General features: G+C 66.7%; 51 protein-coding genes, 1 tRNA gene and 2 pseudogenes (2 of these 54 only partly in view). 29 read left to right on the forward strand and 25 right to left on the reverse strand.

Annotated features, from left to right (window positions below):
• The 5 genes from G1H11_RS26860 to G1H11_RS04640 all read right to left on the reverse strand — a co-directional run.
• A protein-coding gene (locus G1H11_RS26860; RefSeq protein ID WP_163816490.1) for a response regulator crosses the window boundary here: on the reverse strand, window positions 1-516 show its 5' portion. Its footprint begins 222 nt before the window's first position; 516 of the gene's 738 nt are visible here — the first part of the coding sequence; it begins with the start codon at window positions 514-516; its stop codon lies off the left edge, out of view.
• Window positions 513-1,928, reverse strand: a complete 1,416-nt coding sequence (locus G1H11_RS04625) for a sensor histidine kinase (RefSeq protein WP_163816492.1) — start codon at window positions 1,926-1,928, stop codon at window positions 513-515. Before G1H11_RS04625 ends, G1H11_RS26860 begins: the two co-directional genes overlap by 4 nt.
• Before the next feature lie 102 nt (window positions 1,929-2,030).
• Entirely contained in the window at window positions 2,031-3,083 is a 1,053-nt protein-coding gene (locus G1H11_RS04630) for a glutathione S-transferase C-terminal domain-containing protein (RefSeq protein ID WP_163816494.1), read from the reverse strand.
• Window positions 3,084-3,210: 127 nt separating this feature from the next.
• Window positions 3,211-4,350: a hypothetical protein gene (locus G1H11_RS04635; protein WP_163816496.1), complete on the reverse strand. Its 1,140-nt coding sequence runs from the start codon at window positions 4,348-4,350 to the stop codon at window positions 3,211-3,213.
• 205 nt (window positions 4,351-4,555) lie between these two features.
• A complete protein-coding gene (locus G1H11_RS04640) occupies window positions 4,556-6,832 on the reverse strand; it encodes a HelD family protein (protein ID WP_216843448.1) in 2,277 nt (758 codons plus the stop codon).
• 533 nt (window positions 6,833-7,365) lie between these two features.
• Between G1H11_RS04640 and G1H11_RS04645 the strand changes: the two genes are divergently transcribed.
• Window positions 7,366-7,848 (forward strand): VOC family protein, encoded by a 483-nt coding sequence (locus tag G1H11_RS04645; protein ID WP_163816498.1) that lies wholly within the window; start codon window positions 7,366-7,368, stop codon window positions 7,846-7,848.
• A gap of 19 nt (window positions 7,849-7,867) precedes the next feature.
• Here the strand turns inward: G1H11_RS04645 and G1H11_RS04650 are convergent, their stop codons facing one another.
• The 3 genes from G1H11_RS04650 to G1H11_RS04660 are packed head-to-tail and all read right to left on the reverse strand — an operon-like array spanning window position 7,868 to window position 11,517.
• Window positions 7,868-8,881, reverse strand: coding sequence for an acetamidase/formamidase family protein (locus G1H11_RS04650; RefSeq protein ID WP_163816499.1), 1,014 nt, complete (start codon window positions 8,879-8,881; stop codon window positions 7,868-7,870).
• A 15-nt stretch (window positions 8,882-8,896) separates the two neighbouring features.
• Window positions 8,897-10,696 (reverse strand): S9 family peptidase, encoded by a 1,800-nt coding sequence (locus G1H11_RS26865; protein ID WP_216843449.1) that lies wholly within the window; start codon window positions 10,694-10,696, stop codon window positions 8,897-8,899.
• Window positions 10,697-10,716: 20 nt separating this feature from the next.
• A complete protein-coding gene (locus tag G1H11_RS04660) occupies window positions 10,717-11,517 on the reverse strand; it encodes a hydrolase (RefSeq protein WP_163816502.1) in 801 nt (266 codons plus the stop codon).
• 187 nt (window positions 11,518-11,704) lie between these two features.
• Between G1H11_RS04660 and G1H11_RS04665 the strand changes: the two genes are divergently transcribed.
• The 7 genes from G1H11_RS04665 to G1H11_RS04695 all read left to right on the forward strand — a co-directional run bounded on the left by G1H11_RS04665 (window position 11,705) and on the right by G1H11_RS04695 (window position 18,300).
• Complete coding sequence (locus G1H11_RS04665; RefSeq protein ID WP_163816503.1) at window positions 11,705-12,496, forward strand: tryptophan 2,3-dioxygenase; 792 nt, start codon at window positions 11,705-11,707, stop codon at window positions 12,494-12,496.
• Window positions 12,493-13,674: an aminotransferase class V-fold PLP-dependent enzyme gene (locus tag G1H11_RS04670; protein ID WP_163816505.1), complete on the forward strand. Its 1,182-nt coding sequence runs from the start codon at window positions 12,493-12,495 to the stop codon at window positions 13,672-13,674. Before G1H11_RS04665 ends, G1H11_RS04670 begins: the two co-directional genes overlap by 4 nt.
• Window positions 13,675-13,747: 73 nt before the next feature.
• Window positions 13,748-14,884: an iron-containing alcohol dehydrogenase gene (locus G1H11_RS04675; protein ID WP_216843450.1), complete on the forward strand. Its 1,137-nt coding sequence runs from the start codon at window positions 13,748-13,750 to the stop codon at window positions 14,882-14,884.
• A gap of 73 nt (window positions 14,885-14,957) precedes the next feature.
• Window positions 14,958-15,716, forward strand: a complete 759-nt coding sequence (locus G1H11_RS04680; RefSeq protein WP_163816506.1) for an N-acetyltransferase — start codon at window positions 14,958-14,960, stop codon at window positions 15,714-15,716.
• Between the two features lie 264 nt (window positions 15,717-15,980).
• Window positions 15,981-16,931, forward strand: coding sequence for a TIGR03621 family F420-dependent LLM class oxidoreductase (locus G1H11_RS04685; RefSeq protein ID WP_163816508.1), 951 nt, complete (start codon window positions 15,981-15,983; stop codon window positions 16,929-16,931).
• Window positions 16,932-17,055: 124 nt separating this feature from the next.
• Complete coding sequence (locus G1H11_RS04690) at window positions 17,056-17,676, forward strand: ClpP family protease (RefSeq protein ID WP_163816510.1); 621 nt, start codon at window positions 17,056-17,058, stop codon at window positions 17,674-17,676.
• 3 nt (window positions 17,677-17,679) lie between these two features.
• On the forward strand, window positions 17,680-18,300 hold the full coding sequence (locus tag G1H11_RS04695; RefSeq protein ID WP_163816512.1) for a ClpP family protease: 621 nt from the start codon (window positions 17,680-17,682) through the stop codon (window positions 18,298-18,300).
• 10 nt (window positions 18,301-18,310) lie between these two features.
• On the opposite strand, the gene G1H11_RS04700 is transcribed toward G1H11_RS04695, so the two are convergent.
• From G1H11_RS04700 to G1H11_RS04710, 3 genes are all read right to left on the reverse strand, one after another.
• Window positions 18,311-18,712: a helix-turn-helix domain-containing protein gene (locus G1H11_RS04700; RefSeq protein WP_163816514.1), complete on the reverse strand. Its 402-nt coding sequence runs from the start codon at window positions 18,710-18,712 to the stop codon at window positions 18,311-18,313.
• A 201-nt stretch (window positions 18,713-18,913) separates the two neighbouring features.
• Window positions 18,914-19,768: a DUF1206 domain-containing protein gene (locus G1H11_RS04705; protein ID WP_216843451.1), complete on the reverse strand. Its 855-nt coding sequence runs from the start codon at window positions 19,766-19,768 to the stop codon at window positions 18,914-18,916.
• 22 nt (window positions 19,769-19,790) lie between these two features.
• The gene (locus tag G1H11_RS04710) at window positions 19,791-21,392 is read right to left on the reverse strand and encodes an alkaline phosphatase D family protein (protein WP_163816516.1); all 1,602 of its coding nucleotides are present in this window, start codon (window positions 21,390-21,392) and stop codon (window positions 19,791-19,793) included.
• A gap of 145 nt (window positions 21,393-21,537) precedes the next feature.
• Between G1H11_RS04710 and G1H11_RS04715 the strand changes: the two genes are divergently transcribed.
• The 8 genes from G1H11_RS04715 (at window position 21,538) to G1H11_RS04750 (ending at window position 32,257) form a co-directional block, all read left to right on the forward strand.
• On the forward strand, window positions 21,538-22,575 hold the full coding sequence (locus G1H11_RS04715; RefSeq protein WP_163816518.1) for a LacI family DNA-binding transcriptional regulator: 1,038 nt from the start codon (window positions 21,538-21,540) through the stop codon (window positions 22,573-22,575).
• Window positions 22,576-22,678: 103 nt separating this feature from the next.
• Window positions 22,679-24,727 (forward strand): beta-galactosidase, encoded by a 2,049-nt coding sequence (locus G1H11_RS04720; RefSeq protein ID WP_163816520.1) that lies wholly within the window; start codon window positions 22,679-22,681, stop codon window positions 24,725-24,727.
• A 66-nt stretch (window positions 24,728-24,793) separates the two neighbouring features.
• Window positions 24,794-26,119, forward strand: coding sequence for an ABC transporter substrate-binding protein (locus tag G1H11_RS04725; RefSeq protein ID WP_163816522.1), 1,326 nt, complete (start codon window positions 24,794-24,796; stop codon window positions 26,117-26,119).
• On the forward strand, window positions 26,116-27,060 hold the full coding sequence (locus tag G1H11_RS04730; RefSeq protein WP_163816524.1) for a carbohydrate ABC transporter permease: 945 nt from the start codon (window positions 26,116-26,118) through the stop codon (window positions 27,058-27,060). Before G1H11_RS04725 ends, G1H11_RS04730 begins: the two co-directional genes overlap by 4 nt.
• Entirely contained in the window at window positions 27,057-28,007 is a 951-nt protein-coding gene (locus G1H11_RS04735) for a carbohydrate ABC transporter permease (protein ID WP_163816526.1), read from the forward strand. The genes G1H11_RS04730 and G1H11_RS04735 overlap by 4 nt, the downstream gene beginning before the upstream one ends.
• Window positions 28,008-28,012: 5 nt before the next feature.
• Complete coding sequence (locus G1H11_RS04740; protein ID WP_163816528.1) at window positions 28,013-30,403, forward strand: glycosyl hydrolase family 95 catalytic domain-containing protein; 2,391 nt, start codon at window positions 28,013-28,015, stop codon at window positions 30,401-30,403.
• Window positions 30,404-30,473: 70 nt separating this feature from the next.
• The gene (locus tag G1H11_RS04745) at window positions 30,474-31,913 is read left to right on the forward strand and encodes a GH1 family beta-glucosidase (RefSeq protein ID WP_163816530.1); all 1,440 of its coding nucleotides are present in this window, start codon (window positions 30,474-30,476) and stop codon (window positions 31,911-31,913) included.
• A 140-nt stretch (window positions 31,914-32,053) separates the two neighbouring features.
• Window positions 32,054-32,257: a hypothetical protein gene (locus G1H11_RS04750; protein WP_163816532.1), complete on the forward strand. Its 204-nt coding sequence runs from the start codon at window positions 32,054-32,056 to the stop codon at window positions 32,255-32,257.
• Between the two features lie 228 nt (window positions 32,258-32,485).
• Here G1H11_RS04750 and G1H11_RS04755 read toward each other — a convergent pair whose 3' ends face one another.
• Window positions 32,486-33,133 (reverse strand): winged helix-turn-helix transcriptional regulator, encoded by a 648-nt coding sequence (locus G1H11_RS04755; protein WP_163816534.1) that lies wholly within the window; start codon window positions 33,131-33,133, stop codon window positions 32,486-32,488.
• Window positions 33,134-33,204: 71 nt separating this feature from the next.
• On the opposite strand from G1H11_RS04755, the gene G1H11_RS04760 reads away from it, so the two are divergent.
• The 3 genes from G1H11_RS04760 (at window position 33,205) to G1H11_RS04770 (ending at window position 35,854) form a co-directional block, all read left to right on the forward strand.
• Window positions 33,205-34,008: an alpha/beta fold hydrolase gene (locus tag G1H11_RS04760; RefSeq protein ID WP_163816536.1), complete on the forward strand. Its 804-nt coding sequence runs from the start codon at window positions 33,205-33,207 to the stop codon at window positions 34,006-34,008.
• A 168-nt stretch (window positions 34,009-34,176) separates the two neighbouring features.
• Window positions 34,177-34,848, forward strand: coding sequence for a HEAT repeat domain-containing protein (locus G1H11_RS04765; RefSeq protein WP_163816537.1), 672 nt, complete (start codon window positions 34,177-34,179; stop codon window positions 34,846-34,848).
• Window positions 34,849-34,852: 4 nt separating this feature from the next.
• The gene (locus tag G1H11_RS04770; protein ID WP_163816539.1) at window positions 34,853-35,854 is read left to right on the forward strand and encodes a HEAT repeat domain-containing protein; all 1,002 of its coding nucleotides are present in this window, start codon (window positions 34,853-34,855) and stop codon (window positions 35,852-35,854) included.
• Window positions 35,855-36,016: 162 nt separating this feature from the next.
• Here the strand turns inward: G1H11_RS04770 and G1H11_RS04775 are convergent, their stop codons facing one another.
• On the reverse strand, window positions 36,017-36,466 hold the full coding sequence (locus G1H11_RS04775) for a winged helix-turn-helix transcriptional regulator (RefSeq protein WP_216843452.1): 450 nt from the start codon (window positions 36,464-36,466) through the stop codon (window positions 36,017-36,019).
• 85 nt (window positions 36,467-36,551) lie between these two features.
• Here G1H11_RS04775 and G1H11_RS04780 point away from each other — a divergent pair.
• Window positions 36,552-37,777 (forward strand): annotated as a pseudogene (locus tag G1H11_RS04780) (MFS transporter).
• Between the two features lie 81 nt (window positions 37,778-37,858).
• Here G1H11_RS04780 and G1H11_RS04785 read toward each other — a convergent pair.
• A complete protein-coding gene (locus G1H11_RS04785) occupies window positions 37,859-38,551 on the reverse strand; it encodes a GAF and ANTAR domain-containing protein (protein WP_163816543.1) in 693 nt (230 codons plus the stop codon).
• Between the two features lie 708 nt (window positions 38,552-39,259).
• Between G1H11_RS04785 and G1H11_RS04790 the strand changes: the two genes are divergently transcribed.
• The 3 genes from G1H11_RS04790 (at window position 39,260) to G1H11_RS04800 (ending at window position 42,006) form a co-directional block, all read left to right on the forward strand.
• Entirely contained in the window at window positions 39,260-40,027 is a 768-nt protein-coding gene (locus tag G1H11_RS04790; protein ID WP_163816545.1) for an SDR family oxidoreductase, read from the forward strand.
• A 117-nt stretch (window positions 40,028-40,144) separates the two neighbouring features.
• The gene (locus G1H11_RS04795) at window positions 40,145-41,077 is read left to right on the forward strand and encodes an NAD-dependent epimerase/dehydratase family protein (protein WP_163816548.1); all 933 of its coding nucleotides are present in this window, start codon (window positions 40,145-40,147) and stop codon (window positions 41,075-41,077) included.
• On the forward strand, window positions 41,074-42,006 hold the full coding sequence (locus G1H11_RS04800; RefSeq protein WP_163816550.1) for an RNA polymerase sigma-70 factor: 933 nt from the start codon (window positions 41,074-41,076) through the stop codon (window positions 42,004-42,006). Before G1H11_RS04795 ends, G1H11_RS04800 begins: the two co-directional genes overlap by 4 nt.
• A 391-nt stretch (window positions 42,007-42,397) precedes the next feature.
• On the opposite strand, the gene G1H11_RS04805 is transcribed toward G1H11_RS04800, so the two are convergent.
• From G1H11_RS04805 to G1H11_RS04825, 5 genes are all read right to left on the reverse strand, one after another.
• Complete coding sequence (locus tag G1H11_RS04805) at window positions 42,398-42,688, reverse strand: sigma-70 family RNA polymerase sigma factor (RefSeq protein ID WP_163816551.1); 291 nt, start codon at window positions 42,686-42,688, stop codon at window positions 42,398-42,400.
• Window positions 42,689-42,694: 6 nt separating this feature from the next.
• Window positions 42,695-42,928, reverse strand: a complete 234-nt coding sequence (locus G1H11_RS04810) for a hypothetical protein (protein ID WP_163816553.1) — start codon at window positions 42,926-42,928, stop codon at window positions 42,695-42,697.
• A 261-nt stretch (window positions 42,929-43,189) separates the two neighbouring features.
• Window positions 43,190-44,014, reverse strand: a complete 825-nt coding sequence (locus G1H11_RS04815) for a carbohydrate ABC transporter permease (RefSeq protein WP_163816555.1) — start codon at window positions 44,012-44,014, stop codon at window positions 43,190-43,192.
• A complete protein-coding gene (locus G1H11_RS04820) occupies window positions 44,011-44,964 on the reverse strand; it encodes a carbohydrate ABC transporter permease (protein ID WP_163816557.1) in 954 nt (317 codons plus the stop codon). The genes G1H11_RS04815 and G1H11_RS04820 overlap by 4 nt, the downstream gene beginning before the upstream one ends.
• Complete coding sequence (locus G1H11_RS04825; RefSeq protein WP_163816559.1) at window positions 44,942-46,216, reverse strand: ABC transporter substrate-binding protein; 1,275 nt, start codon at window positions 46,214-46,216, stop codon at window positions 44,942-44,944. Before G1H11_RS04825 ends, G1H11_RS04820 begins: the two co-directional genes overlap by 23 nt.
• Window positions 46,217-46,416: 200 nt before the next feature.
• Here G1H11_RS04825 and G1H11_RS04830 point away from each other — a divergent pair, with 200 nt between their 5' ends.
• The gene (locus tag G1H11_RS04830) at window positions 46,417-47,037 is read left to right on the forward strand and encodes a TetR/AcrR family transcriptional regulator (protein ID WP_163816561.1); all 621 of its coding nucleotides are present in this window, start codon (window positions 46,417-46,419) and stop codon (window positions 47,035-47,037) included.
• A gap of 77 nt (window positions 47,038-47,114) precedes the next feature.
• Here the strand turns inward: G1H11_RS04830 and G1H11_RS04835 are convergent, their stop codons facing one another.
• Window positions 47,115-47,876 carry an alpha/beta hydrolase-fold protein gene (locus tag G1H11_RS04835; protein WP_163817079.1) on the reverse strand — a complete coding sequence of 254 codons (762 nt, stop codon included), beginning with the start codon at window positions 47,874-47,876 and terminating at the stop codon, window positions 47,115-47,117.
• Window positions 47,877-48,005: 129 nt separating this feature from the next.
• On the opposite strand from G1H11_RS04835, the gene treS reads away from it, so the two are divergent.
• Both treS and G1H11_RS04845 read left to right on the forward strand, forming a co-directional pair.
• A complete protein-coding gene (gene treS, locus G1H11_RS04840) occupies window positions 48,006-49,784 on the forward strand; it encodes a maltose alpha-D-glucosyltransferase (protein ID WP_163816563.1) in 1,779 nt (592 codons plus the stop codon).
• 883 nt (window positions 49,785-50,667) lie between these two features.
• Window positions 50,668-51,339 carry a hypothetical protein gene (locus G1H11_RS04845; RefSeq protein ID WP_163816565.1) on the forward strand — a complete coding sequence of 224 codons (672 nt, stop codon included), beginning with the start codon at window positions 50,668-50,670 and terminating at the stop codon, window positions 51,337-51,339.
• 197 nt (window positions 51,340-51,536) lie between these two features.
• Here the strand turns inward: G1H11_RS04845 and G1H11_RS04850 are convergent, their stop codons facing one another.
• The gene (locus G1H11_RS04850; protein WP_163816567.1) at window positions 51,537-51,710 is read right to left on the reverse strand and encodes a helix-turn-helix domain-containing protein; all 174 of its coding nucleotides are present in this window, start codon (window positions 51,708-51,710) and stop codon (window positions 51,537-51,539) included.
• A 221-nt stretch (window positions 51,711-51,931) separates the two neighbouring features.
• On the opposite strand from G1H11_RS04850, the gene G1H11_RS04855 reads away from it, so the two are divergent.
• The 3 genes and pseudogenes from G1H11_RS04855 to G1H11_RS04865 all read left to right on the forward strand — a co-directional run bounded on the left by G1H11_RS04855 (window position 51,932) and on the right by G1H11_RS04865 (window position 54,428).
• Entirely contained in the window at window positions 51,932-52,735 is an 804-nt protein-coding gene (locus G1H11_RS04855; protein ID WP_163816569.1) for a type IV toxin-antitoxin system AbiEi family antitoxin domain-containing protein, read from the forward strand.
• A 116-nt stretch (window positions 52,736-52,851) separates the two neighbouring features.
• A pseudogene (locus G1H11_RS04860) lies at window positions 52,852-53,680 on the forward strand (nucleotidyl transferase AbiEii/AbiGii toxin family protein).
• Window positions 53,681-53,897: 217 nt separating this feature from the next.
• The gene (locus G1H11_RS04865) at window positions 53,898-54,428 is read left to right on the forward strand and encodes a GNAT family N-acetyltransferase (protein WP_163816570.1); all 531 of its coding nucleotides are present in this window, start codon (window positions 53,898-53,900) and stop codon (window positions 54,426-54,428) included.
• Window positions 54,429-55,154: 726 nt separating this feature from the next.
• Here G1H11_RS04865 and G1H11_RS04870 read toward each other — a convergent pair.
• From G1H11_RS04870 to G1H11_RS04885, 4 genes are all read right to left on the reverse strand, one after another.
• Window positions 55,155-55,227, reverse strand: a tRNA-Ala gene (locus G1H11_RS04870).
• A 110-nt stretch (window positions 55,228-55,337) separates the two neighbouring features.
• On the reverse strand, window positions 55,338-56,297 hold the full coding sequence (gene sepX / locus G1H11_RS04875) for a divisome protein SepX/GlpR (RefSeq protein WP_163816572.1): 960 nt from the start codon (window positions 56,295-56,297) through the stop codon (window positions 55,338-55,340).
• Between the two features lie 95 nt (window positions 56,298-56,392).
• A complete protein-coding gene (locus G1H11_RS04880) occupies window positions 56,393-57,007 on the reverse strand; it encodes a GNAT family N-acetyltransferase (RefSeq protein WP_216843455.1) in 615 nt (204 codons plus the stop codon).
• On the reverse strand, window positions 57,004-57,032 hold the end of the coding sequence (locus G1H11_RS04885; protein WP_163816574.1) for a MogA/MoaB family molybdenum cofactor biosynthesis protein. Its footprint extends 460 nt past the window's final position; the window shows 29 of its 489 coding nt (coding positions 461-489); its start codon lies beyond the right edge, outside the window; its stop codon occupies window positions 57,004-57,006. The genes G1H11_RS04880 and G1H11_RS04885 overlap by 4 nt, the downstream gene beginning before the upstream one ends.

Genomic DNA, 57,032 nt, shown 5'->3' on the forward strand with positions numbered 1-57,032 from the left:
CGGTTCGGCGAGGGGCGCGGGAGCGCTGAAGCGAGCGATCACTCGCCTGGTGACCTCGGGGGACAGCAGCGCGTCGCCACGTGACACCACCCGGACGGACTCCACCAGGTCGTCCGGTGACGCGTTCTTCAGCAGGAAACCGCTGGCACCGGCCTGCAACGCCTCGAAGAGGTAGTCCTCACGGTCGAAGGTCGTCAGGATCACCACTTTGGTGATCACCGTCGGTTGTTCCAGCGGTGTGACTCCCGCCGCTCGCCTTCCCGCAGCCGAGAACGCGCCCAGGATGCGCCTGGTGGCCTCCAGCCCGTCCATGAGCGGCATTTGGACATCCATGAGCACGACATCGGGTTTCAAGCTCTCGCAAAGCGCGACCGCTTCCGCACCATCGCTGGCTTCGCCCACCACCTCGATGTCACTCTCGGTGCCGAGGATCACCCTGAATCCGGCTCGAACCAGGTCTTGATCGTCGGCGAGGAGCACCCGGATCGACTTGGGCTGTCCGTCGTCGCGACTCACTCGGCCACCTGCCCGCTCGGCGCGTCTTCCAGCTGTTCGCCGACGAGCGGGAACCGTGCCCGGACCCGAAAGCCCTCGCCGGCCCGCGGTGTCGCCTCCAAGTCACCGCCGTGGACTGCGACCCGCTCCCGCATTCCCACCAGCCCCAAACCTGTCCCCTCGGCCTTCTTGCCGGCCGAGCGCAAGCCGCGGCCGTCGTCGGTCACCTCTACCTCCAGCGCGCGCTCGAGGAAGCGGACGCGCACGTCGGCCGTCGTTGCACCGGCGTGCTTGACGGTGTTGGTGAGAGCCTCCTGTACGACGCGGTAGGCCGACAGCGCCACCGCGTCCGGAACCGCACGAGCGTCGCCGAACACCGCGAAGTTGACCTGAAGACCGGTGGACCGCGTCTCCTCGACCAGCGCAGGCAACTGTGACAACCCTGGGGCCGAAGGATGACCCGCCCCGCCAGCGGAGCCCGAAGGGCCGGCGTGGTCGACGCCGTCGGCCCGCAGCACCCCGAGCAGGCCGCGCAGCTCGCTGATCGCCGTGCGCGCGGTCTGCTCGACGGATTCCAGTGACCGGTTGGCCAGCGCCGGATTGACGTCGAAGACGCGGCGAGCGGCCGCCGCCTGGACGCCCATCACGGAGACGTGGTGGGCGACGACGTCATGCAGATCGCGGGCGATCCGAACCCGCTCGGAGATCACAGCCTGCTTGGCGTTCTCCTCCTGGAAACGCCGCAGCCGCCCGGCCTGGACCTCGAGTTCGTGCTTGCGGCGCGCGGATTCCCACGCGAGGTTGCCGAAGAAGTAGGCGGAGAGGAAGTACAGGAGGTTGAAGACGACTCCGTGCAGCGCCGCGGCAAGGATCGGATCAAGCGGGCCCATGGCGTCGGGGAACTCCGGGGTGCTGCCGGAGATGCTCATGGCCATCGAGATCCCGAGCCAGGCGAACATCGCCACGATGACGCCAATGCGGACCCATCGCGCGACTACGCGGTCCTGGCCCCAGGCGCCGAGGCTGTAGATGGCGAGGAACAAGGCGATGGACGGGACCAGATTGTCCCCGTTCTCCCTGACCTGAGACGCGATGAACATCGCGCCGACGACGACCACCACGGTGGCGGGGAAACGTCGCCGCACCGCCAGCGGAGCGGTGAGGCCGACGCCCCACGCCAGCTGTTCGGCGTAGCTGGGGGCGCCGTCGAAGATGTACGCTCCCATGCTGTTGACCAGCACCGTGGCGAACACCGCGCCGACCACGACCGCAGCGGCCAGCCACACGTCATGTCGCAGCTGCTGCGGTGCCGGCCGAGGCCGCCTCCACCGGGCATCAGACGGGAAGAGAGCCGAGTGGTCGGCCGGATCCGGCCGTGGCCCCAGCGCGGCATCGGAGCGATCAGATGCCGGAGCCACCTCAAGAGCACTCATGCGGACAACGTAACCGATATCCCTCCTGCCCCGTGACGTCAGCATCCTGCCGAGCTGGGCCGCATGGTGCGAGATACGCCGGCGAACGCGTGTTCCCCGGGGTCAGCCGCCGAAGACCGGCACCGTGTTCTCGGCCGGAACTCGCTCAGCCTGGGATGGGGGCTCCGGCGGCGTTGCGTCCCCGAAGGGCCGGTCAGCCAGTTGCTCGCGGTGGTGCGGTGTCAGCCAGCTCGCCAGCTCAGGTCCGCTGGGCACGATCTTCGTGGGGTTGATGTCGGTGTGCACCACGTAGTAGTGCTCCTTGATCTGGGCGAAATCGATCGTGTCACCGAAGCCCGGAGTCTGGAACAGATCACGTGCATAACTCCACAGCACGGGCATCTCGGTGAGCTTGTTGCGGTTGCACTTGAAGTGCCCGTGGTAGACGGCGTCGAACCGGGCCAGCGTGGTGAACAGCCGGATATCCGCCTCGGTGATGGTGTGCCCGACCAGGTAACGCTGTCCGGCCAGCCTCTCCTCCAGCCAGTCGAGCCGGTCGAACAGGCGCTGGTACGCCCGCTCGTAGGCGCTTTGGGAGCCCGCGAAGCCGCACCTGTAGACGCCGTTGTTGACGTCTTCGAAGATGAGCTGCGCAATCTCGTCGATCTCGTCTCGGTGCCGCTCCGGGTAGAGATCCGGCGCGCCTGGCCGGTGCAGATGGGACCACTCGGTAGAGAAGTCGAGGGTCATCTGCGCGTAGTCGTTGGTCACCAAGTGTCCGGTAGCCACCTCGACGACGGCGGGGACCGTGATTCCGCGCGAGTAGTCCGGGAATCGCGCCAGGTAGGCGTCGCGCAGCCGGGGAATCCCGAGCACCGGATCGACGCCGCCGGGGTCCAGATCGAAGGTCCAGCTGCGTTCGTCGTGGACAGGACCGCACAAGCCCATCGAGAGCACGGATTCCAGACCGAGCAGCCGCCTGACTATCACCGCGCGATTCGCCCACGGACAGGCGCGCGCCGCCACGAGGCGATAGCGGCCCGGCTCCACCGGGAATCCGTCCCGGCCGTCGCGGGTGATCCTGGTGCTGATGTAGTTCGTGTCGCGGGTGAACTCAACTCCTGAGGAGACATATCTGCCCGGGGTACGGTGGTCGTCGGTCTGGCTCGTGCTCACGGCTGGTCCCGTCGTCGTTTTACGTCGTCGTAACAACGTACCCAGACCGGCGAGAAGACCGCACCGAAACACCCACCAAAATCGCCCGGCTGGCTCAGCAGCGGAGGCTCGCGCTCCATCCCCTGCTCTAGGAGACTCCTATCCGCTGGTTCTCCTCCGCGGGCTCGCGTTCCGGGTCTCGCCGCTCGTCGGGTTCATCCCGCACGTGCTTGCCGAGATGCTCCTCCAGGGTCCGCAGTGCGGCGCGAATCTGGGACTCGGACTCGCGGTACCGCCGGGCCATGTGCCTGAACAGATCCACCTGCCCGGCGAGTACGGCGTTCTCCGCCCGGAGGCCCTCTGGCTCTCGTGACGTCTTGCTTCGCGAGCGTGGGCCGGTGACCCGTTCCCGTTCTTCGCGTTCTCGCTCGACGAGGATCCGGCTCACGGCATGAACGCCGCTCGGGAGCTCGACCCGGACAGCACGTTCACGCTGGGGCAGACCGAGCATATGGCTCAAGGCGCGAGGCTCGTACCGGGCGATCTTCTTCGCGCTGAGGATCTGATGCCGTTTCGGTTCGGCCGGATCATCGAGAGCGACGCCTGGCTGATACGTGCGGACGCACCCCGGCGTGACCGCAAGCCGAGGGCCCACCATCTCATTGAACTCCGCCTCGACGGCACCGTTCAGCAAGAACGCCGTACCCAGGCCGGCGAGCTCCCAGGTCACCTCGCCGGCCCACGCGACGAACCGCTCGGCGTCCTGGCCGCCCTGGCTGAACACATACACCGGACCGCGCCGTGTCTCGTCGGCAAGGTAATCCATCACGTCCGGGAGGTGGCTGCGGGCGATCCACTGCGGCTCGGCCGCCACGGGCGTGCGGCCGTCAACACACGACAATCCGGCGAGCAGTTCCCGAAGGAAGGCTGGGACCGCCATCATCGTGGTGCCGCTGACCGGGTCGTACTCGCTGTCCCGCGGCAACTCGATCTCGGTCCACAACCAGCTCTCACCGGCCGGATCCTCGATCGCCGTCACGGTGGTACGCAGCATCTCGCGTACTGCCGCGTACGGGTGATGACGACGCCATCGATACACCCGAGACTCGTGGATGCGTTCGTCCAGAACCGTGATCGCGTCGTTGCCGTCACGCATGTACCAGCCAGGTATGCGAGCGGGTGTGTCGATGCCCTTGGCGTGCGCCCAACGTGTGACCTCGGCGATGACTGTGTCGACAACCGGCTCGCCAGGCTCGACACTGAGGAACGATCTGTAGCCCACCGCCATGTCATGACCACCCTAGTTGGGTTTCGCTAACCGATACGATTCTTTCATCGTACGTAGCTGGCACGAGCAGTCAAGAGTTCAACGCAAAGAGAAACGATCGGGAAGCCCAGCCTGAACGTATGCGGCGTCAGCTCGCGGACATCTCGGGCGGCGCGGTAAAGAACTGCGTGACGCGCTCCGCCGCTGCACAGCTCTCGATGGTTCCTTAAGGACAGCCCATGGCCCCTGCTGCGGCCGCTGTTGCTCGGGATCGGATGTCGCCTCGGGACCACCACGCCGGCAACGGCGCGGTGTGCAGGATGCCCAGCCGCCCGGTGGGGCGAGTGACGGCCACGTAGAGGTCGGCGAAACCACGTCGGGAAGCGGCAACGATCTCGTCCGGCGCTACCACGACCGTGGCATCGAACTCCAGGCCCTTGGCTTGCTCAGGCGTGAGCACTGCCACCGGCGCATCGAGTACGTCCTGGTCGTCAGCGGTTCTGACACCCGGCTCACGCGTTCTCAACGCGGCCACACATCCGTCCAGCCGAGGAAGGGGCAGGATCACCGCGAGGGTTCCGGCTCCGAGCGCCGTGCGCTCCCGGTGGACGGTCTCGGCGAGCACATCGTGGAGGTCCTCCTCGACCACCCGGATGGACCACGGAGGCGCGCCGTCCTCACGTACCGCCCGAGGGGCCTCCTCGTCGGCGCCACTGGCCGCGAGCACATCCCCGGCCACGGCCATGATCGGCTGGGTGGACCGGTAGTTCACGGTGAGCCGCGCCTGCCGCCACTTTCCGCCGACGACGTCCCCGAGAGCACGCGCCCACGAGCTGGCTCCATCCGCCGAACCGGTCTGCGCGATGTCCCCGACCACGGTCATCGACAGGGTCGGGCACTTGCGGGCGAGCATCCGCCACGCCATGGGCGAGAGCTCTTGCGCCTCGTCGACGATCACGTGCCCGTACGCCCAGTCACGGTGGCGCAGTGCTCGTTCGGCGAGGGGCGCCGACGCGTCGACGTCGTGGTAGCGGGCCAGCACCACGGAAGCGTCGACGGGCATCGCGACCTCCTCATCGATCGCCATGTCCATCGCCACGTCATAGGCATCCGCCACGATCTGGCGCTGTTGCTCCGTGGCCTGCGCGCGCGCCGATTCCGCCCGCGCGTGCTGGCCGGCGGCCTGTTCGAGGGCGGCGTCGAGCGGACCGACCAGCGAGGCGATCTCGTCCAGCAGTGGCACGTCCGACGCCGTCCAGTGATCCCCGGCCACACCGTCGGACCGTTGCAAGGCATCCCGCTCCGCCGCACTGAGCTGCGGCGCGACGTCGGCTCGCAGATGCGGATCGGTCAGGATGTCGGCGAGCAGCAGCTCGGGTTCCAGCTCGGGCCACAGAATGTCGAACGCCTCCTGGACCGCGCTGGAGGACAGCAACTCCTGCCGGAGCGCGTCGTGGTCGACGAGCGAGGCGAGGTCCTGATCGACCTCGTCTTCGTCCATCTCGGGCACGTCCACTCCCTCCAGCACGGCGTCAAGCTTCTGCAATGCCTGCCGCATCAGCTCGTCCAGGACGTCCCGGACGACGTAGCGGCGCATCCGGTTGTGTGGCTGGCGATTACGCGCCGCACGCTCCCGGGCGCTGTCCCGGATGCGACGGCAGGTCTGATCGTCCAGGACGTACTCGTCCCGGTCTGTCACGATGGTCATGCCACCGATCGGGGCGCGCTGTCTCGTGGCGACCGCGTGCTCGAGCACGGTGGCCATCCGGAGGCTGCCCTTCACGATCGCCGCGTCGGCCGGGTCGGCCCGCACCGTGGACAGGCCGGGATACAGCTCGCCTATCGAGGCCAAGACCACATCGGTCTCGCCGAGACCGGGCAGGACCTGATCGATGTAGCGCACAAACGTGGCATTGGGACCGACCACAAGGACGCCGCTGCCGCTGAGCCGTTCCCGATGCGTGTACAACAGGTAGGCGGCGCGATGCAGCGCGACCACGGTCTTGCCGGTGCCCGGGCCTCCGTCCACGACGAGCACACCGTCGGCGTCGGACCGGATCACCGTGTCCTGTTCGGCCTGGATGGTGGCCACGATGTCAGCCATCCGGCCGGTGCGCGCCGAGTTCAACGACGCGAGCAGCGCGCCCTCGCCGGCCAGGTGCCGACGCTCGGCGTCGTCGAGATCATCAAGGGCCAGCACGTCGTCGTCGAGACGGGCGACTCGCCTGCCCTTCAGGTGGATATGCCGCCGGCGTCGCACACCAAGCCGGTCCATGGGCGTAGCCCGATAGAACCGCGTGGCGGCGGGGGCGCGCCAGTCGATCAGAAGAGGATCGTATTCTTCGTCATAAAGGCCAATTCGGCCGATATAAAAAGGCTCTTGATCGTCGGAGTCCAGCCGTCCGAAAACCAGCCCGTGTTCCGCTGCCGATAACCGCGCGGCTCGTTCGGAATAGTGCCGCACGGCGGCATCCCGCTCCAGCTGTCCTTGATGAGTCCTCACCTGTGCTGGCTTCACTGCCTGCGCCAATGTCCCTTCAGCGTGGTCCCGCAAAGCATCGAGCCGCTCAAAGAGGGCGGACACATAACCCTGTTCAGCCGTGATTTCCGCCTCACTAAATGCAGCTGGGTTATCAGCGGCCTCTAAAGTGGTATAATCAGCGCGGCGCAAGGGTTGTCCTCTCGAAACGTCAACAAAGACACGTCACCATAACGAGTCTTCGGGACCGATAACAAGCTCACCCCTTACCGCTTCGGAGCCGCTCTTCCGGGCGACCTTGCCTCGCGTCTCCTGAGATCCGCTACGCGCGGCAGCGAACTCCCGGAAGCTCTCTACGCTGCCACTCACCAGATCTCCGTACGCCTTCCTCACACCGTAGACGCCTCGAGCGCGCGCGCTGTTTCACGATTGCAGCGAAGAAACTCCGGCCGGGACGGCAAGAACGGCCAGCCGGCTCCGATCTATGAGCGAAGACGCCGGAAGGGAAGCAGAGTGCTTCTGACGGAACCGGCGTCACGACGCAAAGGAGATCCACCATGTCGCAGAAGATCACCCCGTTCCTGTGGTTCGAGGACAATGCCGAGGAAGCTGTGAACTTCTACACCGCACTCTTCGACGACGCCCGCATCGTCTCGGTCACCCGATACGGCGAGGGCGGACCGTTCCCGGCGGGCGTTCTCCAGTCGGCCACGTTCCAGCTGGCCGGCCAGCAGTTCATGGCGCTCAACGCTGGGCCGCATGATCCGTTCAACGACGCTGTGTCGTTCTTCATCACGTGCGAGGACCAGGAGGAGGTGGATCGCTACTGGGATGCCTTGCTGGCCGGTGGCGGAACTCCGACGCAGTGTGGCTGGCTCAAGGACCGGTTCGGGGTGTCCTGGCAGGTCATCCCCGTGGCGCTGAACCGCTACCTCAGCGACCCGGACCCGGAGAAGGCGCAGCGGGTCATGGGCGCCATGCTGCAGATGGTCAAGATCGATGTCGCGGAGCTCACCGCCGCCTACAACGGAGAGCGCTGACACCGGCCGGATTCCGACCTCAGTAGGTGATGGTGCCCATAACGTCGGCCGCACGCCGCAACGCCCGGTGCATTCCCTGATAGGGCTCGGCCGGCGGGAGCAGCGTGCGGCTGACCTTCGTCACCGCGCTGTAGTTGGTGTCGACGACGTTGGCGATAGGCGCCAGGCTGACCTGGCTGAGCAACTGGTATGCGTCGAGCTGGTCGAGGCCGTACAGCTCGCCGAGCCAGCCGATCATGTCCGCCTGCCCGGCCCGCCACGCGTCTTCCAGGGGACGAGCCGAACCGACCACCATCAGATGCTCGTCGCTGACGATGCGGGGCCATTGGGGCCCTCCACCCTTGATCAGCTCGACGATGACGGTCACGTTCATCGCGCCTTCGACGGCCGTGCCGCAGGCCTCGCCCTCACCCTGCCGGTAGTGGCCGTCTCCGACCGAGAACAGGGCTCCGTCGGCGTTCACCCGCAGGAAGCAGGTGACGCCCGCCCGCATCTCCGGGGTGTCCATGTTCCCGCCGAAGGCCGACGGCACCAAGGACGTGCGGACCTCCCGCTGAGCCGGCGCCACTCCGACCGTGCCGAGCATCGGGTTCGCCGGCAGTGCGACCCGGAAGTCGCTCCCCTGAGCCTCGAATCCCACGGTTCCGGCCACCGCGTCGTACTCGTACACCCACGTCCGTTCCGGTAGCGGCTCCTGCAAGGTCGGCGTCTGCGGCGTGCTGGTCAGCCCACCGAAGAACGGCACCAGGCTGGAGACACCCCACCGACGAGCGGGCGTGAGGTCTACCAGATGCAGGGCCAGCGTGTCCCCAGGCTCCGCGCCGTCGACATAGAACGGCCCGGTCTGCGGGTTCAGCTCGTCCGGGCGGAGGCTTGTGCTCGCGTGGTCCGACGTGCTGAGCAGGCGGCCGCAGAACGCGTCTTCGGTCCACAGGGACAAGGCGGTTCCGGGCTTCACCCGCAGCACAGGGTCGGCGCCGCCGAACGTGAACGCGTACTGGCCCGGCTCCGGAACGAAGCTCACGATCTTCATCGGGTCCGCCTTCCTTCAGCGTCGCAGGTGCTCGGCCAGGAACTCCAGCGCGGCCGGGTACGCATCGAGCCGGTTGGCCCGCTTGGCGAGCCCGTGTCCTTCGTCCTGATACACGCGCAGGACGCACGGAACCCCTTTGGCGTCCAGCGCCTCCTTGATCTGCTCGGACTCACTCAGCGGAACCCGCGGATCGTTCGCCCCGTGAATCACGAACAGGGGTGTGTCCATGGCGTGCAGGTATGTGAGCGGAGACGCCTGCACGAGGAACTCGTGGTCGTGCTCGAGACTGCCGTACTCCCGCTCCCGCATGGCGCGGCGGTAGTCGGACGTGTTCTCCAAGAAAGTGACCAGCGACGACATGCCCACGAGTTCCGCGCCCGCTGCCCAGAGGCCAGGATGCATAGCCAGCCCGGCCAAGACCATGTAGCCGCCGTAACTCCCACCGTAAAGGGCCACCCGGTCCGGATCACCGCCCACCTCCGGAACCCACGCCCGGATGTCGACCAGATCCCGCACGGACTCCAGGCGCAAGCGGACGTCGTCGAGCGAGTACCAGCGCTTGCCGTATCCGGTGGAGCCGCGCACGTTGGGAACCAGGACGATGTGGCCGGCGGCCGCCATGGCTTGGTTGACCGGACTGAACAGACGCTGCGCCTCCGCCTCCGGTCCACCGTGGATGTTCACCACCACGGAGCCCTCGAGCCCAGACGCCGCCGGCGGCGTGTACATGAAGCACGGAATTGCCTCGCCGTCACGGGTGGGTATGCGCACGCTGACCGGTTCGGTCAGCTGTTGCTTCAGTTCCGGGCCCATCTGTTCGGTGCCGTCCACCAGCGTGCGCACACGTCCGTCGACCCCGTCGACCAGGAAGATGTCCCCCGGGCTGGTGGGCGTGTTCAGGCCGACGGCGAGCACGGCGGAGTCCGGGGACCATACCGCCGTGGCCACACCGCGGCCCGGAAGGCCGACGTCGGTGATCCACGCCCCGTCGGGGCCGTGGATTGCCAGCTCGTCGCTTCCGTCGGCATGCCGCACGATCAGCAACCGGGATGCGTCCGGCGAGGGCAACACGGCGAGGTCGTGCTCGTCGGACTCGACCAGCGGGGTCCACTCGCCGGGGCCGTCGACCCGGACCACCGAGCGAAAGTCACGTCCGTGGTTAGAGGACATGATGACCGAGCCGGTACCGGGGACCACGTGCGCCGAGGTGTGCCAGGCGTGATCGTCCGCGGCCGTCAGTTCGGTGATCTTGCGGTCTCGTGCCAGCAGTACCTGGGTGGAGGCGGGCATCGACGAGTACAGCGTCACCGCTGCCGTGTCCCCGTCGACGTGGACGCCGGCGACGTATCCGCCGGCGTCGTACACCACCTGCTCGGCTCCATCGCTCAGGTCGTGGACCACGACGTCGAAGTCGACCCCGTTGCGCCGGTTGGTGCTGTACACCACCCTGCCGGGCTGGACATCGACCAGGGAGTGGATATAGGCGGGATCGTGCACCAGGGGTGTCAGCTCACCCAGCCCAGCTGGGGTGCGATATTGCGGCTGATCCAGGTCGAGCAGCGAGAGCTGGGCCCGTTCGTTGCCGTCCGTATCGTGTTCCACGACCACCGCGCGCCGGCCCACCATGTACCTGCCCGAGCACTTGCCCGGAAGGGAGGTCAGCTGGCGGTGCCGGCCATCCGGCTCGATTTCGACCAGTTGCATAGAGCCGCTGGCATCGGAACCGGCCAGCACCCGGCCGGCCGCGTCGACGTCGAAGACCGTCCAGCTGTGCAGTTCGAGCAGGTCGATGATGATCGAATTGGTGGCAGTCACCTAGCCAACCCTAATGGCGCTCAGGTGAGGTGGTCGAAGTCACCGCGCACCCAGGCGACGTGACGCTCTGCCGAGCGCTGAACGGCCTCGTCTGCGCCGGCCAGGATCGCGTTGTCGAAATTGCTCCAGATCTGCTCGTAGCGCAGCGGCTCGACCTGCGCGGCGATGCGAGCGACGACGCCGGCCGACAACGGCAGCCGGTTGGGGTAGCTGCGCTGGAAGCTGGTGGTCACACGATCGGGGTTGACCATGATGGTGTCACCGGCCAGCAGAACGCCACCGTCACCGGACCAATGCGCCACCGCGCTTCCCGGGAAATGGCCGCCCACCTGATGCAGCACCAGCCCGCCAGTCACCTCGTGGCGGCCCGACCACAACGTGACCGCATCGTCGCGGCGCCCCAGCCAGGCCGCATCCGCCTCGTTGACGAGGATCGGGACACCACCGAGCGCCCGCGACCACTCAACCTGAACGCCGTACATGTGCGGATGGCTCGCCGCGATCGCGAGAATCGGACCTTGCGCACGCAACCAGGTCACCGCGCCGTCGTCGAGGTAGCCGACCGGGTCCCAGAGGAGACTGCCCTGGGGCGTGCGCAACATGAGCATCTGCTGCCCGATGCCGACACCGGGCGCGCGCAGCCCCCACAACGAGGGCGTCCGTTCCTTCACGGTGACCGCGATGCCCTCGCCACGCAGCTCGTCGATGTTGGTCCACACCTGCCCACCCGCCGGGACATACTGGCGCTCGTCGGCACAGATGGGACAGACCTCGGGAGCCGGCTCGTCGTACTCGACCGCACATGTTCGACAGATGATCAACGCGCGTCTCCGTTCACGTCGGGCCGACCCGGACGCCCAGGCGGCTCGCCCATTGCCAAGGCCACGGCAGTGTACGCCCGGGTGCGGTGCCCACCGCGAACCAGCCCGCGTGACATCATCGGGCTGGTATGTGCATGGCGAATCCTTCCGCCAGGGGCGCCCGCGAGAATGAGGTGGTGAACACGCTATGACCGAACCGCATGCTTCCGTGACCTACGCGTCGTACCTGGCGCTGGACGACGTTCTCAACGCCCAGCATCCGCGCTCGGACGAGCACGACGAGATGCTGTTCATCGTCATCCATCAGGTGTACGAACTCTGGTTCAAGCAGATGTTGCACGAGCTCGATCGCCTGCGGGAGGAGCTGGAGGCCGGCGCCACCGCGCATGCGGTGCGGACCCTGCGGCGAGTGCTCACCATTCTCAAGGTCGTGGTGGCCCAGATCGACGTGCTGGAGACCATGACACCGAGCCAGTTCACCAGCTTCCGGGACCGGCTCGCGGCCTCCAGCGGTTTCCAGTCCGCGCAGTTCCGCGAACTCGAGGCGATCCTGGGCCGCCGCGACCCCCGCGTCTTTCAGCACTATCCCGAGGACACGCCGGAACGCCGGCGTATCGAGGGGCGGATGGGCGAGCCGGCACTGTTCGACGCGTTCCTGCGCTACCTTGCCCAGCACGGATACACGATCCCTCCGGAGGCCGCGGAACGCGACGTGAGCATGCCTGTGGAACCGTCCACCGCTGTTCAGGAGCTGCTTCTTCAGGTCTACCGCGACGATGCCGGACCGGCCACCGTCTGCGAGCACCTGGTCGACCTGGACGAGGGCGTGCAGGAGTGGCGGTACCGGCACGTCAAGATGGTGCAACGCACCATCGGTGACAAGACGGGGACAGGTGGCTCGTCCGGGGCGGCCTACCTGCGGACCACCGTCGCCAGCGAGGCCTTCCCCGACCTGTGGCGTGTCCGGAGCCGGCTGTGATCGCCCTGGACCAGCTGCGCTCCAGTCCCAACGCTCTGGCGTCCCATTACTCTCGTTTCCGCGTCTCGGAGCGGTTGCTCCTCACCGGGCACTCGCATCAGGCCTGGCCGGATGTTGCCGTGGAGGGACAGCTGGAAGCGCTCGACGATGCCGCCCGCCATGTCGACGCCAAGTGGGACCGCGCGGCGGCCAAGGCGGAGGAGGTAGCCGCTGGTTTCCGGACGTGGCTCGGCGACCCGGGTGCGGAGATAGCGCTCGGCGCGAGCACGCACGAGCTTGTAGTGCGCTTCCTTTCTGCTCTCGACCTGCGCCGCCGTCCACGACTGGTGACCACCGACGGCGAGTTCCACTCGGTGCGCCGTCAGCTTGCGCGGCTCGGCGAAGAGGACATCGAGGTGGTGCGGATCGCGGCGGAACCGGTCGGCACGCTCGCCGCCCGCCTCGCCGAGGAGGTGGACGCGGGCACCAGCGCTGTCCTGGTGTCGATGGTGCTCTTCGAGACCTCCCGTATCGTGCCGGGACTGGACGAACTCGCCACGGCATGCGCAGACGACGACGTTGAACTGCTCGTGGACGCCTACCACGCGCTGGGCGTCGTTCCCGTCTCGCTCCCGGCCATGGGGTTGTCCGATGCCTGGGTGGTCGGCGGCGGCTACAAATACTTGCAGCTCGGCGAAGGCAACTGTTTCCTGCGGATTCCGCAGCACGCCGATCGGTTCCGGCCCGTGGTGACGGGGTGGTACGCCGAATTCGGCGAGCTGGCCGACGAGCCAGACCCTCGGCGAGTGTCGTATCCAACCGGCGCCGGACGGTTCGCCGGCTCAACTTACGACCCCACCAGCCATTACCGTGCTGCCCGCGTCTTTCGTTCCCACGACGAGCTGGGGCTGACACCCACCCTCCTGCACGAGGTATCCAGGCATCAGGTCGGCGTGCTCATGCACGCCTTCGATGAGCTCGGCTTTCCGGAGGACGTGATCACCCGTGACCGGTCCGTCACCCGCGAGGCGTTCGCGGGCTTTATGGCGCTGCGTTGTGCCGACGCGCAGGACAGGAAGGACGCGCTCGCCGCGCGCGGGGTGCTCACCGACAGCCGTGGGCCCTATCTGCGGTTCGGTCCCGCGCCATACCTGTCTGATGACCAGCTTCGGGAGGCGGTGGCCGCGCTGGCGGTCTAGGCGGCTTCACCTGGCGACCTAGTACGGTCCCTCACAGGCCCGCGATCAAGGCCCGCGAATAAAAGGAGGCGCAGTGACAGTGTCGGTGATCAATTACCTGACGACGGTCCGGTTCGGCGAAGGATCTACCGCCGAGATCGGCGACGACCTGCGGGAACTCGGTATCTCCCGTGCCTTCGTGATCACCGACCGCGGCGTCGAGCATGCCGGATTGGTCGAGCGTGCACTCGTCAACGTCGCCCGCGACCTGATCGCCGACATCTACACCGATACGCCGTCCAATCCGACCGAGCAGGCCGCGGAAGCCGCACTCACGCGCTTCCGAGCCAGCGGGGCGGACGGGATCATCGCCATCGGCGGCGGCTCGCCAATCGATCTGGCGAAGGCCGTCGCGCTCATGGCCACGCACGACGGGCCATTTGAGCGTTTCGCGGCGAGGCTGGGTGGCATCCCGCTGATCAGCGCAGCCGTCGCACCGGTCATCGCGGTCCCGACGACCGCCGGGACCGGCAGCGAAGTAGGACGTGCGGCCCTGGTGACTCTCCAGGACGGACGCAAGCTCGGGTTCATCTCACCGCATCTGATCCCCAAGCGCGCGATCTGCGATCCCGAGCTGACGTACGGGCTGCCTCCTCTGCTGACCGCGGCCACCGGCATCGACGCGATCAGCCACTGCGTCGAGACCTACCTGAGCCCGCGCGACAATCCGCCCGCTGAGGCCATCGCACTCGACGGCCTACGCCGGGCGGTCACGCATATCGAGACCGCTGTCGCGGAACCCGAGCACATCACCGCGCGCCGGGAGATGATGATGGCGGCGTTGCAGGGCGGGCTGACCTTCCAGAAGGGCCTCGGGGCCATCCATGCCATCTCGCATCCGGCCGGTGGCCTGGACCAGCCTGCATTGCACCACGGCATGCTCAACGCCGTGCTCATGCCACATGTCCTGCGGTTCAACGAGAGCGCGGCACCGGCGAAATACGACGCCCTGCGCAATGCCTTGGAGCTGCCGCCCGACGGCGACGTCGCCGGGTACTTCGACCAGCTCAACGTGACTCTTGAACTTCCGCGCTCGCTGTCCGCGATGGGGCTGCCCCGGGAGGCGATCCCACAGGTCGTCGAGGGTGCGCTCAATGACCATTCGGCAGCGACGAATCCCCGCACCCTCACCCGTGACCATGTCGAAGACCTAGTGAAGGCGGCGTACTGACACCCGGCGCCCTGGTTCCGATGGAATCTTCCATGCGTTTCTTGACCGGCGAGCGGCGTGTGACAATCCGGGCATGAACGCCGAACTCGTCATCGAGTCCTTGGACCGGCGGCCGGAGCTCGCGCCCATGTTGTGGAAGCTCAGCGACGTCTGGCCGCCATTCATGACTCGCGACCCGGTGTCCGACTTCTACTACGAGACCGTGGAGCGCGATCATCCGGAGCACACTCTGATCGCGTTCGACCCGGCGAAGCCGGACGTCCCGGTGGCGCGTGCATTCACCGTGCCGTTCGAATTCGGCACCGCCGAGCGGTCGTCGCTGCCCGACGGTGGCTGGGACACCGTGATCCGCTGGGCAGCGCTGGACCGGAGCATGGGCCGGCCGCGGACGCATGTGTCCGCCCTGGAGATCGCCATCAGCCTCGACCGCCGAGGCGAAGGGCTGGCCGCGGTCATGCTCCAGGCGATGCGTGAGAACGTTCGGCGTCTTGGCTTCACCGAGCTCGTCGCACCGGTCCGGCCGAGCGGCAAGTCGCAGGAAGCGCAGACCCCGATGAGCGAGTACGCCTTCCGTACCCGGGATGACGGGCTCCCCGAGGACCCGTGGCTGCGCGTCCACGTACGGGCCGGCGGCGAGCTCGTGCGTGTCTGTCCTCGCTCCATGGTGGTCGGCGGGTCGCTGGCCGAGTGGCGGGAGTGGACCGGGCTGCCGTTCGATCGCACCGGAGACGTCGTCGTACCAGGGGCGCTGGTTCCGGCGCACTGCAGCGTCGAGCACGACCACGCCGTCTACGTCGAGCCCAACGTCTGGGTCCGCCACCGGCTGGGCTGAGCCGCGGAGCCCCTGAGGGCTCCTGGGCTACCTCCCTTTGCAATGCGCACATAGGCGCAACGGCACGTCTGTGCAGGGGACGGCGAGCGGTTCGCCGCACGACGGGTGCGGCGCGCGACCGCGCAAGACGGTGCGTATGTGTGCGCATTGCAAAGGGGGTCGCGTCCAGATCCCCCGCCGGCCGACATCGGGGCGGACGCCGGTGAACGTGATGTCCGTTTCCCGCCAGCGAACGCCGTCCACGGGATGCCACGCTCTGGATTCATGCAGCCATTTCGATTCGGTGTTATCGGCGAGACCGTCCGCACACCGGCCGACCTCACCGATCGTGCCCGCCGAGCCGAGGACCTCGGATACTCAACGTTGCTGCTGCGCGATCACTTCGTCGAGGAGCCGTTCGGCCATCAACTCGCCCCGCTGATCGCGCTCACAGCCGCGGCGAGTGTCACCACCACGCTGCGCGTCGGCACTCAGGTGCTGGCCAACGACTACCGGCATCCGGTCATGCTGGCCAAGGAGGCGGCCACGTTGGACCTGCTCTCCGGCGGGCGGCTCGAGCTGGGCATCGGCGCCGGTTGGCTGCGAGACGAATACGCGTCCGCCGGCATGGCGTTCGATGCCGCGGGTGAACGGGTGGGCCGCCTCGAAGAGTCCATCCAACTCCTGAAAAGCCTCTTCGGCACCACACCCACGCACTACGCAGGCGAGCACTACACGGTCGCCGGACTCGACACGTTCCCCGCGCCCGTGCAGCGTCCGCATCCGCCACTGATGATCGGCGCCGGCAGCAAGCGCATGCTCCGGCTCGCCGGCCGGGAGGCCGACATCGTCGGTGTTCTGTCCAAGGCGCTGCCGGACGGCACGATCTCCGGCGACGTCGCCGAACGCCGGCCGGACACGATGGCTCAGAAGGTGGCATGGATCCGTGAAGGTGCGGGCGACCGGGCTGAGCAGGTCGAACTGAGCATGATGATCTCCCCCGTCATCGCGGACGATGTCCGCGAATCCGCCTCTCGCTTCGCCGACGCCCGGGGCTGGGACGCGCTGGCCGCCGACGAGGTGCTCGCGATGCCGTCGGTGTTCATCGGACCGGCCGAGCGGATCATGGACCTCATACGCCAGCGCAGAGAGGAGTACGGATTCTCCTACTACGTCGTCTCGGACCGGGCCATGGACGCCTTCGCGCCGGTCGTCGCCAAGCTTTCAGGTGACTGATCGGCGTTCCGCCACCGCTCCTCTGCTACGAGCAGATTCTTTTGGATCACTCCATCCGGGCGCATCACCATCGACAGTGACGCCGAGATCGCGGCGCCACCAGGTTCGAATCCGGGGAGAGATCATGCCCGTTACCCCTGCCGACACCGCCCGGACAGCCGGGACACTCGACGACCAACTCGCCACGCGTCTCCTCCATCAGCGCATCATCGTTCTCGGAACGGAGGTCGACGACCAGGTGGCGAACCGACTGTGCGCCCAAATGCTGCTCCTGTCAGCCGAGGACGCCCGCGGCGACATCAGCCTCTACATCAACTCTCCCGGTGGCTCGGTCAGCGCTGGTCTAGCCATCTACGACACGATGCGCCTGATTCCCAACGACGTCAGCACGCTGGCGATGGGGCTAGCCGCGAGTATGGGCCAGTTTCTTCTGTGCGCCGGGACCGCCGGGAAGAGGTTCATCCTGCCGCACGCACAGGTCCTGATGCATCAGGGCTCAGCCGGGTTCGGCGGCACGGCAGCGGATGTCGAGATCTACGCCGAGCAGCTGGAGCGGACCAGCGCGCTGATGACCCGGCTGACCGCGGAACACACCGGCCGGCCGGAGGAGGTGATCGAGCGGGACAGCCAGCGAGATCGCTGGTTCACCGCCGGAGAGGCTCGCGACTACGGCTTCGTCGATCACATCGTCGAACGAGTCGACGACGTCCGGCCGACCGCGTCCGCGCAGATGGTGGGGTTGTGAGCGATGAGCCAGTACACGATTCCCACAGTCGTCGAGAAGACCTCGACCGGCGAGCGCGCCTACGACATCTACTCCCGCCTCCTCTCCGAACGCATCGTCTTTCTCGGCACCGAGATCGACGACGGCGTGGCCAACGTGGTGATGGCCCAGCTGCTCCACCTCGAATCGGCCAGCCCGGACCTAGAAATCGGGCTCTACATCAACTCGCCGGGTGGCTCGTTCAGCGCCCTGACCGCGATCTACGACACGATGCAGTTCATCCGGCCGGACGTGGCCACCTTCTGCATGGGTCAGGCGTCGTCCGCGGCGGCGGTCCTCCTCGCCGCAGGCGCTCCGGGCAAGCGATCGGTACTCCGGCACGCGAAGGTCATGCTGCACCAGCCCTCGAGCCAGGCGCGCGGGACTCTGCCCGACCTGGCCGTCCAGGCCAAGGAGGTGAGCCGGGTCCGGGCCGAGATGGACGAGATCCTCAGCCGGCATACCGGCCACTCGCCGGAGAAGATCCGGGCTGACACCGACCGGAACAAGACGTTCGGCGCTCAGGAAGCCGTCGACTACGGCCTCGCAGATCAAGTGATCACGAGCCGCACGCCGACGCCTGCCGACCAGTTCAGCGGGTGGTGATCGCACGTCTTCAGGCGGCGAGCAACTGCACGTCGCCCGAAGCGTGCGCAGACGACGACACACCCCGGGCGGGCGGCGACGCACGGCGCGAACGGAAGCTGCCCAGCTCGATGACGGCAGTACGGCGCCCCTGGCCACCGGCCAGATTGTGAGTGACCTCGGCCAGCACGTCGGACAGATCGAGCCGCAGCGCGTCACAGATCGCGGCCAAGACCTCGGACGACGCTTCCTTGCGTCCGCGCTCCACCTCGGACAGATACGGCATCGAGACCTTCGCCGCCCGGGCGACGTCACCGAGCGTCCGCCCTTGCTTTTGGCGATTCCGGCGCAGCACATCCCCGAGCAGTGTCCGCAGCAACGGCCGTTCGGGCTGCTTCCGGCCACGTGGACCGATGGTGACCGGGTCTGGCATCGCCGTCTTCCCTCCTGGCCTACACGCAGCCGCTCAGCTGCGGCAGGTCATCTCACCGTAGACGATGACTCAGCCAAGCAGGGAGGCGATTTCGCCGCCGGCGTAAGAACGATGTGTGTTGGATCGGACGAGCGCCGCACCCGGCTCCGGTGATCATCTGAGCACAACGGCCCCCGCGGCGGGACGGAAGCACCAGAGCCACTACTTCTGGTAGACCGCCCGGCCGAAGCAGTAGAAGCCGAACGCGGCGATGCCCACGGCGATGATCGTGAGCAACCAGGGCCCGGATGGCTGCTCCTGCAGGGACTTCAGCGCTTCGTCCAGGCCGCCGGCGTCGTCGGAGTCGTGCTTTACGGCGGCGACGATGAACAGCACACCCACCAGTGCGATGGCGACACCCTTGGCCGGGAATCCGACCACGCCCAGTGCGACGATCGCCGTGCCGCTCACGCCGTCCGAGGCGTTCGCGTGGAGGTCGTCGAGGAACGAGCGGGTGAGGCCTTTGTAGACGTGGTAGACCCCGACGGCGACGATCGCCAGGCCCAGAGCTCCGACGATGAGCCGGCCGCCGGGCAGGCCGAGTAGCGTCTGCGTGGCGTTCTCTTCCTGCTGCCCGCTACCGGACCCGCCCGCGCCACCACCGACGGCGAAGCGAAGGGCCAGGAAGGCGAGCGCGGCGAACACCACCGCCTTGCCTGCGTTCTTCGCCGTGGTGATGAGGCTCCGGCTCCCGTCGGAGTCACGGGAGTTCAGGGCGAGCTCGGCGACGCACCACAGGGCCAGGGCAACAAAACCCACGGCACTGATCCACAGAACGGCCTTGCCGAATTCGCTGTCCGCGAGCGCGGCCATCGCTCCCGACTGGTCGGCCTGGCCGTTGCCTCCCCAGGCGAGCTGGAACGCGAGCACGCCCACCTGCAGATGGAGAAGGCCGTAGACCACGAACCCGGCCCGGGCGAGCCGATCGAGCGAATCGCTGCGGGCGGCGCGGCGAGCCGCCGACTTCGCCGAGATCATCTCCATGCCGACCGCCGTAGTCTCGCCACCGAGGATCACGTTCCATCTGAAGAATAGACCCTCAGGTCAATCGGTGCTCTGCCACCGCTTCCAGCCGTTCACCGGGAGCGCCGCCGGTTCGGGTGCATTCGAATCGCACGCTGGCACCTTCCGGGCCGAGATCGAGCGTGCTGATGACGTTCTGGAGCCACGGGCCGGACTCGAAGCCCCATTGCAAGGCCGTCCGTGGTGCCCCTGCCGCTCGCGCCGCCAGCCGGCCGACGTACTCACCCGGTCGCGACACGAGGGCACGTACACCCCCGATCAAGGTGCCGTGGAGGTCATGGCAGAGCGGCGAGGACACGAGCTGATGCGTGGGCGTGCGGGGAGCAGTCCCATCCGGCCACGATCGGACCCGCGCGTCGTAGGAGAAGTGCACGTCGCCGGAGAGCACGATGACTCCTTCGCGGTCCTGATCACCGGCCGTGCGCAGCAGCTGAAGGATGCGGGTGAACGATTCGGGGAACGTGATCCAGTGATTGAACTGACCGGCCTGCCGGACTTCCTCGCCGATGCGTGCGCCCACCCGGCCCCATCGTCCGGCACAGGCCGCGGCGACCAGCTGCTCAAGGCCGTGCACAGCTGAGGGCAGCAGCACCGGCAGCGACGTACCGACCAGCAGATACGGTGCGGGAGCGTTCACCTGGCTCTCCAGCAGCTCCCACTCGTCGTCGTCGAGCATGTGACGCTGGCCCCCGGCCAGCACCCGGCCGTCCCGGGAATCGAGGATGACCAGCCGTGCCGGTCCGAGCTCACGGGCGTAGCTCCATCGAGCGCCTTTCGTCCCGTGTGCGCCGTGGGTGGCACGCGTGTCGAAGATGTCGAAAGCCACGCTTTCGTCGCCGTGGCGCAGGGCGGCGAAGGCGGCGTCGGCGTCCCGCTCCTCCGGAAGGAAGTTCCCCAGGTGCTGGTAGATCCAATACGCGGCCAGGCCGTTGGTCACCCGTTCGCGCCACCACGGCTTCGCCTGGTGTTCCTCCAGCCACGGCTCCGAGGTGTTCCAGTTGTCGATGATCTCGTGATCATCGAAGATCATCAACGTCGGCACACAGGACAGTAGCCACCTCACCGCGGGATCGCTCCACGCCTCGCGGTAGAGCACCGCGAACTCCGCGAACGTATGGGTCTGCGTCCCGACGGGTCCGTCATCGGTACGGCGACGGCGAATGAACCTGCGCGTCGCCGGCGCGCCCTCGTCGGCATACACCTGATCGCCCAGCAGCACGAGCACATCCGGTAGCGCCTCATGGCCCTCGCTCGCGCACCGCCACGCGAACTCACGTAGCGCGTCGATCCGATCGGCGTCGCCGTCCTCCTCGGGCAGGATGGTCCGGCAGGAACCGAACGCCAGACGCAGCCGATCACTCGGTAACGCCCGCAGGACACTGGGCGGGAAGCCGTCGCCGGCCGGCCACACCTGCTTGCCGTCGAGCTCGACCGTATATGTCGCGGCCGGCCCGAGCCCTTCGACAGCGACGAAAGCGTAGTGGTGTCCGCGCAGCGTGACCGTCCGAGCGCTGTGCGGGCCGATCCGCACCTCACACGGCGCGTCTGTCTCCACGAACACCGCCGCGCGGTCTCGATGCGCAGCGCGCACGATCGGCCCGAGCAGCAATCGCACCATTGGCGAAGTGTATGGACGTTGAGCCCAAGACGTCGAGCACCAGTGCAGGGCATGGAGACAGATGGTTGCGTCGGCACCGCTTTCTGGCGTATGTTCCATCGCGATTAGCGAAACGCTTCGACGGCGTACGGCGATGGGACCCGGCATGGCATCGATACATGAGGTGGCGAAGGCCGCCGGCGTATCGATCAGCACCGTCTCGTACGCCCTCAGCGGCAAGCGCCCCGTCGGTGAATCGACCCGTGCTCGGGTGGCCGAAGCGGCCCGCCGGCTCGGCTATCAACCCAACGCCGGCGCCCGCATGCTCGCCGGCCGGCGCACCCAGTTACTGGCGTTGACGGCGCCATTGCATGCTGAGACGTCCGCCCCCGCCCACATGGCTTTCGTCCTGGCCGTGGCCACTGCGGCTCGCCGCTACGACTACGACGTCGTCCTGCTCACCGAGGACGAGGCGAGCGGCGGATTGAGCCGGGTCACGTCGAGCAAGCTGGTGGACGGGATCGTCGTCCTCGACGTCGCGGTCAACGATCAGCGTCTCGACCTGATCCGCGAGCTCGGCATTCCCTCCGTCCTCGTCGGAGTGCCGGCCGACACGGCCGGTCTGGTCTGCGTCGATCTCGATTTCGAGACCGCGGCGCGGCTCGCGGTGGACCAGCTGGCCAACCAGGGGCATCGGTCGATCGCACTGCTCGGCGATCCACACGGCATCTACCAGCGCGGCTCCAACTTCCAGCAGCGCTTCCGGGACGCCTTCAGCACACGCGTGGCCGAACGTCACCTCGACTACACCTTCGTCGAGTCCTCGCAGAACCCTGTGGAGCTGCGCACGTCGATCGACTCGTTACTCAGCGTGGTTCCGCGGCCGACAGGCTTGGTCATGCAGTGCGCGGAGCCGAGTCAGCGGGCAGCGCTGGAGCACTTGGCCGGCCGCGGGCTACGAATACCGGCCGATCTGTCGGTCATCTCGGCCACCTCCACGTTCGATACCTCCCAACTCTCACCACCTCTCGACGTGATCCCGCTGATTCCCGAGGAGTCGTCGGGTCGCGCGATCGAACTGCTCATGGCCGCGCTGGAAGGCCCGCTGGACCCAATGGTCGAGTTGATTCCGCCGCGCTACGTCGTGCGTGACTCCGTCGCCGGCCCGCCCACCGGCACCGACCCTGTGACCGTCAACCACTGATTCGACCACGATGCTGCGAGAAGAGACATGCCGTTGATCGAAGCGCTTCGATTCACGCCGCTGGCCAGCGCGTTCACCCACCGGGACAATGCGGCGGTGCGCGATGCCCGATGAGCGAAGTGCGGACCGGTTACAGCCCTGGCGGGACCGCCTCGCATATGGGGGTGACTACAACCCCGAGCAGTGGCCGGAGGAGGTCTGGGCCGAAGACGTCCGCCTGATGCGGGTGGCCGGCGTGAACACCGCGACCATCGGCGTCTTCTCCTGGTCGATGCTGGAGCCGGCCGAGGGCGTCTACGAGTTCGGCTGGCTCGATCGCGTGATGGACCACCTGGACGAACACGGAATCCGGGTGATCCTCGCGACCCCGACTGCTTCGCCGCCACCGTGGTTCACCCTCGCCCACCCGGAAGCCCTGCCGGTCACCTCCACCGGGGTCCGCTTGATCCACGGCAGCCGTGACACCTACAACCCGGCCGCTCCGGCATACCGCGAGGCCGCCCGGCGGATCACCCGGTCTCTCGCCCAGAGGTACGCCGGCCATCCGGCGTTGGCGATGTGGCATATCCACAACGAGTACGGGACCGTCTCCTACGGCCCGGTGACGGACGAGGCGTTCCGATTTTGGTTGCGGGACCGGTACGCGACTCTGGAATCGCTCAATGAGAGGTGGAACACCGCGTTCTGGTCGCAGCGCTACGGCAGCTGGGAGGAGATCTTCACTCCGCAGGCCACGCAGTACCTGCCGAACCCGGCTCACGTCCTGGACTTCAAGCGGTTCAGCTCCGACCTGCTCACGACGTGCCTCGACGACCAGGTGGCCATCCTGCGCGAGGCGACCCCGGACGTCCCAGTCACCACCAACTTCATGCTCCCCACGTGGAACCATTACGACCCGTGGGCCTTCGCCCGGCGAATCGACCAGGTTTCGATCGACCACTACCTGGACGACCACGGACCGGCCGGCGATGTGCACGTGGCGTTCGGATCGGACCTAGCTCGCAGCTTCAACGAGGGACAGCCGTGGCTGCTCATGGAGCAGGCCACGAGCCTGATCTACGACTACGCCGGCGGGCGGATGCGGGTGAAGGAACCCGGCCGGATGCGGCGCAACACACTGCAGTATCTCGCCCGGGGAGCCACCGGCTCGCTCTTCTTCCAGTGGCGTTCTCCACTGGTGGGCGCGGAGTTCTTCCACTCGGCCATGGTCCCGCACGCAGGTGAGGACACCCGTGTCTTCCGGGAGGTCACCGAGCTTGGCGCCGACCTCTCCCGGCTGGCCGAACTGGCCGAGCCACCGGCGCGCGGTCCGGTGAACGATCACCGAGTCGCCATCGTCTGGCATCCGGATGTCTGGTGGGCTGCCGAGACCCGGGCGATGCCCTCCTCCGATGTCGGCTTTCTCGACGCCGTCCGCCGGGCACACACCGCGCTGTGGAACCTCGGGCTCAATGCCGACGTCGTGAATCCCGACGGCGACCTGTCCCGCTACGATCTGGTCCTCGTTCCCAGCATGCTCGCCGTCGCCGACGCGCAGGCAGCCGCGTTCGAGGCTTACGTCCGGTCCGGCGGCCAGCTCGTCGTCTGGCACTTCGCCGGGAGCACCGACGAACACCTGCGGGTCCGCCGCGGTGGGTACAGCGGCGCGTTCGCGCCCGTGCTCGGCGTCCGGGTCGAAGAGCACGTTCCGCTCGGCTCCGGCGAGACCGTGATCCTGGACGACGGCAGCGTCGCCGGTGCCTGGACCGAGCTGGTCCATCTGGCGGGGGCCGAGTCGATCACCGGATATGGCGCGGGTGCTCATCCGGTCATCCCGCCGGGGTCGCCCGCCATCACCCGGCACCGATACGGCGCCGGAGCAGCGCACTACCTGTCGACCAGGCTGGCGGCCGACGCGCTCGAGCGGCACCTCGACCGCATCCGCCAGGAGGCCGGCGTCACCAAGGTCCACGACATGGCCGGGCGCGGCCTGGAGGTGGTCCGCCGGCACGCGGGCGAGCGGAGCTACCTCTTCGCACTGAACCACACACCCGTGCCGATCTCGCCCGCGTTCAGCGGCACCGATGTGCTGACCGGCCGGAATATCCAGGGCCCGGTGGAGATCCCGCCGGGCGGTGTCGTCGTCGTGCGCGAGGGCGACACCAGCATCTGACCGCGCGGGGCACCGCCTCGCACCGAGCCACCTCCGGGTGGAGCACCAGAAAGGAGTGCCGATTCGATGGCACGCACGACAAGGCGCAGGCTCGGAACCATGCTCGCCGTCGCGACCGCACCGGCGTTGTTGCTCGCCGCCTGCGGCAGCGACGAATCCAGCAACGACGACTCCGCTAGCGACAACTCCGGAACCGCGGCCGACGACGGGCCCGTGACGATCTCGTTCTGGGGCTGGGTTCCCGGGCTGGAAGAGGCCGTGGCGCAATGGAACGACGAGAACCCCGACATCCGCGTCGACTTCTTCCGGATGACCGGGGACGACGGCGACCGGATCCCGGCTGCCATCGACAACGGCACTGCCCCGGACGTCGTCCAGATGTCCGTCCACTCGCTCCCCGGCCACATCGTCAACAACCGGCTCACCGACCTCACCGAGATCGCGGGAGACTGGGAAGACCGGTTCACGCCCAGTTCGTGGGGCTCGGTGGTCTTCGACGGCACGCTGTACGCGATCCCGCAGGACTCGGGACCCAGCGGCCTGATGTATCGCACGGACATCTTCGACGAGCACGGGATCGACGTGCCGGAAACATGGGACGACTACATCGAGGCCGGCCGGGCGCTCAAGGACGCCGATCCTGATCTCACCATCGCGCAGTTCTCTCCGAACGAGACGGGCTTCTGGATTCAGAGCGTGTGGCAGAACGGCGGCACGTGGAACGGCATCGACGGCGACGCCTGGACGGTGAACGTCGCCGACCAGGAAAGTCTCGAGGTCGCGGAGATCTGGCAGACCCTGCTCGACGAGGAGCTCGTCACCGTGGTGGAGATGTGGACACCGGAGTTCTGGGCGGAGGTCAACAACGGCACGATCGCGACCATCCACTACGCGGCCTGGTTCCCGGTCCTGCTCGAGGAGAGCGCCGAGTCGACCGCGGGTAACTGGGCGGTCGCGCCGAGCCCGACCTTCGACGGAACGGACACCGCCGGCGATACCGGTGGCAGCGTCAACGTCATCCCCACCGGCACCGAGCACGTCGAGCAGGCCGCTGCCTTCATCGAATGGCTGAACACCAGCGACGACGGCCTGGAGCACCTGATCAACGGCGGCATCTTCCCGTCGGCCGTGGCGGGGCTGGAGCACGAGGCGCTGATGCGCGAGGAGGAGTTCTTCGGCGGCCAGGTGATCAACGAGGTCTTCGCCGAGGCCGCGCTCAAGGTCCCGGCCACCTGGGTCGACGGGCCGACCTTCGAGCTGACCCAGAATGCCCTCAAGGACGAGTTCGCCCAGGTGGCGAACGGCCGGAAGACGTTCGCCGAGGCGCTCGAGGACCTGCGCGAGCGATCCGTCGCCGACCTCACGGGCATGGGTCTGAGCGTCCGCGAATGAGTATCGGCACCTTCGCCGGGCCAGTGCGATCCCACCGCCGTGCATTGCACAGCGGCGGGGTCCGCTGGGCGCCCTACGTCTTCCTCGCGCCGTTTGTGGTGCTGTTCCTGGTCTTCCTGGTCGCCCCCATCGTCACCGCGCTCTACACGAGCCTTTTCTCGGTCGAGCGGAGTGGCCTGGGCTTCGGCAACGCGAACGAGAGCGTCTTCGTCGGGTTCGACAACTATGTCCGGGCGTTCTCCGACTCCGGGTTCATCTCCAGCTTCGGCCGGGTGCTGCTGTTCGGCATCGTCCAGGTTCCGGTCATGCTCACGCTGGCGATCGTGCTCGCGCTGCTCTTCGACTCGGCGACCGTGCGCTGGAAGCGCTTCTTCCAGCTGAGCGTGTTCATCCCGTACGCCGTCCCCGCGGTGGTCGCCACGCTGCTTTGGGGTTTCCTCTACCAGCCGCGCGTCAGCCCGATCGTCGAGCTGCTGCAGACACTGGGAGTCCAGGCCGACTTCCTCGCGCCGGGCACCGTCCTCTGGGCGATCGCCAACGTCAGCATCTGGTCGGTGACCGGAGTCAACATGATCATCATCTTCGCCGCGCTGCAGACCGTGCCGCGCGATGTCTACGAGGCGGCGCGGATCGACGGAGCCGGCGAATTCCGGATGGCGCTGCGGATCAAGCTGCCCATGGTGCTCCCGGCCGTCTTCCTGACGACACTGTTCTCCATTATCGGGACGCTGCAGCTGTTCAACGAACCGATGACGCTCAGGTCGATCACGTCCAACGTCACCGGCGACTTCACCCCGAACATGGCGGTGTTCTCGGCCACCACACTCGGCGGCGACATCAACCTCGGCTCGGCGATGGCCATCATGCTCGGCCTGGTGACGTTCGCCCTGTCGATCGTGGTCTCGGTCGCCTCCAACCGCAGGAAGGGGGGTTCCCGATGAGCCGTCTGAACACCTCGAGCGAGGTGGCGGCCGGCACGAGCCGCTCCGCTGACGGCCGCCAGGTGCTTTCCGGGTCCCGGCGCCCCAGGGTCCACGCCGAAGGCGAACGGCCCAGCGTCCGGGCACGTCTGCTCGGCTGGATCTTCATGATCGCCGTAGCCCTGTACTTCCTGGCCCCGGTGTACTGGCTGATCGTCGCCTCGACGAAGTCGACCGGAGACCTGTTCTCGACGCCCGGCTTCTGGTTCGCCGACTTCAACCTGTGGCAGAACCTGGTGGACCTGACGCAGCGCGACAACGGCATCTTCTGGCGCTGGATGCTGAACTCGCTGATCTACTCCGGCCTCGGCAGCGCGCTGATGACCTTCATCAGCGTCATCTCCGGATACGCCTTGGCGATGTACCGGTTCCGTGGCCGCGGAGTGGTCCTGGCCGCCGTCATCGGCAGCATGCTCGTCCCGCAGACCGTGCTGGCGCAGCCGACCTACACATTGCTGGTCAACATCGGCCTCAACAACACCATGCTCGGCGTCCTGCTGCCCAGCCTGGTCTACCCGTTCGGCGTGATGCTGGGATTCATCTACGCGCAGACCAGCGTTCCCCCGGAGCTGCTGGAAGCTGCCCGGATGGACGGCGCGAGCGAGTGGCGGGCGTTCTTCTCCATCGCGCTGAAACTCCTGAGCCCGGGCTCGGTCACCATCCTGCTCTTCGCCTTCATCGGCAGCTGGAACAACTTCATGCTGCCGCTGCTGGTCCTCAGCGACCAGCGGCTGCAGCCGGTCACGGTAGGCCTGTCGGGCTGGAGTCAGGCTGCCATCACCGTTCCGGGGCTGCAGACCCTGGTGATCATCGGAGCGTTGGTGTCCATCATCCCGATCATCGTCGTCTTCGTGTCCCTGCAGCGGTACTGGCGCTCCGGACTGGCCGCCGGCGGGCTGAAGGTCTGAGCCGGATGCGAACCATCCGATACCGGCGGGCCTCCGAGGACTGGCTCGACGGGCTCCCGCTCGGCAACGGCCGGACCGGCGCCATGGTCGTCACCGGTGACGACGGCGTCCGCCTGCAGCTCAACGACGGCACCGCGTGGTCCGGCTCACCCGCGAGCGAGCACCGGCGCGGCCAGGCCGATGCGGTGGACGCGGCCGCCGCCCGCGCGGAGGCACGACGGCTGTTCGACTCCGGGCAGGCCGTCGCGGCCGAGGTCGCGCTCCAGACGCTGCAGGCCAGGTACGCGCAGGCCTATCTCCCGCTCGCCGACGTCCAGATCCGGCACGCCCCTTCGGTCGAGGTCGAGCGGATGCTCGACCTCGAGGACGCCGTCCACACCGCGACCGCCGGCGCGGTCCGGCACGAAACGTTCGTCAGCACACCCGACGGTGTGCTCGTCCACCAGTTCGTCTCGCCGAAGCCGACGGACGTCACCGTCGTCGCCACCAGCCCGCTCCGACCCCTCGCACACGGCTGGGACGGTCACCGGCTTCAGCTCCTGCTCGCTCTCCCCGCCGACGTGGCGCCGGGACACGAGCCGTTCGAGCCGGCGATCCGCTGGCACGTGGACGGCGTCGTTCCCGTTCAGGCGGCTGTGGTCGCGGGAGTCGTCCATGACGGGGTGGTGGAGGTGGCTGACGCTGCCGAGGGTGGCCCGGTGGAGAACCGCCGGGTCCGCGTCCGGTTCAGCAGCGTTCGGCGGCTGCGTCTCGTCCTGGCCACAGCGACGACGTTCACCGCCGTCGGACGCGAGCCGCACCTCGACGTGCAGGCTGCGGCGGAACAGGCCGGTAGCGTCGTCACCGCCGCCCTCGCGTGCGACGCCGGCACGCTCCGGGCACGCCATGTGGCCGCCCACCGGGAGCTGTTCGACCGGGTCGGGCTCCGGCTGGGCCCGCAGGATGATCCGGCCGCGGAGATCGTCGACCCCGATCAGCGGGTCGCCGCCCTGGCCGCCGGATCGGGCGCTGATGCCACCGCCGATCCTCCGCTGCTGGAGACGCTCTTCGACTACGGCCGATACCTGCTGATCAGCTCGTCGCGACCGGGCGGGCTGCCTGCGACGTTGCAGGGGTTGTGGAACGAGCAGATGCAGCCGCCGTGGTCGTCGGCCTACACGCTGAACATCAACACCGAGATGAACTACTGGGCGGCAGGGCCGTTGGGCTTGCCGGAGACCGAAGACCCGCTGCTCGAGCTGGTCGAGGCGCTGGCCGAGAACGGTGAGAGCACCGCGGCCCGCCTGTACGGAGCACGCGGCTGGACGGCACACCACAACACCGACGCCTGGGTGTTCACCTCGCCGACGTCAGGCGACGCGGCCTGGTCGCAGTGGCCGATGGGGGGAGCCTGGCTCGTCTGCCAGCTGGACCGGCGGCGCCGGTTCGGTGCCGCGGACGCCCAGTGGCTACGCCGCATCTGGCCATTGGCCCGCGGTGCCGCGGCCTTCGTGCTCGATCTCCTCGAGCCGGACGACGACGGACACCTGGTCAGCTTCCCGTCGACCTCGCCGGAGAACCACTACGCGACCCCCGGCGGACCGGCTGCGATCACGGTCGGCAGCGGCATGGATCGTGCGCTCGCGGCGGAGCTCTTCTCCATCGTCGTCGCCCTCTCCGAGGATTCAGGCCAGGACGGGGACCCGGTCGCGGCCGAAGCCCGGCAGGCGCGAGCGCGGCTGCGCCCGCCGGTGATCGACCCGGACGGCACGCTCCGGGAGTGGCACGCCGGTGCCCAGCAGGCCGAACCGGAGCATCGACACCTCTCTCACCTGGTCTTCGCCTACCCCGGCACGGCGGAACTGGACGACGAGCTCGCGGCTGCGGTCGGCCGGACACTGGATGCGCGGGGCGACGACTCGACGGGGTGGTCCCTGGCGTGGAAACTGGCGCTGCGCGCGCGGCTGCGCGAGCCCGCCCGGTTCGCGTCGCTGCTGCGCTATCTGATCCGCCCCGTGACCGGCCAAGCCGCGCATGCCGGAGGGCTGTACCCCAACCTGTTCGCCGCCCACCCTCCGTTCCAGATCGACGGCAACCTCGGCTACACAGCGGCCGTGTGCGAGGCGCTCGTGCAGGGACACCGCGGCCACATCGACCTGCTGCCCGGCTGGCCGGAGGACCTGGGCGACGGCTCGGTCCGCGGCTTGATCGCCGAGCCGGGCATCACCGTGGGATTCGACTGGCGAGACGGCATACCGGTCACCGTGACGTTGCGGGCCTTGTCAGCTCGGCAGGCCGGGCCGCGCGTGGTACGCCACCGTGGCACCAGCCGAAACATCGAGATACCGGAGAACCGCCATGTCACCGTCGAATGGTCTTCGGCCGGCGTGCACACTTGCAAGCAAGGCGACCGTTGACCACCGAACCATCGCAGCCACCGAGAGCACGGCTCTCCCGATACCTCACCGCAGAACTGGAGATCACCGCATGAGCACCGGAAACGCCGACTACCGCGACTCCGGACTCGTCTTCCCGGACGAGTTCGTCTTTGGTTCCGCGACCGCGTCCTACCAGGTGGAAGGCGCCTTCGACGAGGACGGCCGGGGCCCCTCGATCTGGGACACGTTCAGCAAGACTCCAGGCAACGTCTGGAACGGCGACACCGGCGACGTCGCCGTGGATCACTACCATCGTCTGGACGAGGATCTGGATCTCATGCAGCGCCTTGGCCTGCAGTCCTACCGTTTCTCCATCGCCTGGCCTCGAATCCAGCCTCCCGGTTCGGGACCGGTGAACCCCAAGGGCGTCGACTTCTACTCCCGCCTCGTCGACGGGCTGCTGGAACGCGGCATCGCACCGATCGCCACCCTGTACCACTGGGACCTCCCCCAGCCCCTGGAGGACGCCGGCGGGTGGCCGGCCCGGGATACCGCGTACCGGTTCGCCGAGTACGCCCGGCACGCCGGCGAAGCACTCGGTGACCGGGTCCACGTCTGGACGACGCTGAACGAGCCGTGGTGCTCGGCCTACCTCGGCTACGGCTCGGGCGCGCACGCCCCGGGCCGGATCGACGGCGCCGACTCCCTGCGGGCGGTACACCACCTCAACCTGGGACATGGACTCGCTATTCAGCAGCTGCGTGATGTCGTGACCAAAGACGACGCGCAGTTCTCGGTCACCCTCAACTTCCACGTCCTTCGTGGCGTCGACGACACGGCGGACGAGGCGAAGCGACGTATCGACGGCCTCGCCAATCGAGCCTTCACCTGGCCGATGCTGCGCGGCGAGTACCCGGCGGACCTGCTTCAGGACACGTCCTCGGTCACCGACTGGTCGTTCGTGCAGGACGGCGACCTGGCCGCCATCCACCAGCCGATCGACCTGCTCGGCGTCAATTACTACTCCACCGCCACCGTCCGCGTGTGGGACGGCATCTCACCGCGGCAGAACAACGACGGCCACAAGGACATGGGCGGCTCGGCCTGGCCCGGCGCGGACGACATCGAGTTCCTGGCGCAGCCGGGTCCCCACACCGCCATGGGCTGGAACATCGCGCCGGAAGGCCTCGAAGAGCTCCTGGTCTCACTCTCCGGGCAGTTCCCCGGCCTGCCGCTGATGGTCACCGAGAACGGCGCGGCGTTCGACGACGTCGTCGAGGACGGAGCCGTGCACGACGCCGACCGGACCGACTATCTGCGGCGTCACTTCACCGCGGCGCGCCGGGCCCTGCAGCGCGGCGTCGATCTGCGGGGATATCAGGTGTGGTCGCTCTTCGACAACTATGAGTGGGGCTACGGCTACTCCAAGCGGTTCGGCATCGTCCGCGTGGACTACGACACGTTGGAGCGTCTGATGAAGGACAGCGCCCATTGGTACGCCGAGCTCATCAAGACACGCACCATCCCCGACGTGCCGGGCCTCGGCTGACGGAGAATCCCTTGCGTCCTGCAGAGCGTGGCCTGCTGCGCTCGCCCTGCAGGACGCAAGGCTTCGCAACCGTTCCAGGGGCGAGAGAGCCGGCTGTTTGATCTTCACTCCGGCGGGTAACCACGTCCCGGGAGGCACTTATGCGAATCGCAAGCGTAATCGTCCTCGTCTGGTTACTCATCGGCGTTCTCGCCACCTGGCAACGGGGCTACTTCGGGGGTGAGGACAACCCCGACTGTGCGAGAGTCGGCACCATCGCGGTCACGGTTATCGCCGGGCCACTCAACTATGTCGGGGTGAATCCCAAGGTCGAGGAGTGCGACCTTCCCGAACCGTCGGAATAGCCCTACGGTCAAGCCTAACTCGGCTGGGCGGTTGCCCGGGTCTGGTTGCTTCAGCCGGTTTGTCAAGGCATGAACGATGACTTCTGTCCGCCACCAGCGCCACGAGGAAAGCGTTGCGGCCTCGCGAGCAACCGTCACCGGCCCGTCGGGGGCCACGCCCGCCTCGCCAGCTGAGGAGTGGCGCAGCGCCGCCGCGTACCGCTAGACCCCAGGGCGAGCTGTCTAGTCCTAGCTGCCGCGGTGGTCGTCGAATGCGCCGAGGAAGCGTTTAAGGAGCTCATTGTCGCCTTCGACCTGGGCGTCACCGCCTTTGACGGCGTCATCAAGGGCGCCCTTGCCGAACACCAGATCTTGGACCGTGCGGACGGCGCAGGTGAGGACGGCATCGGCGACAGCCTCACCCCGGACGGCGTCCAGACTCCCGTCTTGGACGGTGAGAAGGAACGCGTCAGCAGGCAGCCGAAGCTGCACAGTGCCATGCAGGCCGGCTGCCGCGTCCGGGTCAAAGGTGGTTCGCAGCGCTACCACCAGTGCGTCCGGGCTGAGTTCCGTGGCCGATCCGGCACCAGGGGGCAGGGGACTGCCCCAGCGCCCAAGCGCGAGCAGGACGGGCTCGAGCGCTCGGCCTCGGCCGGTCAGCTCATAAACCAGCCCGGTGGCGGGCGGTAGGGCGCGCCGTCTGGTCAGGACGCCGGTCTCCTCCATCTCGCGCAGACGCTGGGTCAGTACGTTCTGGCTCATGTCGGGCAGCCCGCGATGCAGATCGGCAAACCGTTTCGGCCCGAACAGCAGTTCCCGGACGACGAGCAGCGCCCACCGCTCGCCGACGACGTCCAGAGCACGGGCGATGCCGCACAAGTCGTGGTAGCTACGCATCCACTCATCATACTTCCCATGAAGGACTAGTTGCTCCTATATTAGGAGTAACCTACTAAGAGGGAGCAACCATGCCGCACGTGACTTCCGCCGACGGCACGACCCTCGGCTTCGACTGCCTCAGCGGCGAAGGACCCACGCTGGTGCTGGTCAGCGGTGGCCTGGACGACGGCACCGAGAACGTCCCGCTCGGCCGGTGGCTGGCGGACGTCTTCTCCGTGGTGACATACCGACGTCGAGGCCGTGGCGACAGCGGTGACACGGCGCCGTATGCGGTGCAGCGAGAGATAGAGGACCTCGCCGCCGTCATCGATGAGACTGGAGGCCGGGCACACGTGTTCGGCGCTTCCTCCGGCGGCGCGCTCGCGCTGCAAGCGGCCGGCGCGGGGCTGCCCATCGACCGGATCGCCGTCCACGAGGTTCCCTACTTGCTGGACGACGACCTCGTCGCAGCTTGGAAGGCCTACACCGTCGACCTCACTACAGCGCTCGAAGCCGGCGACCGTCACGAAGCGCTGCGGCTGTTCATGCGGATGGCTGGATCCTCCGAGGAAGACATCGCGAGCGCCGAGGCCACGCCTTACTGGCCGGCCCTGATCTCCCTGGCGCCGACGTTGCGCTACGACGCGGCCTGTCTCGGCGACGGCCCACCACCCGCAGTCCGGCTCGCGGTGGTGACCCAGCCCGTGCTGCTGACCACTGGAGCGACAATCGATCCACACTCCGCCGGACTGTCCGTCGACTTCTTCGGAAAGGCCGCCGACGCTGCCGCCGCCTGTCTGCCCAGCGGGCGGCGGGCCACGATCGAGGTCGCCGGACACGTCCCCGACCCCGCGCTGCTCGGGCCCATGCTGACCGACTTCTTCAAGGGCTGAATCGACGACGACGCCCGCCTGCGGCTCCATCGGCGACGCCGCACCGACATGAACTTGTGACACGTCAGCACATCAGGTACGGCAAGCGTCCCGGCCTGACGTCTCACTTAAGGGCTTGACCTTGTCACTGTGACAGGGTTTTGAATCACGGGTGGAGGTGGTTCAGAAGTGATCCAGAAAGATGACGACCAGGTCGTGTCGCGGTTGAAGACGGCGCTCGGGGCTGCGGAGCCGTCGGTACGGCTGCAGGCGGCGCTGACCGCCGGCATGCATCCCGCACCCGAGTACATCGAGGTCCTGGTGGAACGGTGCGGGATCGAGCCGGACTTCTATGTGCGCGACATGTTGACCTGGGCGCTCACGCGGCACGACCCAGATGCCACCGTCGGTCGGCTGCTGGTCGAGCTCGAGTCGGAGTCGCCGCAGGCCCGAAGTCAGGCTCTCCATACGCTGTCGAAGATCGGTGACCGGCGCACGTGGCCCGCGATCACATCGGACCTCCTGCAGGATAAGAACGACGAGGTCGCACGCGCAGCGTGGCGTACCGCGACGGGACTCGTCCCGGACGGTGGTGAAGCTAGTCTTGCTGAGGTGCTGTCGACACAGTTCAACCGGGGAGACCGCGAGGTCCAACTAAGTCTCAGCCGCGCCTTCGTCGCACTTGGCACAGCGGCGTCGTCCGTTGTCGAGCGAGCGATAGCCGATCGTGACGACGGTGTGCGCACACACGCCATCGCCACCGAGCACCTGATGCAGGACCCTGAGGCTGAGTTCGATGCCGCGATGGCCGACGCACGCCGGATCATCGCGCTCCTTGGCGCACCGGTCATCACGGAGTGACACGATGCTGATCGGCGAAGTCTCTGAACGGTCCGGCATCAGCACTCGCATGCTGCGCCACTACGACCGGCTGGGACTGGTGTCGCCAAGCGTGCGCACACCGAGCCAGTACCGGGAGTACTCGGAGCAGGACGTCCGTCGCCTGTTCCATGTGGAGGGACTCCGCTCGCTCGGGCTCAGCTTGCAGGAGATCGCGGACGTACTCGCGGACCTCTCGTTCAGCCCAGCATCCATGGTTGATCAGCTCATCACCCGCACCCGAGATCGGCTCGCCCGCGAGGAGGAGTTACTCGGCCGACTTGACCAGGTGCAAGCAAGCCAGCCCAGTGCATGGTCCGACGTGCTGCACATCATCGGACTGATGCGCGGACTCGACGCCAACGACCCTTCGGCGCGTCAACGCTTCGCCCTGTCACTCGCAGGCGAGGGGAATCACGACGCCGTCCCCCTCGCCGAAGCGGCGCTGAACGAGACCGATCCCAATGTGGCCGGCGCGCTTTACTGGGCGCTGGCCCGGATCGGCAATCGCGCGCTCCCGGTCCTGGCGGAGGCTCTGAACTCGCCCATCGCCGGGCGGAGACATCGCGCACTGGCCGCGCTCGAGAAGATCAGCTCACCAGAGGCTTCTGCCGCCCTGGCCGAGGCGTTCCGTCATCCCGATCCGCTGGTGCGCAGACGAGCCGTACTCGCGCGCGGCACCCGCGGTCAGGCCGATGTCATCCCCGCCCTCGTCACCTTGGTCGTCGAGGGTCGCGACGATGTCGAAGCCGCAGACGTACTTGGGTTGCTCGCTTGCCATCACGGCTGCGCAGACCAGATCACCACAACGATCGCCGACGAGCTGGCTGGCGCCACGGGCAGAGCTCGCCAACGCCTCACGTCCGCGCTCGCGGAGATCCCTGGTGCGCAGGCGCAGACGACCTTGACCATGCTGGCAGACGACCCGGATCGCAACGTCGCCTTGACCGCGTCGTTCGTGCTCAAAGCACGGCATCACGACGACTGACCTCGTCCTCACGTTCGCGGAACGGTCAACGAGTGCGGGCGAGACATCAAGGCAGAAGACGTCGTCGTACCCGCTGCGCTCGTAGTCTGTGTTAGCCGACCAATCGGCGACGAGCTCGCCTGGCGACGGAACCATCGCTACCGAAAGATCCCGCGAGGTCGGTCAGCCGGCGTACTCGACCCGCGTGGTCTCGCTCGTCAGAGGTGTCCCGTCGACGGCCATGGGCATGAATCCCGGCACGGGAGAGCCGCTGTCATCGACTAGCACTGAGTGCTCTTCACCGGGCTTGAAGGCATGACGCTCACCCCACTGCCGCAACGTGACGATGACGGGGAAGAGGTCTTTGCCCGAGTCGGTGAGCTCATACAGCTTGCGCTTGCCGGAGGGCGCTTCAACCTGGGTGAACACGCCGTGAGCGATGAGCTTGCGGAGCCGGTCGGTGAGGATGTTGCGCGCGATGCCGGTCCGGTGCTGAAACTCTGTGAACGAACGGGCGCCATCCATCGCGTCGCGGACGACGAGCAGGCTCCACCGGTCGCCAACCAGGTCGGCCGCGCGAGCGACCGGGCAGTGCGGGTCCGTCCACGCCGTGCTCGCAGTTACGGTGTTCACCGCCACCTCCAATGAGTTGCAGTTTGAAACTATTCTGCCCTAAGGTCCAACGAGTAGCAAAGTGCTACTAAATGAGGAGGTGGGCGTGGACGCAAGAACGAGGCTGCTACTGGCGATCATCTGCGGGGTCGCGGTGGCGAGCGTATACGCGGGCCAGCCGGTCCTCGGGCACATGGGGCGCGACCTGGGGTCTCGGTCGACGCGGTCGGATGGTTCGTCGGGGTGGGCCAGCTCGGCTATCTCGCAGGCCTCGTGCTGCTGGTGCCGTCGGGCGACCTGCTCGACCGCAGGCGCCTGATCGTCCTCCACCTCGTGCTGGTCGCGACGGGCCTGACGATCACCGCAGCTTCACCCACGGCGTGGGTCGCATTTAGCGGGCTCGCGATTGCTGGTGTGTTCGCCGTGGTTGTGCAGACCACGGTTGCGTACGCGACATCGCTCTCCGCGCCGTCCGAGCGCGGCCGCAACCTCGAGATCGTGACCTCGGATGTGGTGATCGGCATCCTCGGTGGACGCATCCTCGCGGGGTTCCTCGCGGACGTCTGGGGATGGCGCATTATCTACATCGTCCTGGCCATTCTCGCCGCAATCCTCGCGCTGCTCGCGCTCCGCCTGCTCCCCCAGGATGTTCCTGCCGAACCCATACGATACGGACAGCTGATCCGCGCATTCATGAGCCTATTCATCCAGCCGGCGTTCCTCAGCCGTGGGCTGATCGCGTTCTTCCTTTTCGCGTCGTTCGGCGCCCCGTGGAGCGGGATGGCCTTGCCGCTGGCCGGGCCACCGTGGCATCTCAGCGAGACGCAGATCGGGCTGTTCAGCATCGCCGGACTCGCCGGCGCCCTCGGTGCAGCCCGCGCCGGACGCTGGGCAGACACTGGTCACACGCGCCGCGTCACCGGCATCGCTCTCCTGATACTGCTCGCCTCGTGGCTCGCAATCGGGCAGCTCACCTGGTCGCTACTCCTCCTGGTCCTCGGCGTGATCCTGCTCGACTTCGCCGTCCAGGCCGTCCATGTCAGCAACCAGCACATCCTCACCACAACCTTTTCTGCGCGCGCCAGCACCACCGTCGGCGCGTACATGGTCTTCTACTCCCTCGGCTCCGCCGTGGGAGCGGCCTCCACGACCGCCCTGTACGACACCACCGGCTGGATGGGCTCGAGCTTCCTGGGCGCCGCTTTCGCGGCCGGCGGACTGGTCATCTGGGCTCTCAGCTCGCGGACGGCGAATCCTGCATCGACCTCGATACGCAACCGGACCGCGATCTGCACGGGCGCGATCTCGACGTTGGTCCTCAAGCGTCGATGACGACCGGCCTACGTCCAGATCCGGACGTACAGGGACGTTCCACGGCATGGCTGCCTTGCTGGCTCGGTTCGAACCATCCGGCTAACCGTTGTTGTCGGGGAGGGTGCCGAAGTCGACGAGTTGCTGGGCCACCCGGTGGAGCTTGATGTTGTGCTGGGAGGAGATCCGCCGGAGAACGCCCCATGCCTGGTCGGTGGTGAGGCCGAAGCGTTCGCGGAGAATGCCGGTCGCCTCGCCGATCATGCGGCGGGTATCGAGTGCTCGGTGCAGTTGGTCCTCCTCGATGGTCCCCACCAGCGCGACTGCTGCGTGAGCCGCCAACGCGAGCCCGTCGAGGAGGTCCTCATGACTGAAGGCGTCGATCTTGGTGGCGTAGAGGTTGAGCACACCCAGGTTCTCGCCGGTCGTGAAGAGCCGGAAGCTCATCGATGAGTGGACGTCGAGCTCGGCAGCTATGCGGGGCCCCCAGTTCGGCCAGCGTGGGTCTTCGGCCAGGTTGGTGACAGCCAACACGTCGGTCTGATTCAGAGCATCGAGGCAGGGACCTTCGTTCAGCTCATACTGCAACTCGTCGATCTGCCGGAGTGTTTTGTGGCTGGCGGCGGGGGTGTCGATCCCGCTCCGGTGGACGAGGGAGATTCCGGCTAGGTCACAGTTCTCGATGATGTCGGTGGCCATCAGAACAGCCCGGTCCAGTGTGAGCTGTGTGCCCGGCTCGTCCGCCATGTCGCGCGCTGCCCCAGCCAAGAGTCGGTTGAACTGATAACGGTCCATCACCTCGGCGAACCTCCCCCCACAGCCCTCAACGTGTCGGCGACCCTAACCATTCACCCTGGAAACGCGAAGCGACAGTCTTTCGTCACCCTATCTCGGTTGATCACACCTGTTGATCACGCCAGCGGGCACATGTCATGTCGTAGAGCGGGTACGTTACAGCAAGCCGCCGTTTCGGCGCGCGACGGAGCTTCGGCTAGGCGGGTCGGCTCAAGCCAAGGGCCGACACGTCGCCTAGCCCGGCCGTAATCCTCGTTCCCGACACACGAAAACGGCTGGTGTTCGGTGGGTCCACTGCGCACAGCTCCGCCACAGTCAGTTCCGCGGTGATGCGTTCGACCACCCCAACGGAGCCGACGGCGTCGCACGGCATGTCGCGCAAGCGCGGCATGTCCGCCTCAATCGCCTGCCTGATGCTCAGCAGCGCCCCTCGGGAGGGGACGCGTCGATGGGCAGGGTCCGAGCGGGGAGGTGCACGCGGTCTCCTCAACGGTGGTGGGCGAGCCGAGAACGGCCCTGTCGTACACGGGACCGCGCGGGAACTCATTCTGTGACACGGCCGGCCGTGTGAGCCGCACCATGGCCGGCCGAGACGGGGTGAGCCTGGTCTCACCCGCCGGATGTCACAGATGCTCGGGCCGGCCTGTCTTGTGTCGTGAGTCCCGAAGTTCTGAGACGAAGCCCAACCCCCAAACCAGAAAGAGATTCATGAGCGAAGAGAACGCAAGGCAGAAGATTGCGCTGGTCACCGGCGCGAACAAGGGGATCGGGCGTGGCGTGGCTGAACAGCTGGCGGCACAGGGGATGAAGGTCCTCCTCGGTGCCCGTGACCCCGAGCGCGGCGAGGAGGCCGCCGCTGCGCTTCGTAGCGCTGGCGGCGACGCCCACGCACTCACCCTCGACGTGACCAGTCGATCCAGCGTCCAGCAGGCCGCCACGCACGTGGAAGAGTACCTGGGGCATCTTGACGTCCTGATCAACAACGCCGGCATCACCGGCTCCGGTCAGGTCGCACCGCAAGACGCCCACGACCAAATTCCCAGCTCCGTCGACCTCGACATGGTCCGAGCTGTGTTCGAGACCAACGTTTTCGGGGTCATCGCGGTGACCAACGCCATGCTGCCGTCGCTGAGGCGATCGATAGCACCGCGCATAGTCAACGTCGCCAGCCATGCTGCATCCCTGACCCTGAACAGCGACCCCGACGGCCCCTTCACTGGCCTCTTGCCGTCCGCCGCGTACTCACCGTCCAAGACCGCGCTAACGGCGCTGACAGTCCAGTACGCCAAGGAGCTGCGCAAGGACGGGTTCCTCGTCAACGCCGTCGCACCGGGCTACGTCGCCACGGACAGCAACAACCACAGCGGGTTCCTCACCGTCGCGCAGGGCGCCGCGGTCGTGGTGGGACTGGCCACCCTCGGACCGGACGGACCGACTGCCAGATTCTTCGGCGAGGAGGGCCCGGTCCCGTGGTGAACCCGACCTGCAGCACTCCGACTGCCGCACCCGCGGCCACCCAGCTGCTGTCGCTCGCAGCAATCACGCCGCTCCGACCGCAGCTGACCAGCACTAGAATGTGAGGTGAGAATCGTCATGCACGTTTTCGTGGCAGGTGGAACCGGAGTCCTGGGCCAACAACTGGTGCTCCAGCTGGTGGCAGGTGGGCACACGGTGAGCGCGACAACGACGACCGAGGCCAAGTTGGGGCTGCTGGAGCAGCTGGGCGCCAGGGCGGTGGTGATGGATGGGCTGGACGCAACCTCCGTTGGGGAGGCCGTCGCCCGCGCCAAGCCGGACGCGATAGCGCACCAGATGACAGCCATCGCGATGGCGCACGCGGGCAAACCAAACATGAGGCGACCCGACCGGTGGATGGCGACCACGATTCGGCTGCGCACGGAAGGCACGAACCATCTGCTCGCAGCCGCCGAGGCAACCGGCGTCGCCCATATCGTCGCGCAGGGCTACGCGAGCTGGAACGGCATTCGCGAGGGTGGCTGGGTCAAGACCGAGGAAGACCCGCTCGATATGCACCAGGGCACGGCGGCGCACCCCGGGAACCTGGCACTACGCCATGTTGAGGACACGGTGACCGAGGCGGGCGGCGCCGTGCTCAGATACGGTGGTCTCTACGGCCCGGCCGCCATCGACGACCAGGTAGAACTCGTCCGGAAGCGACAGTTCCCGCTCGTCGGCGGCGGCACCGGATACTTCTCGTGGGTGCACACCCACGATGCGGCGAACGCGACCGTACTGGCGCTGGAACAGAAGGCGAGAGGGGTCTTCAACATCGTCGACGACGAACCGGCTCCAGTCAGCGAGTGGCTGCCCTTCCTGGCCACGTGCGCCGGCGCGAAGAAGCCGATGCGGATCTCCCGAGGGCTGGCCAGGCTGCTAGCCGGGAAACCTGCGGTGATAATGATGACCGAGGGGCGAGGATTCTCCAACGCGAAGGCAAAGCGTGAACTCGGCTGGACGCTGCGCTACCCCTCCTGGCGGCAAGGCTTCGCACAGGAGCTAAGGTGACCAGCGAGGACCGGTTCGACGAGTTCCACCAGCTCCGGCCGCTGTTGTTCTCGATCGCATACCGGATCCTGGGCAGCGTCAACGAGGCCGAGGACGCGGTCCAGGAAACCTGGCTGCGGTGGGATGCCGTCGAGACCGCCCCCGATTCAGTCAAGGCCTACCTGTCCGCAGTGGTCACCCGAATCGCTATCAACGAGCTCAACTCAGCCAGGGCCCGCCGAGAACGCTACGTCGGACCATGGTTTCCCGAGCCCCTGCTCGATGACCCATATGAAGACCCAGAGCGCTCTGCCGAACTGGCCGACTCGGTCTCTACCGCCGCGCTGCTGCTGTTGGAACGGCTGAGCCCCCTCGAACGGGCAGTCTTCGTCCTCCGGGAAGTGTTCGGGTTCGACTACGGCGAGATCGCGGAGGCCCTGAACCGGTCCGAACCCGCGTGCCGCCAACTCGCGACGCGCGCTCGCCGGCATATGGACGAACGCAGGCCCCGGTTCGAGACCGACCGCAAGGAACGCGAGGAACTAGCCGGCCGGTTCTTCGACGCCTTCCGCGGCGGCCACGTCGACTCACTGCGAGACCTGCTCGCAGCCGACATCCACATGGTCAGCGACAGCGGCGGCAAGGCGCCGATCTGGGGCAGCGGCATCTTCGGCGCCGAGAACGTCGCCCGGCTGCTCGCCTCCCTGGTCACACCGTTCATGAACATCGGTGGCGAGGTCGAAATCCATCAGATCAACGGCCAGCCCGGGGCGATCTTCCGCGACCGGGAGGGCAGAGTGGTCAACACCCTGGCGCTCGAAATTGCCGATGGACAGATCCAGACCATCCGCGCCGTCCTCAACCCCGACAAGCTTGGACACGTGGGACCGGTAGCCGATGCGTGGGCAGTGCTGCGTGAGACGCAGCAGCTCCGCCGGCGCACGCCGTGAGCTAGGTGACCGCGAGGTGCTGCGACACCGTCACCGGGTGCCCCCCGACGCGCGGCAGCTCGAAGGGCATACCAGCACGCGTCGAGGACGTAGGAGGTGTCGGAGTGCCCACCCAGGCTGAAGCCGATGATGCGCCTGGAACACCCGGACAGCGAGGTCCGGCGGATCCTCACGTCCTGGCAACCTCACACCCCAACGGAAACCACCACCTCAACTCGGCCAGACGATCGGTGGATCGAGGCTTAGAGGGCTACTTCAGCTGGAAAGCCTACGCATTCGCGAGCTTGTCGCTTGCCGATGATCCGTTGTTGTTAACAAGGTCATCGCAGATCGCACCACCGATCCCGCGGTACCAGCGGGACACCGGATCGCGATCTCCTCGATACTCCCATCAACGAACGACGGCGTCGCGCTCAAGCGTCGATGTGTGCGCCATAACGTTCGTGGGCCGATTGGCGCGTGACGCCAAGGCGATACCGATGCGTGTCCATGAGCGTCCGTTCACCCGTGCGATCTCGACGGCTTCGCGTACGTGTCGTTCGGCAGCGGCAGCATCGTTGACGGCCTTGGCGATGGCGCGCAGGTCAGAGATGTCCTCAGCGGGCGTAGTCTCGGGGTCGAGGGAGTCCAGCCACGCCTCAGCGTCGGCGGTTCGCTGGTCGAGGTTGCGGTCTTTGTCCATCTTTCATCACCACCCTGGGGGCAAGTATCGGTGGAACTTGGGCCGGAGCTTCATCGCGTGGATGAGCACCGGTTCAGTGTCTGGGTCGAGCACGACGACTTCGAGCAATGTGCCGTCGTGGGCGGCCCCGATGAGCAACACTCGGTCGTGCTGCCCAACTTCGGCGATCGCGTTCTGTGCGGCGTGGAGCATGTCCGCGTCGGAGATGCCGTGCTTGCGGGCACTGGCTGCGGCCTTCACTGTCAGGAAGGCCTGACAGTGAAGGCCGCACAAGGCCGCCAGAAGGATCCGAGCCCTGTGTTTCTCTAACGCTGCACCTGGACGGATGCTCGAACACCGCGAGCTTTCGCAACGTAGCGACAGGAGGCGGTCGATCTTTCCTGCAATGTTCATAGACGACTGGGAAGGTTGGACACAGGGCCCCGGGTCGACTCTCGTGTCGCCTCCGTCGGGGCCCGACCCCTGTTCACCCCGCGCCGAAGTCGGGTGGCGTTGGGGTGCTCAGCCTTTGACGGCTCCGGCGAGGAGAGCGCGGACGAAGTACCGCTGAAGGATGAGGAACACGATCACGGTAGGGGTCATGATCAGCAGCGCGCCGGCGCACAAGAGCACGATGTCGGTGCTGCGTTCGCCCTGGAAGGCGCCGAGCGCTCCTGCCATGGTGCGCTTGGTGGGGTCGTCAACGAGCACCACGGCCAGGAGAAATTGGTTCCAGGCGTTGATGAACTGCAGTAGGCCGAGGGTGGTCAGTGCCGGCATCGCCAGCGGCAAGTGCACGTGCCAGAAGAGTCGCCAGCCGCCTGCGCCGTCGACGCGTGCGGCGTCGGTGAGGGCTTGGGGCATGTTCGCGAAGTGGCCGCGCATCCAGAAGACACCGAACGGGACGTATAGCCCGATCAGGGGGAGCACGATGGCGAGGCGGGTGTTGAGAAGGTCCAGCGATTGCATCTGGTAGTAGAGCGGAATCACCGTGGACTCGAATGGGATGGCTAGGCCCAGAAGGATCAGCACGTACAGGGCGCCCCCGCCGGGAAGCTTGAGGTGGCCCAGACCGAAACCGGCCATGGTGCAGATCATCAGCGAGACAGGCACGACGCCGAGGATGATCAGGGCGCTGGACTTGAGGAGTACTTCGACATTGGCCTGGTCCCAGGCGAGGGGGAAGTTGCCCCAGTGCAGGTCCTCGGGCCAGGCCAGACCGGAGGGTCGAGAGCCGGGCGCGTGCAGCGCGGTGACGAACATCGAGACGAGCGGAACGATAGTGAGGGCCATCATCATCAGCAACATCAGGGTGCTGTTGGCGCGCCGGGCTCGACTGGTGATCATCGCGGCCTCCGGTTGAGCAGTTGAATGGGCAGCGCGACGACGTACACCAGCAAGAGGAGCACCACGGCCAGGGCGGAGGCGAGGCCGACATTGTTCTCGGTAAACGCGAGCCGAACGACCTGAACCCCGGGCACCATGGTGGAGTAGCCGGGTCCGCCCTGGGTGGCGACGTAGACGATGTCGAAGCTGGCCAGGGCGGCGATAGTGGTCACTGTAAGCGCCACAGTGATCTCGTGGCGCAGGTTGGGCAAGGTGACGGCGAAGAACTCCGCGACCGGCCCGGCCCCGTCGAGCTGGGCGGCTTCGTACAGGGTCGGGTCGATCCGCGCTATCCCGGACAGCATCAACACCGTGCAGAAGCCGGTGGCGACCCAGCAGCCGATGAGACCGACGGCGGGCAGTGCGGTGCCGAAGTCGCCCAGCCACCCCCGGGTCAGAAGGTCGAGGCCGACCCAGCTAAGGGTTCCGTTGACTAGGCCGTCTTGGGCGTAGAGCCAGCGCCAGGCGATCGCGGCGCCGACCAGGGGAATGATCTGGGGCAGGAACAGCACCGTGCGGGACACGGTTGTGAACCGGCCCTCCTTCAGGCCTCTCAGCAGCGCTCCGATCAACAGGCCGAGGGCGACCGGGATGAAGCTGAAGAAGATCACCAGCTGGAAGGCATGCAGGACCGACCCGTACAACTGGGCGTCGTTGAACACGGTGTCGTAGTTGCGGATCCCGACCCACGCGGCGGTGCCGATGCCGTTCCAGTCGTAGAAGGAGTAGCGCACCGTCTGGGTGAGCGGATAGAGCACGAACCCGCCGTACATGACCAGCGCCGGAAGCACCCACAGCAACCCGACCCACCGTGCGCCGCGGCGTCTGCGGGAGGCCCGTCGCGCGAGAGCACGGAGGTGTTCCGGCGCGGCTGGGGCCGAGGCCCGCCTAGTTGCCGAGGTCGGACTCATAGTCGGCCTGGAGGTTGGCGATGTACTCCTCGGGCGTGACCTGGCCGCTGACGAGGAGTTGCGTCTGGGGATTAAGGGTGGCACTGAGCATTCCCGGGGTTGCGTTGGCTAGGAAGTCGATCAAGGTGTCTTGCTCGCTGGCGACGGCGAAGGCCAACAGTGTCTGCGACAACGCGCTGCCGGCGGCGGCTTCGGGGACCGGCAGGTCCGTGCTGCCACCGGGTGCGAGCCCGGCCTGGTCGACCTGGATCTGGCGTCCCTCTTTGGAGGTGTTGGCCCAGTTCAAGAACGCGGCCGCCTCGTTGGGGTGCTCGGCTGCCTCGGGGATCACCAGACCGTTGGGCGCCGACATCGCATACCACGGGTCACCGGCAGTCTCGGGTGGGAACAGCACGAACCCGACCCTCCCGGCCATCCTCTCGTCCATCGCGCCGGCGAGCCATCCCCCTTGGTACAGGAACAGGGTGTTGCCTTCGAACCAGTTCCCCAGGGCCTGCTCGTCGTCGATGGAGAGCAGGTCCTCGGGGTAGTGGCCCGCCTCGACCCAGTCCTGAACGGTGCTGGCGGCAGCGACGGCCTCCGGGGTGTCGATGCTCGCCTCGGGGGCGTTGCCAACCCAGGCCGAGACGTCCCCGGCGGCGCCGTAGGCGTGCATCAGCGCCTGCAGCACGAAGGTGTTGTTGCCCGAGGCCATCATCGGGGTCTTCCCGGCCGCAGCCGCGTCCTCCATCGCCGTGACCAATTCCTCGATCGTCTCCGGCGGCTCTTCCATGCCGATCTGTCGGGCGATGTCCACGTTGTAGAAAAGGCCGGTCAGCTGGAATCCGATCCCGACGCCGTACAGCGACCCTTCGCCGCGCTGGCGGCCGTCGTCGGAGACTCGCAGCTGCTCGAGTTGACTCTCAGGCCACTGGTCCCACCCGTAGACATCGGCATACTCATCGAGGTTCAACAACAGCTGGTCCTTGACCGCGTCACCCGGCGCGGGCAACCGCAGGAGGTCTGGGGGGTTCTCTGCGGCCAGGTACCGAGGGGCGTTCTGCTGCAGCGTGGCGAAGTCCTCGGTGGTCACCTTGACCGTAACCGCGGGCTCGGCCTCTTCGAACCCGGCAGCCAGGGCGCTCCACAGCGCCTCCTGGTCGGCGTTGACCCGCATGGTGATCGTCACCAGATCCGAGCCGAGCGTGGTGCTGACGTTGCTGGGGGTGGTATCTCGGTCGGTCTCAGAGCCCGGATTTCCGCAGCTCACCATCGCCAACAGGCCAGCGGCTAGCAGCCCGGTCCCCCACCAAGACCGAGACGATCGAGAGAATCGAACGCGCATCGCTGCTCCCTTCAACGGAAAGGTTACCTACTGAACACTCAGTAGGAACGTTGGGAGCCTACTGACTAATCAGTTGGCTGTCTAGAATGTCCCTGGACGGATCAGTCTCGGCAGCCCAGGAGGCCCCAATGCCCACCCAACTCGAGCCAGAGCTCAAGAGCCCAACCGCCAAAGGTGCCGCCCGACGCGCGATGCTCGTCGAAGCTGCCGCCACCTTCGTCGCCCGCAACGGATCCCGAGGCACCAGCCTGGCCCAGATCGCTAAGGCTGCGGGGGTCTCCCAGGCGGGGCTGATCTACCACTTCCACACCAAGGAAGAGCTACTGCACGCGGCTCTGGACCTCCGCGACGAGGCCGAGGAGTACCTGGCCTGGTCAGAAGAGGAGAATCCCGGCCTAGCAGCGTTGGACATCATCGCCACCGCGATCGGGAACTGGTCCAAGCAACCAAGCCACGTCGGAATGCACACCGTGCTCGTCGCCGAGAATGCCGCTCAGCGCGGGACCGCGATGCACGCCCGCTTGACCACCAAGTATCAGGCAGGCGTCTCCCAGCTCGCCGCCGCACTCGTGCAGGCCCAACAGGCCGGCGACGTCCGCCAGGACCTGGATCCACGCCACAAGGCGATGGAGATACTGGCGTTCATTCACGGCCTGGAGACCGCCTGGCTGATGGATCCCAAGATGCCGGTCAAGGTGATCGCGAAGCAGTGGCTCGTAGACCAGAAGGCGGCCCTGCGACCTCAATGATCGGTCAGCGGACACCCGTGCCGCAGCCGCCTTCCAACTACCTCAGTCCCGCGTCTGAGGAGGCGGTAGCCTGCGAGTCACACATGGGGTTCGGGGAGCCAATCCAGGAGGGTCTGCAGGTGGTGGTCCCAGTAGGACCATTCGTGGGCGCCCTCATCGAAAATTGAGGTGACATCGACCCCCGCCTCCTGAGCGGTCTTGCAGAACAGCACATTCTCTTCATACAGCGGGTCCTGGGCGCCACAGCAAACGAACAGGTCCGGCGGCGCAACCGCCTGGGAGGGTGCCTGCCGGATTAGCCACATCAGGTCGTCCTCGGTCTCGACCACCGACCGGTGGTCGAAGATCTTATCCCACAGCCGGCTCTCCAGCGGGCCGGTGGATTCAGGTGCGGTGCGCTGGGCAACACCCATCGCCCCGGACATGCTGGCCGCCGCCGCGAACAGCTCGGGATGGCGCAAAGCCCACTTGAACGCTCCGTAACCGCCCATCGACAACCCCGCGACGAAGGTGTCTGCGCGATGATCCGAGAGTCGGAATAGCCGGCGGGCAGTGCCCAGCACCTCTTCGGTCAGGTAGGTCCAGTAGTCGCCGCCGTGGGCCTCATCGGTGTAGTAGCTGCGGTGCACCTGGGGCATCACGACCGCCAGGTCACGCTCTCGGACATAGCGCTCCAACGAGGTCATTCGTGTCCACATCGAGTCGTCGTCGCTGAGCCCGTGCAGCAAGAACAGCGTCGGATAGCCGTCCACCGGGACCGGGACGTCCGGCAACAGCACCGTCATCGACGTGCCCAGCTCCAGCACTTCGGAACGAAAATTGCAGAGCAGCTTGGTCATAGTGATCGCCATTGCGGGTCCTCCACCGTATCGAAACCAACTGACTACACAGTAGGTTATGTGTCAAGATGTCGAGAACCCGACCTAGCGCGGGCGACTGTTTCCGATGCAGAATGAAGGGACCTACACATGTCGGCACTCGACGCCACTGCGACTACGGCCGAGCAGACCATCTCGCCATTCGAGGCCACCGATGCGGGCGACCGCAGCACCTGGTTCAAGGGAGCGGTGATTTACGAGCTGATGGTCCGCTCCTTCAACGACACCAACGGCGACGGCATCGGTGACCTACGCGGCGTTATCGAGAAGCTCGACTACCTGCAATGGCTGGGCGTGACCTGCCTCTGGCTCCCGCCCATCTTTCCCTCGCCGCTGCGGGACGGCGGATACGACGTCGCCGACCTCACCGATATCGCCGCCGACATTGGCGACTTGGATGATTTTGGGTGCCTGCTCGAAGAAGCTCACGCCCGCGGCATCAAGGTCGTCATCGACTTCGTGATGAACCACACCTCCGACCAACATCCTTGGTTCCAGGCATCCCAAGCCGACCCGGAGGGATCATTCGGCGACTTCTACGTATGGCGCGACCATGACACCGGCTACGCCGAGGCGCCCGTCATCTTCCCCGACTCCGAGACCTCGAACTGGGCCTGGTCACCTGTCCGGCGCCAGTTCTATTGGCACCGCTTCTACGCCCACCAACCCGACCTCAACTTCGACAACCCCACCGTCCGCGACCAGATTGTCGCCGCGCTGTTCTTCTGGCTCGACCTCGGTGTCGACGGGTTCCGGCTCGACGCGGTTCCTTACCTGTTCGAAGAGGAAGGAACGAGCTGCGCTCACCTGGACCGCACACACGAGTTCCTGCGCGACCTGCGGGCGCTGATCGATTCCCGCTACCCGCACACCATGCTGCTGGCCGAGGCCAACGGCTGGCCTACCGAGGTTGCCGCATACTTTGGCGACGACGACGAGTGCCACATGGCCTTCCACTTCCCAGTCATGCCGCGGATTTTCCTGGCCGCCAGGCGCGAGTCCCGGACCCCCATCACCGACGTGCTCGCCGCCACCCCGCCCATCCCCGAACACGCCCAGTGGGCGATCTTCTTGCGCAACCACGACGAGCTCACCCTTGAGGCCGTGACCGACCAGGACCGCGACTACATGTGGTCGGTCTACGCCGAGGACCCGCGGATGAAGTCCAATCTCGGCATCCGTCGACGGCTGGCACCGCTGGTGGACAACAACCTCAACCAGATCGAGCTCTTCACCGCCCTGCTGCTCTCTCTGCCCGGAACGCCGGTCCTCTACTACGGCGACGAGATCGGGATGGGAGACAACATCTGGCTCGGCGACCGGGACGGTGTCCGCACCCCTATGCAATGGACCGGGGACCGCAATGGCGGCTTCTCAGTCGCGAACCCCGGCAGACTGGTGCTGCCCCCGGTCCAGGACTCGGTATTCGGCTACCAGAGGGTGAACGTAGAGGCCGAGATGGCCAACAAATCCTCCCTGCTGCGCTGGACCCAGCGGCTGCTCGCCGAGCGCAACAACTACCGCGCATTCGGCTGGGGCTCCTACCGTGAATTGGGCGGTTCGAACCCCGCCGTACTCGCCTTCGCTCGACAGCTCCACGACCAGACCATCATGTGCGTCAACAACCTCTCGTCACGAGCCCAAGCCACGAAACTCCAACTACCCGAGTTCGACGGCTGCGAGCCCATCGAACTCCTCGGACACGAAACGTTCCCGCGGATCGGCGCAATGCCCTATCTGCTCACCCTGCCCGGCCACGGCTTCTACTGGTTCAGGCTCACCAAATCCAGCCCCACCGACATGCTCAACTCAACCACGGATCGTCCGGCACGTATCGCCGGTGAAGGGAATGAGTCATGGCAACGGTGACCTGCAACCAGGCTCAACGAACCGTCCCAGGCTCGAAGACCTCCGCAGGCGACAATCTCGCCTGGAGATCGCCCAAGGTGGTCGCGTGGGGTGCCGGTGGTTGATCGGGTGTTGCCAATCGTGGAGCGCATGGCGTCGGGCAAAGGGCCGGATGACCTTCTGCTGACGACCTCGCGGGGTTCACGGTTGCATCGTTCGGCAAGTGCTCCGGGCGGTGAAAGTGGAAGCCGAGGAACCTCCCCCGCTCGACCAAGCCCGATCCGGACAGCGGGACAGTGCAGGCCGACGCCTCCACGACCTACGCCACACGACCGCGTGCCTGTGGCTCACACGTCGGGTCGACGGTGGAACAGGGCAGCCGTGGATGGTGCACGAGTCGATCGCGACGAATCGGTACCTGCACTACCTCGGGACCGACGCCGACAACGCGGGCCTGGCCCGGCCGAATGAGGAGCGCGGGGGGCACCAGGGGGGCATAGGAGCGGCGCGCGCATGAATGACAACGAGAGAACACAGCCCTATTTCAGCTTTATCGCTAGTGAAGGGCTTACAAGTGGTGTGGAGCTGAGGGGATTCGAACCCCCTGACCTTCGATCAGGTGTACGAAGTACACGTTGGCAACCGTCGCCTTGACTGGCTGACCTAGCACGATGCAGTTGACCATTGCCGGCGACCGTTGAACATGTCGAGTAGTTTTGTGGTCGTAAAGTGGTCAAACTTGATCTTGATGACCTGCCAGCCCTGGCCCGGGTCATGGCGTCGCGGTTGGTTCAAGCTTCGAGCGCGCGGAAAGAGGAGGCGAGCCGTGTCGATTGCCGGGCACGTCGGCGGGCCGATAAGTTTGACGATCAGCATTCGGGCGTGAGAATCAGGGTGGGTACGGATGAACTACAACGGGCCGCGCCCGCACTGCACAATTCTCACGATCACAGCCGCCGCGCTGGTGCTTACGGCATGTGGCGACGACACGCAACTGGGAACAGAACCCCTTTCCGCGGCAAGCCCGACCGAAGTCGCGGCGCCCCATCGGTCTAGCGAGGCGACTAGGGCGGCACCCACAGTCGGAGCGACGGCAACGACCGAACCCGCCGATGAAGAGGCCGCCGAGCAAGAGATCGACGCAGCGTTCGAAGACCTCATCACCAAGATGGACCAGTACTACGCCAACGCCATCGACTTGTCCGATGCTGAGCATGAGCTTTGGGGGCACGACGTGATGGACGACTGGCCGCTGACACAGCTCGGCGTCGGCGAGCTTGAACTCGACGTTTACGGGTGGGCGCTCCATGAGGCAGATCAAGTCGGCGAAACGATCATTCTCAGCCACGAAGTGGTTGCATTCGAAACCATCGGCTCGCTCGACACGGCCAGGTCAACGGGTTGCGTTGATCTAGGTGAGTTGGAGTATGTCAACAGTGACGGTGACCCCGTCGAGATACCGCAGTTTGCGATTAGTACTAATAGGTGGTGGATGATCTGGCACTACATCGAGGACGACAGCAATGGCCCCTGGCTCCTCGAAGCGGTGCGGGCAGCACCCGACGAGAGCTGCTAGTGCATCGCCTGGAAAGGTTGACCTTCGACCCGGCGTGCTCAATCAGCGTTGAATAGAGCTTGGCGAGCTGAGCTGCATCGATCGGGATACCTACCGCTGAGCACCCGTTAACCATTTCGAGTCACTCTGTGGTTGTTAAAATGGTCGAACTTGATCTTCGATCACCTGTCGAGCCAGCCGAGTCGGCGCGGGCTCACCTAGGCTGCGCCCTCGGCCCGAGCCGACGCGACGAACGCTGCGACGTCCTCTCTGGCGTACAAGACGCGGCGACCACCCACCCGGAAGCTCTTGGGCCCCTTGCAGTACCGAACCGTCTCGGCAGGAACACGTAATAGCTCCGCCACCTCGGCTGTAGTCATGTACTCGTTCACGAGCGATCTCCCTCCCTTAGGTGTCCTCACCCCATAGGGAACCACCGCACCGCGCACAACGAGCGACCCAGCTCACCGCCAGGCGCTATCACCTCGACATGACGATGAGCCACTGTCAACGGCGAGGACTAAGTATCCGCTTCTGCAACCTGCCGCTGTAGCTCGACAGTACTGTAATCTCGTATATTCTAGATACTGTTCCAGTAACCTATGAGGTTAGGATGACAGTTCCTTCTCGGGCTCTCTCCAAGGGTATGGCCCGGATCGTCGCTGAACTGGAGCTGCGGCAGCCGACGCTGGTAACCATCGAGGAACTGGCCGAACTGGCCCACGAAGTCGAGTTGAGAACACCAGCGAAGGTGCTCGCCGCACGGCTACGGGCCACAGGCTGGCTTCTACCAACCGCGCAGCGCGGCGTGTACGAGTTTGCCCCTGGCTCACATGCCGGACCGTACGGCCACGGTGACCCGTTCATCGACCTTCGCGCGAGCCTGCGCGCGGGGCACCAGCCGATCACAGTGGCGTTGCAGAGCGCGTTATGGCTGCACGGGCTCGCCGAGAGGGTGCCCGACCGTCATGAAGTCGCCGTCCCCGCCGGTGCCACCATCTCGGACGCAATCAGAGACCGGATGCGGGTCGTGCGGTTCTCCCCCCGGCTACCTCCCGCCGAAGTAGAGCGGCTAACCGTCCATCAACCACCCACCATCCTGGTCCACCTCGCGTCCAAACCCGGCGACGTCCGCGGCTGGCACACATTCGCCGAGGCACTGCCAGACCTAGTCAGCAACAGCTCACCCGACGATCTGAACCGTGAGCTACACCAACGCCCCAGCACGGCCCGGGCACGACTCGCCTACCTGCTCAGCGGCGTCGCACCCCAGACCGCCGACCGACTCCAGCCCACCCGGCCACCCACCGTCACGTGGTTCGGCGCTTCGCGCACCACCCGCCGCTTCGACAAACGCTTCAACATCGCAGACGGCCTCCTCCCCTTCGACCCCCGCACCATCAGCGAGGCAGCATGAATGCTCTGACCGCGGGCTGGCTCGCCCGGCACACCCCACCCGGAGCCGGCGGACGCTACGCCGCCCTCATCGACATCGCCCAAGACCTACTCCTCACGCACCTGGCCGAACAAGGCATGTTCGACCACCTCGTATTCAAAGGCGGCACGGCCCTTCGAAAGCTCTACGCCGGCAACGCCGGACGCTTCTCCACCGACCTCGACTTCTCCGTCCACAACCCAGCCGACGACCCAAACGCCGTCGCCGAACTCCTGCGAGCCGAGATCGACGGACAGCAGATCAACGGCTTCACCTACCACGTCACCGACCGCCGCGGGCCGAGCACACGTCCACTACGACACCCCATTCGGCAGCGTCGGCAACCTCACCACCAAACTCGACATCGGACCAGCCCCCTGGCTGCCTCCCCACGAACGCGGCTGGATACCACTGCCCATCCACCGCGCATACGCCCTGCCCGACAGCCTCCCAGTCATGGCCCTCGAAGAGAACATGGCCGAAAAGATCGCCCGGCTCGCCCGCCGGACCCCGGCCCGCGACGTCTACGACCTAGTCTGGATCGCCACCACCAGCCCGCACTCCAGCTTCGACCGCGACACCGTCCGCCGCCTGGCCATCCTCAAGACCTGGGTCGACCAGTACGGCCTGTCATCACCACCAACGACCTGGCCACCAGTCACCGGCGCCGTGGGCTACCACCCCGCACTCTGGAAGACCATCCGACCCGCGGCCGACTACGACGAAGACAGCATCGGCCTGCTCGCCATCCCCGCGCCCAGCCTGGACGAACTCAGCACCCAACTCCGCAACCACTACGACTTTCTCGCCGAACCCGACGACACCGAACAACGCATCATCACCAGCAACGCCAACGGCCGCAGACTCGTCCTCGCCTCGCTCACCGAACTCCCCGACCCCCGCTTCGCCAACCGCCCGATCTACTAATCACGTGGCGTCCAAGGTCGTGCGTCCTCTGATCAGGCACATCTGGCGGGCGAATTCTGCCCCAGCGAAATCGACAGACGGTTGATGCGCCGGAAGCGAGCCACGTCCGCGGCGAGAAGACGCGTGCGTTGACGTAGTTTGAACTCCCTGTCGTGCCGAGTTGCGGGGTGCTCGGAAACCACGTGCCCTGCCCCAGCTAGTTTGAGAGCCTGGTCCGATGACCCGTCACCTCAGGCCGAACGTGCGCATTGTGCACCTGAATGGTCCTACTTTCCGCGCTCTCGCCGATGGCGATCTGGTAGCGGCGAACGCGGTCAGCCCTGTCCCCGTTTCCGCCTACTTCGCGGGCCCGGACTGGCGCGGGGTGTGGCAGATGCGCAGGCGACAGGTCGAGGAAGACCCTGCCAGCGCGGCATGGGTTACCGGCGTCATCTGGGACGCACAGGAGAAGTTGGCCGTGGGCCGAGCCGGCTACCACGGGCCTCCCGACTCATCGGGGTTGGTGGAGATCGGCTACGCCGTCGACCCAGCGTACCGGCGTCGCGGCTACGCCCGCGCAGCTTTAGAAGCTCTGATGCGTCGCGCCACTGACGAGCCACGGGTATGCACGGTGCGGGTCACCATAAGCCCCGGCAACCTGGCCTCCTACCAACTGGCATCGCAGTACGGCTTCGTTGAGGTAGGGGAACAGTGGGACGAAGAGGATGGCTTGGAAATCGTCTACGAGGTCGCCGGGGGTCAGTCCTAGACTCCGTACATGCCGCGTTGAAGCGTGGCCGACTGGCGGCGCAATGACGCGGGTGTCGTCGCGGCTCGACGTTCTGTCGTGTCGATGACCGGTCGAGAATGAGTGGAGTGTCCACAAGGGATGAACAAGACTCGCTCTCATGGACTTTGGTACAGGCGGCAGAGGTTTGGGCTGAGAAGGGATTCGTGGTCCTTCCCCAGTACGTGCCGGCAACCGCCCTGCATGAGGCCGTGCGTACTGCCGTCGCTGTTCCCGACCGGCGATGAGTTCCACGACCGTGTTGATCCTGAGCGCAACGCCAGGTTCCTCGGCGACGAATTCAACGGCATCGACACTTTCCCGTTCGCAAGCCGCCGCGCTCAACCGGCTTCCGGTGTGCGATGCCTCATCGGCCTTGCAACGACGCTCCTTGGCGACGAGGACGTGCGGCTGTATTCCGCTGAGACCTGGGCGAAGTTCGAAGGCGCGGCCGACTACAAGCAGAACCCTCCACCGCGACTACCTCAACCGCACGATACTGGTGCCCTCGACGGCACCAGGCTTCCAACAGCTCGAGTGCTTCGTCTTCTTGACTGATGTGACGGCTGAAAACGTCTACATGGGACGCGGCGTCGCCTCCACCAACGCCGACACCGCACTCGGCATCACGAAATGAATATGGTCATAAAGTGGTCGCACAACAAGAAGCGGCCGATCAGAAGCCTCTGACCAGCCGCTTTATGTGTGTGGAGCTGAGGGGATTCGAACCCCTGACCTTCTCATTGCGAACGAGACGCGCTACCAACTGCGCCACAGCCCCTGAACGGAAAACCTGGAGCAGACTACCACCGCCGGGGCTGTGTTGCCGAATCCGGAGGTCGTTCGCGTATCACCCGGATCACGAGCACACGGCCCGCACGGAGCGACGAATCATTCACCGACGGCGCGGCGCGTCTCCGGCATCTCCTCGGCTTCGGCATCGTCGCCAGATTGCGCCTCAGCCGCCGACGCCCCCGTGCCGGTCGCCGACGCCGCGGGCGCGGACGGCCGGTGGGTGGGGAGATCGAAGGACTTGTCCGGCTCCAGCCGCCCGGACGTCCACGAGCCCTCCTGGTTCAGCTCGATCTTGCGCACGATGCGCCGGGGCGCTTTCGGTGCGGTGACGTAGGTGGGCAGCGGGACGTCCACCGGCTCCCAGGTGTCCTCGGCGGGCGGCGCGGCCACGTCCGGAACGTCAAGCACCGCGACCCGTTTGCCGTCCTCGGTGACCGCAGGCGATGCCGCCTCGACCGGGGTCTCAGCGGACTCGGCCGCGCGCTCGCGGACCAGGCGGCGGCGCAGGTCCGCTCGCCGGCTCGCCTGCTGCACAGCGGCACGACGAGCGACGACGAGGAACCCCGCGAGCGCGAGCCCCGAGGCAACGGCGGCCGACGACGGCACCGGCCCGAGCAGAGTGCCGGCGGTGACGGAGATCGTGGTGAGTAGGAGGATCGACAGAATCAGCCGCCGGCGACGTGCAGCGGCGGCGAAGGCACGGTTCATCCGCCTGAGCTCCGATTCGAGACGGTCTGAGCGGTCGGTGGTGTGGTTCGCAACATCGCTGACATCGGTGCGAGCACCCTCGGCGGCGGCGCTCCGGGCCGGGCGCGCCTTCCCCGTCGACACGGGGACCATCCCAGACGCGTCAGCGGAGATGATCGTCTGGCTGTCCACTCCCAGGCGGTGGGGCGCGTGTATGGGGCCGGACCGGGGGCGCAGGACACGTACACCGTTCACCGCGTCCGTCTCCCTGGCCCGCTCGACCTCCTCGTTGCGACGCACCCACCGCGGAACGAGCACGGCCAGCCACGCGGCGACGATCGCCGCATAAATCAGGCCGCTATACCCCATGTCATCAGACGGTACGGGGCGTTACGTCCCTGGCGGTGGACCTGCTACGGTGTGTCGCCGGTAACGGGTGTGACTCGTGTGGCGTCCGCACGGATTCAGGACAGATTCCGTGAGGCGTGCCAGCGACGCAGGAGGCCTTCCGGGACCTCTTCGAGGGTGAGCGCGAAGGACCGATGGTCCCGCCATGCCCCGTCGATGTGCAGCAGGCCCTTGCGGAGCCCTTCCTCCCGGAAGCCGAGCTTCTCGACCACACGCAGCGACGCCTGGTTCTCCGGCCGGATGTTCACTTCCAGCCGGTGCAGGCCGGCAACCTGGAAGCAATAGTCCGTGGCCAGTGCCAGTGCGGTGGGGATAATGCCGCGCCCGGCCAGCGCTCCGTCGATCCAGTATCCGACGGTCCCGGTTCGAGCCGAACCCCAGATGATGTTGGACACTCCGAGCTGGCCGGCCAGCCGCCCGTCGTAGGTCACTCCCCAGGACAGCGCCTCGTCGGCGCGACCCTGCGCGGAATGCAGCCTTACCATCTGCCGGAACGTCATGGGTGGGACCGACGACGACGGTGGTGGCGTCGCCTCCCAGCGCCGCAGCCACTCGATGTTGCGGGCTCTGACCTCGGCCCAGGCGCGGGAATCGCGATAACGCAAGGGTCGCAGGCCCACCGGTCCGTCCGTCAGCTCGACCGGCCAGGCAAGCCTGGACCCGGACTTCACTGCGGGTCCTTGCGCGGGTGGTCTC

The organism is Phytoactinopolyspora alkaliphila (assembly GCF_010550695.1).
Lineage (GTDB): Bacteria > Actinomycetota > Actinomycetes > Jiangellales > Jiangellaceae > Phytoactinopolyspora > Phytoactinopolyspora alkaliphila.

What these genes read in the sequence shown, in the direction of transcription:
- G1H11_RS04625 (WP_163816492.1), bottom strand. Translation starts at nt 1,928, where the DNA reads ATGAGTGCTCTTGAGGTGGCTCCGGCATCTGATCGCTCCGATGCCGCG.
- G1H11_RS04635 (WP_163816496.1), bottom strand. Translation starts at nt 4,350, where the DNA reads ATGGCGGTGGGCTACAGATCGTTCCTCAGTGTCGAGCCTGGCGAGCCG.
- G1H11_RS04645 (WP_163816498.1), top strand. Translation starts at nt 7,366, where the DNA reads ATGTCGCAGAAGATCACCCCGTTCCTGTGGTTCGAGGACAATGCCGAG.
- G1H11_RS04650 (WP_163816499.1), bottom strand. Translation starts at nt 8,881, where the DNA reads ATGAAGATCGTGAGCTTCGTTCCGGAGCCGGGCCAGTACGCGTTCACG.
- G1H11_RS04665 (WP_163816503.1), top strand. Translation starts at nt 11,705, where the DNA reads ATGACCGAACCGCATGCTTCCGTGACCTACGCGTCGTACCTGGCGCTG.
- G1H11_RS04680 (WP_163816506.1), top strand. Translation starts at nt 14,958, where the DNA reads ATGAACGCCGAACTCGTCATCGAGTCCTTGGACCGGCGGCCGGAGCTC.
- G1H11_RS04685 (WP_163816508.1), top strand. Translation starts at nt 15,981, where the DNA reads ATGCAGCCATTTCGATTCGGTGTTATCGGCGAGACCGTCCGCACACCG.
- G1H11_RS04690 (WP_163816510.1), top strand. Translation starts at nt 17,056, where the DNA reads ATGCCCGTTACCCCTGCCGACACCGCCCGGACAGCCGGGACACTCGAC.
- G1H11_RS04695 (WP_163816512.1), top strand. Translation starts at nt 17,680, where the DNA reads ATGAGCCAGTACACGATTCCCACAGTCGTCGAGAAGACCTCGACCGGC.
- G1H11_RS04700 (WP_163816514.1), bottom strand. Translation starts at nt 18,712, where the DNA reads ATGCCAGACCCGGTCACCATCGGTCCACGTGGCCGGAAGCAGCCCGAA.
- G1H11_RS04710 (WP_163816516.1), bottom strand. Translation starts at nt 21,392, where the DNA reads ATGGTGCGATTGCTGCTCGGGCCGATCGTGCGCGCTGCGCATCGAGAC.
- G1H11_RS04715 (WP_163816518.1), top strand. Translation starts at nt 21,538, where the DNA reads ATGGCATCGATACATGAGGTGGCGAAGGCCGCCGGCGTATCGATCAGC.
- G1H11_RS04720 (WP_163816520.1), top strand. Translation starts at nt 22,679, where the DNA reads ATGCCCGATGAGCGAAGTGCGGACCGGTTACAGCCCTGGCGGGACCGC.
- G1H11_RS04725 (WP_163816522.1), top strand. Translation starts at nt 24,794, where the DNA reads ATGGCACGCACGACAAGGCGCAGGCTCGGAACCATGCTCGCCGTCGCG.
- G1H11_RS04730 (WP_163816524.1), top strand. Translation starts at nt 26,116, where the DNA reads ATGAGTATCGGCACCTTCGCCGGGCCAGTGCGATCCCACCGCCGTGCA.
- G1H11_RS04735 (WP_163816526.1), top strand. Translation starts at nt 27,057, where the DNA reads ATGAGCCGTCTGAACACCTCGAGCGAGGTGGCGGCCGGCACGAGCCGC.
- G1H11_RS04740 (WP_163816528.1), top strand. Translation starts at nt 28,013, where the DNA reads ATGCGAACCATCCGATACCGGCGGGCCTCCGAGGACTGGCTCGACGGG.
- G1H11_RS04745 (WP_163816530.1), top strand. Translation starts at nt 30,474, where the DNA reads ATGAGCACCGGAAACGCCGACTACCGCGACTCCGGACTCGTCTTCCCG.
- G1H11_RS04750 (WP_163816532.1), top strand. Translation starts at nt 32,054, where the DNA reads ATGCGAATCGCAAGCGTAATCGTCCTCGTCTGGTTACTCATCGGCGTT.
- G1H11_RS04755 (WP_163816534.1), bottom strand. Translation starts at nt 33,133, where the DNA reads ATGCGTAGCTACCACGACTTGTGCGGCATCGCCCGTGCTCTGGACGTC.
- G1H11_RS04760 (WP_163816536.1), top strand. Translation starts at nt 33,205, where the DNA reads ATGCCGCACGTGACTTCCGCCGACGGCACGACCCTCGGCTTCGACTGC.
- G1H11_RS04770 (WP_163816539.1), top strand. Translation starts at nt 34,853, where the DNA reads ATGCTGATCGGCGAAGTCTCTGAACGGTCCGGCATCAGCACTCGCATG.
- G1H11_RS04785 (WP_163816543.1), bottom strand. Translation starts at nt 38,551, where the DNA reads ATGGACCGTTATCAGTTCAACCGACTCTTGGCTGGGGCAGCGCGCGAC.
- G1H11_RS04790 (WP_163816545.1), top strand. Translation starts at nt 39,260, where the DNA reads ATGAGCGAAGAGAACGCAAGGCAGAAGATTGCGCTGGTCACCGGCGCG.
- G1H11_RS04795 (WP_163816548.1), top strand. Translation starts at nt 40,145, where the DNA reads ATGCACGTTTTCGTGGCAGGTGGAACCGGAGTCCTGGGCCAACAACTG.
- G1H11_RS04805 (WP_163816551.1), bottom strand. Translation starts at nt 42,688, where the DNA reads ATGGACAAAGACCGCAACCTCGACCAGCGAACCGCCGACGCTGAGGCG.
- G1H11_RS04815 (WP_163816555.1), bottom strand. Translation starts at nt 44,014, where the DNA reads ATGATCACCAGTCGAGCCCGGCGCGCCAACAGCACCCTGATGTTGCTG.
- G1H11_RS04820 (WP_163816557.1), bottom strand. Translation starts at nt 44,964, where the DNA reads ATGAGTCCGACCTCGGCAACTAGGCGGGCCTCGGCCCCAGCCGCGCCG.
- G1H11_RS04825 (WP_163816559.1), bottom strand. Translation starts at nt 46,216, where the DNA reads ATGGTGAGCTGCGGAAATCCGGGCTCTGAGACCGACCGAGATACCACC.
- G1H11_RS04830 (WP_163816561.1), top strand. Translation starts at nt 46,417, where the DNA reads ATGCCCACCCAACTCGAGCCAGAGCTCAAGAGCCCAACCGCCAAAGGT.
- G1H11_RS04835 (WP_163817079.1), bottom strand. Translation starts at nt 47,876, where the DNA reads ATGACCAAGCTGCTCTGCAATTTTCGTTCCGAAGTGCTGGAGCTGGGC.
- treS (WP_163816563.1), top strand. Translation starts at nt 48,006, where the DNA reads ATGTCGGCACTCGACGCCACTGCGACTACGGCCGAGCAGACCATCTCG.
- G1H11_RS04845 (WP_163816565.1), top strand. Translation starts at nt 50,668, where the DNA reads ATGAACTACAACGGGCCGCGCCCGCACTGCACAATTCTCACGATCACA.
- G1H11_RS04855 (WP_163816569.1), top strand. Translation starts at nt 51,932, where the DNA reads ATGACAGTTCCTTCTCGGGCTCTCTCCAAGGGTATGGCCCGGATCGTC.
- G1H11_RS04865 (WP_163816570.1), top strand. Translation starts at nt 53,898, where the DNA reads ATGACCCGTCACCTCAGGCCGAACGTGCGCATTGTGCACCTGAATGGT.
- sepX (WP_163816572.1), bottom strand. Translation starts at nt 56,297, where the DNA reads ATGGGGTATAGCGGCCTGATTTATGCGGCGATCGTCGCCGCGTGGCTG.